General features: G+C 71.4%; 51 protein-coding genes (2 of these 51 cut by a window edge). 24 read left to right on the top strand and 27 right to left on the bottom strand.

Annotated elements, in window-relative coordinates:
• Window positions 1-153, top strand: partial view of an MFS transporter gene (locus U8525_RS13200; protein ID WP_374265390.1) — the end only. 1,110 nt of this gene lie to the left of the window's left edge; 153 of the gene's 1,263 nt are visible here — the last part of the coding sequence; its start codon lies off the left edge, out of view; its stop codon occupies window positions 151-153.
• A 4-nt stretch (window positions 154-157) separates the two neighbouring features.
• On the opposite strand, the gene U8525_RS13195 is transcribed toward U8525_RS13200, so the two are convergent.
• On the bottom strand, window positions 158-1,207 hold the full coding sequence (locus tag U8525_RS13195; RefSeq protein ID WP_374265388.1) for a PQQ-binding-like beta-propeller repeat protein: 1,050 nt from the start codon (window positions 1,205-1,207) through the stop codon (window positions 158-160).
• A gap of 101 nt (window positions 1,208-1,308) precedes the next feature.
• On the opposite strand from U8525_RS13195, the gene add reads away from it, so the two are divergent.
• On the top strand, window positions 1,309-2,472 hold the full coding sequence (gene add / locus U8525_RS13190) for an adenosine deaminase (protein WP_374265386.1): 1,164 nt from the start codon (window positions 1,309-1,311) through the stop codon (window positions 2,470-2,472).
• A gap of 11 nt (window positions 2,473-2,483) precedes the next feature.
• The gene (locus tag U8525_RS13185; RefSeq protein WP_374265384.1) at window positions 2,484-2,939 is read left to right on the top strand and encodes a hypothetical protein; all 456 of its coding nucleotides are present in this window, start codon (window positions 2,484-2,486) and stop codon (window positions 2,937-2,939) included.
• Between the two features lie 72 nt (window positions 2,940-3,011).
• Here U8525_RS13185 and glgC read toward each other — a convergent pair whose 3' ends face one another.
• On the bottom strand, window positions 3,012-4,241 hold the full coding sequence (gene glgC, locus U8525_RS13180) for a glucose-1-phosphate adenylyltransferase (RefSeq protein ID WP_374265382.1): 1,230 nt from the start codon (window positions 4,239-4,241) through the stop codon (window positions 3,012-3,014).
• Between the two features lie 207 nt (window positions 4,242-4,448).
• Between glgC and U8525_RS13175 the strand changes: the two genes are divergently transcribed.
• Entirely contained in the window at window positions 4,449-5,330 is an 882-nt protein-coding gene (locus U8525_RS13175; RefSeq protein WP_374265380.1) for a diguanylate cyclase, read from the top strand.
• A gap of 5 nt (window positions 5,331-5,335) precedes the next feature.
• Complete coding sequence (locus U8525_RS13170) at window positions 5,336-5,518, top strand: hypothetical protein (RefSeq protein WP_374265378.1); 183 nt, start codon at window positions 5,336-5,338, stop codon at window positions 5,516-5,518.
• 27 nt (window positions 5,519-5,545) lie between these two features.
• Here the strand turns inward: U8525_RS13170 and U8525_RS13165 are convergent, their stop codons facing one another.
• The 5 genes from U8525_RS13165 to U8525_RS13145 all read right to left on the bottom strand — a co-directional run bounded on the left by U8525_RS13165 (window position 5,546) and on the right by U8525_RS13145 (window position 14,398).
• Window positions 5,546-6,574 (bottom strand): NAD-dependent epimerase/dehydratase family protein, encoded by a 1,029-nt coding sequence (locus U8525_RS13165; RefSeq protein WP_374265376.1) that lies wholly within the window; start codon window positions 6,572-6,574, stop codon window positions 5,546-5,548.
• Window positions 6,571-10,980, bottom strand: coding sequence for an AMP-binding protein (locus tag U8525_RS13160; protein WP_374265374.1), 4,410 nt, complete (start codon window positions 10,978-10,980; stop codon window positions 6,571-6,573). Before U8525_RS13160 ends, U8525_RS13165 begins: the two co-directional genes overlap by 4 nt.
• A gap of 17 nt (window positions 10,981-10,997) precedes the next feature.
• Entirely contained in the window at window positions 10,998-12,608 is a 1,611-nt protein-coding gene (locus tag U8525_RS13155) for a lactate racemase domain-containing protein (RefSeq protein WP_374265372.1), read from the bottom strand.
• A gap of 28 nt (window positions 12,609-12,636) precedes the next feature.
• Complete coding sequence (locus U8525_RS13150) at window positions 12,637-13,302, bottom strand: HAD family hydrolase (protein WP_374265428.1); 666 nt, start codon at window positions 13,300-13,302, stop codon at window positions 12,637-12,639.
• Window positions 13,303-13,405: 103 nt separating this feature from the next.
• Window positions 13,406-14,398: an NAD-dependent epimerase/dehydratase family protein gene (locus U8525_RS13145; RefSeq protein ID WP_374265371.1), complete on the bottom strand. Its 993-nt coding sequence runs from the start codon at window positions 14,396-14,398 to the stop codon at window positions 13,406-13,408.
• Between the two features lie 380 nt (window positions 14,399-14,778).
• Between U8525_RS13145 and U8525_RS13140 the strand changes: the two genes are divergently transcribed.
• From U8525_RS13140 to hemH, 6 genes are all read left to right on the top strand, one after another.
• Window positions 14,779-15,108 (top strand): SWIB/MDM2 domain-containing protein, encoded by a 330-nt coding sequence (locus U8525_RS13140; protein ID WP_374265369.1) that lies wholly within the window; start codon window positions 14,779-14,781, stop codon window positions 15,106-15,108.
• Window positions 15,109-15,297: 189 nt separating this feature from the next.
• Window positions 15,298-18,405 (top strand): malto-oligosyltrehalose synthase, encoded by a 3,108-nt coding sequence (gene treY / locus U8525_RS13135; RefSeq protein ID WP_374265367.1) that lies wholly within the window; start codon window positions 15,298-15,300, stop codon window positions 18,403-18,405.
• Entirely contained in the window at window positions 18,402-20,546 is a 2,145-nt protein-coding gene (glgX, locus tag U8525_RS13130) for a glycogen debranching protein GlgX (RefSeq protein WP_374265365.1), read from the top strand. Before treY ends, glgX begins: the two co-directional genes overlap by 4 nt.
• A gap of 34 nt (window positions 20,547-20,580) precedes the next feature.
• Entirely contained in the window at window positions 20,581-21,573 is a 993-nt protein-coding gene (locus U8525_RS13125; RefSeq protein WP_374265363.1) for a TerC family protein, read from the top strand.
• Window positions 21,574-21,649: 76 nt separating this feature from the next.
• Window positions 21,650-22,033, top strand: coding sequence for a Co2+/Mg2+ efflux protein ApaG (gene apaG / locus U8525_RS13120; protein ID WP_374265361.1), 384 nt, complete (start codon window positions 21,650-21,652; stop codon window positions 22,031-22,033).
• A 19-nt stretch (window positions 22,034-22,052) separates the two neighbouring features.
• Window positions 22,053-23,117: a ferrochelatase gene (gene hemH, locus U8525_RS13115; protein ID WP_374265359.1), complete on the top strand. Its 1,065-nt coding sequence runs from the start codon at window positions 22,053-22,055 to the stop codon at window positions 23,115-23,117.
• Here the strand turns inward: hemH and U8525_RS13110 are convergent.
• Complete coding sequence (locus U8525_RS13110; protein ID WP_374265357.1) at window positions 23,095-24,156, bottom strand: hypothetical protein; 1,062 nt, start codon at window positions 24,154-24,156, stop codon at window positions 23,095-23,097. The genes hemH and U8525_RS13110 overlap by 23 nt on opposite strands.
• A 266-nt stretch (window positions 24,157-24,422) precedes the next feature.
• On the opposite strand from U8525_RS13110, the gene U8525_RS13105 reads away from it, so the two are divergent.
• Window positions 24,423-25,196 (top strand): hypothetical protein, encoded by a 774-nt coding sequence (locus tag U8525_RS13105; protein WP_374265355.1) that lies wholly within the window; start codon window positions 24,423-24,425, stop codon window positions 25,194-25,196.
• Between the two features lie 38 nt (window positions 25,197-25,234).
• On the opposite strand, the gene U8525_RS13100 is transcribed toward U8525_RS13105, so the two are convergent.
• A complete protein-coding gene (locus U8525_RS13100; RefSeq protein WP_374265353.1) occupies window positions 25,235-26,164 on the bottom strand; it encodes an L-threonylcarbamoyladenylate synthase in 930 nt (309 codons plus the stop codon).
• 68 nt (window positions 26,165-26,232) lie between these two features.
• On the opposite strand from U8525_RS13100, the gene U8525_RS13095 reads away from it, so the two are divergent.
• From U8525_RS13095 to U8525_RS13075, 5 genes are all read left to right on the top strand, one after another.
• Window positions 26,233-27,648 (top strand): TIGR01777 family oxidoreductase, encoded by a 1,416-nt coding sequence (locus tag U8525_RS13095; protein ID WP_374265351.1) that lies wholly within the window; start codon window positions 26,233-26,235, stop codon window positions 27,646-27,648.
• 107 nt (window positions 27,649-27,755) lie between these two features.
• Window positions 27,756-28,679: an ABC transporter ATP-binding protein gene (locus U8525_RS13090; RefSeq protein WP_374265349.1), complete on the top strand. Its 924-nt coding sequence runs from the start codon at window positions 27,756-27,758 to the stop codon at window positions 28,677-28,679.
• On the top strand, window positions 28,676-29,398 hold the full coding sequence (locus tag U8525_RS13085; RefSeq protein WP_374265345.1) for an ABC transporter permease: 723 nt from the start codon (window positions 28,676-28,678) through the stop codon (window positions 29,396-29,398). The genes U8525_RS13090 and U8525_RS13085 overlap by 4 nt, the downstream gene beginning before the upstream one ends.
• Window positions 29,395-31,266 carry a Gldg family protein gene (locus tag U8525_RS13080; protein WP_374265343.1) on the top strand — a complete coding sequence of 624 codons (1,872 nt, stop codon included), beginning with the start codon at window positions 29,395-29,397 and terminating at the stop codon, window positions 31,264-31,266. The genes U8525_RS13085 and U8525_RS13080 overlap by 4 nt, the downstream gene beginning before the upstream one ends.
• Window positions 31,263-32,483 (top strand): hypothetical protein, encoded by a 1,221-nt coding sequence (locus U8525_RS13075; protein WP_374265341.1) that lies wholly within the window; start codon window positions 31,263-31,265, stop codon window positions 32,481-32,483. The genes U8525_RS13080 and U8525_RS13075 overlap by 4 nt, the downstream gene beginning before the upstream one ends.
• 3 nt (window positions 32,484-32,486) lie before the next feature.
• Here U8525_RS13075 and U8525_RS13070 read toward each other — a convergent pair whose 3' ends face one another.
• Genes U8525_RS13070 through U8525_RS13055 form a run of 4 tightly spaced genes read right to left on the bottom strand, consistent with a single transcriptional unit; the run spans window position 32,487 to window position 36,039 of the window.
• Complete coding sequence (locus U8525_RS13070; protein WP_374265339.1) at window positions 32,487-33,248, bottom strand: GvpL/GvpF family gas vesicle protein; 762 nt, start codon at window positions 33,246-33,248, stop codon at window positions 32,487-32,489.
• A gap of 31 nt (window positions 33,249-33,279) precedes the next feature.
• Complete coding sequence (locus U8525_RS13065) at window positions 33,280-33,690, bottom strand: response regulator (protein ID WP_374265337.1); 411 nt, start codon at window positions 33,688-33,690, stop codon at window positions 33,280-33,282.
• A complete protein-coding gene (locus U8525_RS13060) occupies window positions 33,687-35,816 on the bottom strand; it encodes an ATP-binding protein (protein ID WP_374265335.1) in 2,130 nt (709 codons plus the stop codon). Before U8525_RS13060 ends, U8525_RS13065 begins: the two co-directional genes overlap by 4 nt.
• Window positions 35,817-35,820: 4 nt before the next feature.
• Window positions 35,821-36,039 carry a hypothetical protein gene (locus U8525_RS13055; RefSeq protein WP_374265333.1) on the bottom strand — a complete coding sequence of 73 codons (219 nt, stop codon included), beginning with the start codon at window positions 36,037-36,039 and terminating at the stop codon, window positions 35,821-35,823.
• 226 nt (window positions 36,040-36,265) lie between these two features.
• Between U8525_RS13055 and U8525_RS13050 the strand changes: the two genes are divergently transcribed.
• From U8525_RS13050 to U8525_RS13030, 5 genes are all read left to right on the top strand, one after another.
• Window positions 36,266-37,780, top strand: coding sequence for an FAD-dependent oxidoreductase (locus tag U8525_RS13050; RefSeq protein WP_374265331.1), 1,515 nt, complete (start codon window positions 36,266-36,268; stop codon window positions 37,778-37,780).
• Window positions 37,781-37,861: 81 nt separating this feature from the next.
• Window positions 37,862-38,350, top strand: coding sequence for a hemerythrin domain-containing protein (locus tag U8525_RS13045; RefSeq protein WP_374265329.1), 489 nt, complete (start codon window positions 37,862-37,864; stop codon window positions 38,348-38,350).
• A gap of 65 nt (window positions 38,351-38,415) precedes the next feature.
• Window positions 38,416-39,102, top strand: coding sequence for a DNA-3-methyladenine glycosylase (locus U8525_RS13040; protein ID WP_374265327.1), 687 nt, complete (start codon window positions 38,416-38,418; stop codon window positions 39,100-39,102).
• An 83-nt stretch (window positions 39,103-39,185) separates the two neighbouring features.
• Window positions 39,186-40,337, top strand: a complete 1,152-nt coding sequence (locus U8525_RS13035) for a zinc-dependent alcohol dehydrogenase (RefSeq protein ID WP_374265325.1) — start codon at window positions 39,186-39,188, stop codon at window positions 40,335-40,337.
• 30 nt (window positions 40,338-40,367) lie between these two features.
• Window positions 40,368-40,808: a hypothetical protein gene (locus tag U8525_RS13030; RefSeq protein WP_374265323.1), complete on the top strand. Its 441-nt coding sequence runs from the start codon at window positions 40,368-40,370 to the stop codon at window positions 40,806-40,808.
• A 3-nt stretch (window positions 40,809-40,811) separates the two neighbouring features.
• On the opposite strand, the gene U8525_RS13025 is transcribed toward U8525_RS13030, so the two are convergent.
• Together U8525_RS13025 and U8525_RS13020 are read right to left on the bottom strand one after the other, a co-directional pair.
• The gene (locus tag U8525_RS13025; protein ID WP_374265321.1) at window positions 40,812-41,171 is read right to left on the bottom strand and encodes a GFA family protein; all 360 of its coding nucleotides are present in this window, start codon (window positions 41,169-41,171) and stop codon (window positions 40,812-40,814) included.
• Window positions 41,172-41,441: 270 nt separating this feature from the next.
• Entirely contained in the window at window positions 41,442-42,698 is a 1,257-nt protein-coding gene (locus U8525_RS13020) for an MFS transporter (protein ID WP_374265426.1), read from the bottom strand.
• Window positions 42,699-42,782: 84 nt separating this feature from the next.
• Here U8525_RS13020 and U8525_RS13015 point away from each other — a divergent pair, with 84 nt between their 5' ends.
• On the top strand, window positions 42,783-43,475 hold the full coding sequence (locus U8525_RS13015) for an SIMPL domain-containing protein (RefSeq protein ID WP_374265319.1): 693 nt from the start codon (window positions 42,783-42,785) through the stop codon (window positions 43,473-43,475).
• A gap of 25 nt (window positions 43,476-43,500) precedes the next feature.
• Here the strand turns inward: U8525_RS13015 and U8525_RS13010 are convergent, their stop codons facing one another.
• From U8525_RS13010 to U8525_RS12995, 4 genes are all read right to left on the bottom strand, one after another.
• Window positions 43,501-44,727, bottom strand: coding sequence for a pyridoxal phosphate-dependent aminotransferase (locus U8525_RS13010; RefSeq protein WP_374265317.1), 1,227 nt, complete (start codon window positions 44,725-44,727; stop codon window positions 43,501-43,503).
• A gap of 80 nt (window positions 44,728-44,807) precedes the next feature.
• Window positions 44,808-45,290 (bottom strand): DNA starvation/stationary phase protection protein Dps, encoded by a 483-nt coding sequence (gene dps, locus U8525_RS13005; RefSeq protein ID WP_374265315.1) that lies wholly within the window; start codon window positions 45,288-45,290, stop codon window positions 44,808-44,810.
• A gap of 112 nt (window positions 45,291-45,402) precedes the next feature.
• Window positions 45,403-45,930, bottom strand: a complete 528-nt coding sequence (locus tag U8525_RS13000) for a carboxymuconolactone decarboxylase family protein (protein ID WP_374265313.1) — start codon at window positions 45,928-45,930, stop codon at window positions 45,403-45,405.
• 6 nt (window positions 45,931-45,936) lie between these two features.
• Window positions 45,937-46,491 carry a peroxiredoxin gene (locus tag U8525_RS12995; protein WP_374265311.1) on the bottom strand — a complete coding sequence of 185 codons (555 nt, stop codon included), beginning with the start codon at window positions 46,489-46,491 and terminating at the stop codon, window positions 45,937-45,939.
• Window positions 46,492-46,724: 233 nt separating this feature from the next.
• Here U8525_RS12995 and U8525_RS12990 point away from each other — a divergent pair, with 233 nt between their 5' ends.
• Complete coding sequence (locus U8525_RS12990; RefSeq protein WP_374265309.1) at window positions 46,725-48,320, top strand: sigma 54-interacting transcriptional regulator; 1,596 nt, start codon at window positions 46,725-46,727, stop codon at window positions 48,318-48,320.
• 36 nt (window positions 48,321-48,356) lie between these two features.
• On the opposite strand, the gene U8525_RS12985 is transcribed toward U8525_RS12990, so the two are convergent.
• The 8 genes from U8525_RS12985 to U8525_RS12950 form a co-directional block, all read right to left on the bottom strand.
• Complete coding sequence (locus U8525_RS12985) at window positions 48,357-48,947, bottom strand: hypothetical protein (RefSeq protein WP_374265307.1); 591 nt, start codon at window positions 48,945-48,947, stop codon at window positions 48,357-48,359.
• Between the two features lie 96 nt (window positions 48,948-49,043).
• Window positions 49,044-50,411: a hypothetical protein gene (locus U8525_RS12980; protein ID WP_374265306.1), complete on the bottom strand. Its 1,368-nt coding sequence runs from the start codon at window positions 50,409-50,411 to the stop codon at window positions 49,044-49,046.
• On the bottom strand, window positions 50,408-51,331 hold the full coding sequence (locus U8525_RS12975) for a biotin-dependent carboxyltransferase family protein (RefSeq protein WP_374265304.1): 924 nt from the start codon (window positions 51,329-51,331) through the stop codon (window positions 50,408-50,410). Before U8525_RS12975 ends, U8525_RS12980 begins: the two co-directional genes overlap by 4 nt.
• Window positions 51,328-52,617: a LamB/YcsF family protein gene (locus U8525_RS12970; RefSeq protein ID WP_374265302.1), complete on the bottom strand. Its 1,290-nt coding sequence runs from the start codon at window positions 52,615-52,617 to the stop codon at window positions 51,328-51,330. The genes U8525_RS12975 and U8525_RS12970 overlap by 4 nt, the downstream gene beginning before the upstream one ends.
• Before the next feature lie 26 nt (window positions 52,618-52,643).
• Window positions 52,644-53,336, bottom strand: a complete 693-nt coding sequence (locus tag U8525_RS12965; RefSeq protein ID WP_374265300.1) for a histidine phosphatase family protein — start codon at window positions 53,334-53,336, stop codon at window positions 52,644-52,646.
• Window positions 53,336-54,415: a phosphotransferase family protein gene (locus tag U8525_RS12960; protein ID WP_374265298.1), complete on the bottom strand. Its 1,080-nt coding sequence runs from the start codon at window positions 54,413-54,415 to the stop codon at window positions 53,336-53,338. The genes U8525_RS12965 and U8525_RS12960 overlap by 1 nt, the downstream gene beginning before the upstream one ends.
• 2 nt (window positions 54,416-54,417) lie before the next feature.
• Window positions 54,418-55,656 (bottom strand): acyl-CoA dehydrogenase family protein, encoded by a 1,239-nt coding sequence (locus U8525_RS12955; RefSeq protein WP_374265295.1) that lies wholly within the window; start codon window positions 55,654-55,656, stop codon window positions 54,418-54,420.
• 81 nt (window positions 55,657-55,737) lie between these two features.
• A protein-coding gene (locus tag U8525_RS12950; RefSeq protein WP_374265293.1) for a TetR/AcrR family transcriptional regulator crosses the window boundary here: on the bottom strand, window positions 55,738-56,053 show its final stretch. 404 nt of this gene lie beyond the right edge of the window; the window shows 316 of its 720 coding nt (coding positions 405-720); its start codon lies off the right edge, out of view; the stop codon is at window positions 55,738-55,740.

Genomic DNA, 56,053 nt, shown 5'->3' with positions numbered 1-56,053 from the left:
GTGGCGCACGCGGCGCTCGCCGTGGGCGCGGTGTGCTTCGTCCTCGCGCTCCTCTCGCTCGCGCGGCTGGCGGAGACCTTCCACCGCGACCTGGACTACCTGGAGGCCCCCGGCGCCGCGGACGCGGAGGCCCGCCCCCACTCCGGCGCCTGAGGCGTCAGGCGGGCGGCGGCACCCGCAGCCGCCACGCCAGCACGCGGCCGTCCAGCCCCAGCACGAACACCCGCGGACCGCGCACCACCGGCCGCGTGCGCAGCGGCGTGTCCGCCCGCACCGTGAACGCGGGCGTCCAGCCCGGCGCCTTGAGCGCCACCAGGCGCCCCTCGTGCCCGGCCGTGGGCACCAGCAGCAGGTCCTCCAGCCCCACCTGCACCCGGCCCACCAGCGCGGAGGGCAGCTCCACCCGAGCCAGCTCCCGTCCCTCCGCGGTGGACAGCCCCACCACCGACGATGGCCCCGCGCCCACCCACAGCGCGCCCAGCGCCCGCGCCGGCGGCCCCGTCACCCCGTCCGCGAAGCGCTGCTCCCAGCGCGTGCTCCCGTCCTTCAGGGACAGCGCCAGCACCCGGCCCGGCCGCGTGGCCGCGAAGACGGTGTCGCGCTCCGAGTCGAGCCCCACCACGTCCGTCACCGGCAGCGACCAGCGCGGCTCACCGCTCCGAGCGTCCAGCGCCCACAGCCCGGAGGCGAGCGGCACCACCAGCACGTCCCCCACCAGCACCGGCGCGGGCCGGAGCGAGGGGGCCACGGAGGACCGCGACCCCAGGGCCTCCGCCGGCGCGGACTCCGGGGCCTGCCTCGACCGCTTCCAGCGCGTCTGTCCGGAGTCCACCGCCACGGCCCGCACCGCCCCGTCGGGGGCCACCAGGAAGACCGTGCCTCCCGCGTCGTCCACCACCGGGGGCGTCAGCACGGGCGGCTCGCCGCCCAGGCGCCAGCGCTCCTTGCCGTCCTGGAGCGACAGGCTGGCCAGCTCCCCCACCACCGTGCCCACGATGACGCTGTCGCCGGCCACGGCGGGGGCCACCGCCACCTCTCGGCCCAGGCGGGTGGTCCACCGCGGCCGGCCCTCGCGGTCCAGGCGCACCACCGCGCCCGCCTCGTTGCCCAGCAGCACCCCGTCCGCCAGCGCCGTCAGCCCTGTTCGGGAGGAGGCATCACTGGAGTACTGGAAGGCCGCTTCCACCGGCGCCCGCTGACACGCCATGACGGCCAGCGTCAACGTCAGGCAGGTCACCAGGAGCAGGCGTGGACAGGCGCGGGACGGCATGGTTTGGGGGAGGATGACGCAACCGAGGAACTTCGACCATGCCCACGATTCGTGAAGACGAAACCCCCAACGCCACCGGCATCCCCTCATCCGCCCGGCGTACGGACATCACCCCGCCTCCCACGCTGGCGGTGACGGAGGAGCTGCTCCACGCGCTCCCCAAGACGGACCTGCACTGCCACCTGGACGGGTCCATGCGCCTGAAGACCATCCTGGAGCTGGCCGAGGAGCAGAAGATCAAGCTCATGGCCGACACCGAGGACGGGCTGGCCAGGGCCATCCACATGGGCCAGGTGTGCAAGAGCCTGGAGGAGTACCTCGTCGCGTTCGACGTGACGCTCTCCGTCCTCCAGACGGCGGAGTCCCTCTACCGCGCCGCCTATGAGCTGGCCGTGGACGCCGCCGCGGAGAACGTGCGCTGGCTGGAGGTGCGCTACTCGCCCGCGCTGCACCTGCAGAAGGGCCTGAAGATGACCACCGTCATCGACTCCGTGCTGGAGGGCCTGCGCGCCGCCAAGCGCGAGACGGGCATCAAGTGCGCCGTCATCGTCTGCGGCATCCGCCACATCAACCCGCAGACGTCCATGCGGCTGGCGGAGCTGTCCGTGGCGTACAAGAACCGCGGCGTCGTGGGCTTCGACCTGGCGGGCGCGGAGGCCAGCTTCCCGGCGAAGGACCACCTGGACGCCTTCCGCCTCATCCTCAAGAACAACGTCAACTGCACCGCCCACGCCGGCGAGGCCTTCGGCCCGGAGTCCATCTCCCAGGCCATCCACTCGCTGGGCGCGCACCGCATCGGCCACGGCACCCGGCTGCGCGAGGACGGGGACCTGCTCAACTACGTCAACGACCACCGCATCCCCATGGAGGTCTGCCCGTCCTCCAACGTCCAGACGGGCGCGGTGCCCTCGCTGGAGTCCCACCCGCTCAAGTTCTACTTCGACTACGGCCTGCGGGTGACCATCAACACCGACAACCGCCTCATCACCGACACCACCGTGACGAAGGAGCTGTGGCTGGCCCACCGCAACATGGGGCTGTCGCTGGAGGACCTCACCACCATCATCGTGTCCGGCTTCAAGAGCGCCTTCCTTCCCTTCCGGGAGAAGCAGGACATGCTGCGGCAGGTGAACCAGGAGATCGCCACCACGCTGGCCGCCTTCGAGAAGCGCCCCGTCGCGGCCATGCGCCAGCCCGCCTGACCCGAGAAGCCATGGACACGCCCCAGGACATCCCTCCCTCGTCGGACTTCAACCCCACGCGCGCCAAGGCGGCCCAGGACCTGGCCGTCCCGGCCATCCTGATGATGGTGATGGCGGGCCTCACGCTCCTGTACTCGCTGGTGAGCCTGGCGGCCCCCATCGATCCGGAGAAGTACACCCACGTCTACAGCGACCCGAGCCTCCCCCCGCAGTGGAGGGACGCGGTGATGTGGATGCTGTCCCCGGGTGGCCGCATCGTGTCCACCGTGCCCGGGCTGGTGATCAACGGGCTGGTGGCCTTCGGCGGGTGGAAGATGAAGAACCTGCAGAGCTACGGCCTGTCCATGACGGCCGCCATCCTCTGCTGCATCCCGTGCTGCGGCCCGTGCATGTGCCTGTCGCTCGTGCCGGGCATCTGGTCGGTCATCCTGCTCAACCGGCCGGACGTGAAGGCCGCGTTCCGCTGAGCGGTCAAGCGCGGAGCGGGCGCTCCGGACGTGCTCCGGGAGCGCCCGCCGCCTGGGGACCGCTGGCGGCCGTCAGGTGACCTTCATCCCCTTGGGGATGACGACGACGCCGCCGGACGTGACGTGGAAGCGGCGCCGGTCCTCCACCGGGTCGTAGCCGATGGTCATCCCGGGCGGAATCTCCACGTTCTTGTCGATGATGGCCCGCTTGATGCGGCACCGCCTGCCGATGGTGACGTTCTCGAAGAGGATGGAGTCCTCCACCTCCGAATAGGAGTTCACCCGCACCTTCGGCGACAGCACGGAGCGGTGCACGTGGCCGCCGGAGATGATGCAGCCCTCCGCCACCAGCGAGTCCGTGGCGGTGCCCACGCGCTTGTTCTCCCGGTCCGCGAAGACGAACTTCGCCGGCGGGTAGTTGTTGGGCTGCGTGTGGATGGGCCAGCGGTCGTTGTAGAGGTTGAACGTCGGGTCCACCTCCACCAGGTCCATGTTGGACTGGTAGTACACGTCGATGTTCCCCACGTCCCGCCAGTAGCCGCGCTCCTTCTCCTCCTGGCCGGCCACCGTGTTCTGCGCGAAGTCGTACACGTACACGGGCTCGTGCTTGTAGAGCTCGCTGATGATGGACTTGCCGAAGTCGTGCGCGCTCTTCTCGTCCGCCGCGTCGCGCACCACCTGCTTCACCAGCGTGTCCGTGGTGAAGAGGTAGTTGCCCATGGACGCCAGGCACATCTTCGGGTTGCCCGGCATGGGCGGCGGGTCCCTGGGCTTCTCCAGGAACTGGAGCATCCGCCCGTCCGGCCCCACGTCGATGATGCCGAACTCGCGCCCCTGCTCGATGGGCACCGGGATGGCGGCCACCGTGCACGCGGCCTTCTGCTGGATGTGGAAGTCCAGCATCTTGCGGACGTCCATCCGGTACACGTGGTCCGCGCCGAAGACGAAGATGTGGTCCGGCTCCTCGTCCGTGATGATGTTGAGGTTCTGGTAGATGGCGTCCGCGCTGCCCTTGTACCAGTCCACGCCGGTGCGCATCTGCGCCGGCACCGCCTCCACGTAGTGGCCCAGGAACGCCGTCATGCGCCACGCGCGCGACAGGTGGTTGTTGAGCGAGTCGCTCTTGTACTGGGTCAGCACCTTCATCCGGTACACGCCGGAGTTGGCGAAGTTCGACAGGACGAAGTCGATGATGCGGTAGCGCCCACCGAACGGAACCGCGGGCTTCGCGCGCTCTCGGGTCAGGGGCTCCAGGCGCGTGCCCGCGCCTCCCGCAAGAATCATGGCCAGCAGCTTTGACATAGGTACCGGCCACGTTAGCCCCCGGCCGCCGGGCCACAATGGCCGCGCCGCCCGTGCAAGCCTTTCCGTTGAGTGCCCAACCGGCGGAGGTGGGGGGGCGCGCGGTGACCTCCCGCTTTCGCCGCATGTAGGAGGAGGGGCGCAACCCCGTGCGTCCTCTTGGCTTGCGTGGCTTCCCCGGACCTTGCGTGCTAGCGTGGCCGGGCGATGTCTGGCGACCAAACGCGAGTCACCAAGATCTCCAGCCTCACCCCGGGTCCCGAGCGCGGCACCGAGTGCTGCCTCGTGCAGATCCACGGCCCTGAGCTGGGCAAGAAGTACGTGCTGGAGGAGACCGAGTTCACCATCGGTCGGGACCAGCACAACCACATCGTGGTGGACCTGGACAACGTGTCCCGCCGCCACGCGCGCATCTGGGGCCGGCAGGGAAAGATGTACGTGGAGGACCTCCAGTCCACCAACGGCACCTATCTGAACGACCGGGAGGTGCTCCAGGCGCAGCCGCTGCGCAGCGGGGACCTGGTGAAGGTGGGCGGCTCCATCTTCAAGTTCCTCGATGGCGACAACATCGAGACCCAGTACCACGAGACCATCTACACGCTGACCATCGCGGACGGCCTCACCGGCATCAACAACAAGCGCTACTTCCTGGAGTACCTGGAGCGGGAGATGGGCCGCTCGCACCGGTACCAGCGCACGCTGTCGTTGATGATGTTCGACATCGACCACTTCAAGCAGATCAACGACGTCCACGGCCACCTGGCCGGCGACTACGTGCTGCGCGAGATGGCCCAGTCCATCAAGCGGCTGGTGCGCCGCGAGCAGTGCTTCGCGCGCTACGGCGGCGAGGAGTTCGCCATCGTCATGCCGGAGGACGGGCCGGACAAGGCGCGCCTGTTCGCGGAGAAGATCCGCAAGCTGGTGGAGGACAAGCGCTTCGCCTTCGAGGACAAGGACATCCCCGTCACCATCTCCATCGGCGTGGCGGAGGTCGCCTCGGAGATGTCGGAGCCGTCCCAGTTCATCAAGGTGGCGGACGCGAACCTCTACAAGGCCAAGAAGACCGGCCGCAACCGCGTGGTGGGCTGAGCCCCATGGCGGCGGCGGACGAAAGCGGTGGCCCGTCCTTCCTGGCCCGGCTCGTGCTCGTCCTCCTGGGCCTGGCCTTCCTGGGCGCCGCCTGGGTGTGGCACCGCAAGGACCAGGACCCGAACGCCGCCCGGCTCGTGGAGCGCGTGAGCGGCGGCCGGGTGCGCGGCGGCGCGGCGAACCCGTAGGGCCCGCCGCGCCCCCGCCGCCAGACGTCAGGTGCCTTCGCGCGACTCGGCCAGCCGGCCGCGGGTGCCGGGCAGGCTGCCGGGCGGCATCTTCGAGTAGATGTACTGGACGGTGTCGAGCAGCGTCTCGTGCACGTCGCGCGCCTTGAAGCCCAGCTCGCGCTCGGCCTTGGCGGGCTCCAGGTAGAAGAAGTGCTCGCCGATCTCGACCTCCTGCGGGTCGAGCCTGGACGCGACGCCGCGCAGCTTCGCCACCTGCTCCAGCAGCTTGCCGCCCCAGATGTTCACCTCGCGCGGCAGCTTCATGCGCGGGGCGGGCACGCCGGTGAGGCGCTGGAGCCGGTCGAAGAAGTCCGACATGGCCATGTTCACGCCCATCAGGTGGCGGCCATACACCTCGCCCCGGGTGAGCGCCTGCGCGAAGGCCGTGGCCGCGTCGCGCGCGTCCACGAAGGAGATGCCGCCGCCGGGCATGGACGGAATCTCCCGGTTGAGGAACTTCACCACCGTCCAGGTGGAGGACAGGCGGTCATCCCCGGGCCCCATCAGCAGGCTGGGGTTGAGCACCACCAGCGGGATGGCGTGCTTGCGGCAGTACTCCAGCGCCAGCTTCTCCTCGTAGATTTTCGACAGGTAGTAGGGCCAGCGGGCCACGGTGGTGATGGGGTAGTCATCCTCCTCCGTGCCCACGCGGTCCTCCTTCGACACCGCGATGGTGCCGGAGGTGGAGCCCAGGATGACGCGCTTCACGCCCGCTTCGCGCACGTCGCGCAGGAACTCGCGCGTGCAGTCCACGTGCAGCTCGTACATCCGCCGCGCGTCCTTGTTCTGGAAGGAGACGAGCCCCGCCAGGTGGTAGACGGCGTCCACGCCCTCCAGCGCGCGGCGCACGGCGTCCCGGTCCTTGAGGTCGCCCTGGCGCACCTCCGTCTTCGCGAACGCGGGGCCTGAAGGCTTCGAGCGCGCGATGAGGCGCACCTCGTGGCCTTCAGCCACCAGCCTGGGCACCAGGTGCGTGCCCAGGAACCCCGTGCCTCCGGTGACGAGCAGCTTCACGCGTCCTTCCCTTCCGGCAGGGCCCGGGCGGGCGGGGTGAAGTCCCGGTCCGCGCCCACCTGCTCCAGGTCCAGCACCTTGCCCGCCCGCAGCGCGCGCACCGCCTCCTCCGCGATGTGCGTCACGTAGCGGTAGCCCTCCGAGCGCGCCATGCCCTGCGCCCGGGCCCTCAACGACGCGTGCTGCAGCGCCGGGCCCACGTGCACCTCCAGCTCCTTCGTCTTCGGGAACATGGAGCCCTTGGGCAGCGCCTCATACGCGCCGTGGATGTAGAGCGGCAGCACGTCCACCCCGTAGGTGAGCGACAGGTAGCCCAGCGTGGGCTTGAACTCCATCAGCTCGCCCGTCCGGGAGCGCGTGCCCTCCGGGAAGATGAGGACGTTGAAGCCCTGCCGGAGCGCCTCGCCCGCCACGCGCAGCGACTCGCGCAGGCTGCCCTGCCGGTCGATGGGGATGAGGTTGGTGAAGTTCTCGAACCACGCGCGCTTGAGCGGCGTGTCGAAGAAGTAGTCGCGCGCGGCCAGCGACACCATGCGCTCGCCCTGGTCGCCCAGCACCACGCGCACCAGGCCCGCGTCCAGGTGGCTGGCGTGGTTGGCGATGACGAGGAAGTTGCGGTTCTGCGGGATGAACGACCTGCCCGTCACCTTCACGTCGAAGACGCCGCCGTAGAGCACCTTCTGCCCGAAGGACATCAGCTGCCGGCCCAGCGCGGACACGGACTCCGGCACCGGAATCTCCGCCTCCTCCGCGCGCTCGACCTCCCGCTTGATGTCGCGCGCGCGCGTCTCCGCCGAGGGCCGGCGCCCGGAGGCCACCACCAGCTTGCGCAGGTCCTCCACCGTCTGCACCTGCGTCAGGTCCTCGATGGCGGGCAGCGGCACGCCCGCGCCCTCCAGCGCCACGGACATCTCCGTGAGCATCAGCGAGTCGAAGCCCAGGTCGCCCAACAGCTGCGCCTCCGGCCGCACGTCCGACACCGGGCGGTGGCACACCTCCGCGACGAGCGGGTAGAGCCAGTCCGCCACGCCGCCCGTGCTGGACGCCGCCTGCGCCTTCTCCTTCACGCGGCCCGCGGTGGCGGACACGCGGTCCAGCCGCTGGAGCTCCTCCACCACCCGCTTGCGCTTCACCTTGCGCGTGGAGGTGCGCGGCAGCTCGCCGTCCCAGAAGCGCAGCACCTTCACGCGCCGGTAGAAGGGCATGCCCGCGCTCACCTTGCGGAAGTGCTCCTCCAGCTCATGGCGCACCTCCTCGCGCGGGCGGTCCTTGAAGTCCGGCACGCACAGGCACGCCACCTTCTCGCCGCCGGCCTCGTCCGGCAGGCCGACGATGGACAGCTCCTTGATGTGCTCGTGCTCCTGGTACAGCTCCTCCAGCTCGTCCGGGTAGACGTTCTTGCCGTTGGCGTCGACGATGACGTCCTTGGCGCGGCCCATGAGGTACAGGCGGCCCTCGTCGTCCATGCGGCCCAGGTCGCCGGTGTGCAGCCAGCCGTCCTTCACCACGGCCTCGGTCGCCTCGCGGTCCCCGAAGTAGCCCGCCATCACGTTGGGGCCCTTGGCCAGCACCTCGCCGATGCCGTCGTTGTCCGGGTTGAGGATCCTGAACTCGATGCCCGGCAGCGCCTTGCCCACCGTGCCCTTCACGCGCTTGTTGGTGGCCTCGGACACCGCCAGCACCGGCGCGGCCTCCGTGAGGCCGTAGCCCTCGCGCATGGTGAAGCCCAGCTCGTGGAAGGCCTGGTGCACCTCCTCCGACAGCGCGGAGCCGCCCGACACCAGCACCTTCACCCGGCCGCCGAACTTGCGGTGCACCGGCCAGAACAGGAGCTTGCCCAGGTTGAGCGAGCTGCGGTTGCGCAGCTCCCCGTTGGCCGCCATCAGCGCCTTGAGCGCCTGCTCCACCACCGGCGGGCGCGCGGCCAGCTCCTGCGTGATCTTCCGGTGCAGCAGCTGCCAGAGCGCGGGCACGCCGATCATCGCCGTCACGCGGCCCGTCTCGAAGACGTCGCCCAGCCGGTCCGACGTGAGCTCGTCGATGTAGGTGATCTCCGCGCCGCGCATGAACGGCGTGAGGAAGCCGGCGGAGAACTCAAAGGTGTGGTGCAGGGGCAGCACGGACAGCACGCCGTCGCCCACGCCCACGTCGAACGCGCCCGCCAGCTTCGCCACCAGCGACGCGAAGTTGCGGTGGGTGAGCATCACGCCCTTGGGCGTGCCGGTGGTGCCGGAGGTGAAGATGACGCTCGCCACGTCGTCCGCGGCGGCGGACTTCCTCACCGGGCCAATGCGGTCCGGGTACGCCGGGTCGCCCGTCATGGCCTCCGCGAGGCTCGCCACGCCCACGCCCTCGCCCAGCGCGGTGAGGAGGCCGGGGAAGTCCTCCGCGGCCTGCTCGGACACGAGGCACTGCCGGGCCGCCGCGCGCTTCGCGATGTTGACCACCTCCGCTTCCGTGAGCGAGGGGTCCACCGGCACGGCGGTGGCGCCGGCGCGCAGGATGCCGAAGTAGCTGATGGCCCACTCCGGCCGGTTCTCCGACACCAGCAGGACGCGGTCGCCGCGCTTGATGCCCTGGGCCAGCAGGTAGCTGCCCACGCGGGCCGCGTAGCGGTGCACCTCGCCGAAGGTGAAGCGCTCCTCCTTCTCCCCCGCGGCCATGCGGAACGCCACCCGGTGGCGGTACGCGTGCACGGTGGCCTCGAACAGCTCCAGGAGGTCGCGGTGCGCGGGGATGGCGGTGCGCTTCTCGCGCTCCTCGTCCAGGCCGGGGAACACCCACTTCTCCAGGCCGGGCAGGTGCGTGCCCAGGAAGTACTCGCGCCAGTCGATGCGCTCCGGCGCCCAGCCGATCCTCGCGCGGTCCGCCGGCGCCATGCGCTCGTAGACGGAGCGCGTGTTGTCGCAGCGGAAGACGTAGCGGTTCTCCCAGAGGAAGGGGAGGAACAGGTCGATGAGGCCGGTGAGGCTGTCCGCCTGGGACTCCACCTCGTCCAGCGCGGCGCGGGCCTTGTCCACCATCGCCTGGACGCGCGGCGCGCCCCACGCGGGCCGCACCTCATCCAGCGTCTTCTTCAGCAGCTTCGCGCCCTTCGCCAGCATGGGCGCGCTGAGCAGCTGGAACTCCTGCTTGCTCACCGGCTGCGGCTCGATGCGCGAGCGCAGCGCGTTGACCAGCGAGTTGCCCGTCTCGCGGTTGCGGTAGAAGCGGCGGCGGTACAGGCCCACCAGCTCCACGGAGCGGCTGGCGAGGAACGGGTTCACGTCACCGGACGCCAGGTTGTAGACGCGGCGCTCCTCCACCTGCATCGCGTGCGCGGTGATGCCCAGCGTGGCGCCCGCCACCTGGTCCACCGGGATGATGTCCAGGATGGCGTGGTCCCCCGCGGGGATGCCGCGCTGGCCCTTGATGCCCGCGTACGCCAGCGGCGCGGACGTGGTGAAGCCCTCGTTCCAGCCGGGGAAGGGGAAGTGCGCCGCGCTCTCCACGATGGAGGGCCGCACGATGGAGTAGCGGAGCCCCGGCGTCCCGGCCAGCACCTGTTCACCCAGGTGCTTGGCGTACGTGTACGTGTTGGGCCAGCCCCAGTGCTGCGCGCGCTCCATGCCCGCGCGCACCAGCTCGCCGGACAGCCACAGCTTGCGCTCGCGGCCCACGGCCAGGCGCAGCGTCTTCTCGTCGGTGGCGTCGCGGCCCTCCTCCTCCAGCCGGTCCAGCGCCTTCTTCCGGAAGATGGAGGTGAGCGCCTTGTCATCCGCCTGCTCGCGCAGGCGGGCCACGATCTTCTCCGCGTCCTGGAGCTCCTGCTCCAGGCTGAAGTCGCGCCCGTCCATCTCCTCCTGCTTGGGGAAGTAGCCCAGCACCGGCTCGTCCTCGAAGACGAGCCCGCTGCGGTTGCCCACCACGAACGCGGTGGACATGTGGATGAGCGGCACGCTCCAGCGCAGCGCCAGCGCCACCGCGTTCTTCACGCCGTGGGTGTTGACGTTGAGGCCCACCTCCAGCGACGGGTTGAAGGAGACGAGGCCCGCGCAGTTGACGATGGCGTGCACCTGCCCGGTGAGCGCCTCCACCTGCGCCTCCTCCAGGCCCACCCAGGGGTCGGTGATGTCGCCGTCCAGGACGGTGCACTTCTTCTGGAGGTACTCCATGGCGCCGTCATCGCCCAGGCGGTCGCGCAGCGGCTGGAAGGGCTCGCTGGGCGCCACCTTGTCGAAGAAGCGGCGCTCCGCGGACGCGGCGCTGCCCTTGCGCACGACGACGTAGACCCGGTCCAGCACGTCGCCGTAGTGGGCCAGCAGCATCGACAGCGTCACCTTGCCCACGAAGCCGGTGGTGCCGACGAAGACGATGCGCTTGCCGGTGAAGACCTGGGTGACGTCCAGCGGGGGAAGCGTGGCCATGTCCGTGTGCGACCCTTTCACTTCACGTCCACCATCACCGTGGGCGCGATGCGCAGCAGGCTGATGGACGCCGAGCGCCCCATGAAGCCGCGCGCCTCTTCAATCGCCTCGGAGAGGGTGTCGGTGCGGTCCCAGCCGAGCAGGGCCGGGACGTGGTTGTTCTCCGCGCCCGCGACGATGACCTTGCCCACGTGCTGGCGACCGTTCTCGCCCCAGTACCACATGTAGAAGGGGTGCACGCCGTGGTAGGCGTTGCCCTTCCTGTACAGGTGCACGTAGCTGGGGTTCTCCGCGAACTCCTTCTCGTACTTGTGCTCCAGCCGCATGGAGTCCCGCGTCTCCGGCAGCAGCCGGTGGAAGAACTCGATGTAGCTGGGGTGCTGGACGGGGTCGAACTCGTCGTAGGCCGGGTGCAGGAGGATGAGCACGCCCCCCTTCTTCACCAGCGGCACGCCCCGGTTGAGGTTGTAGAAGTAGCCCAGCCCCATCACCTGCACGAGCAGCGGGTTGAGGATGGAGTTGACGCTGTAGGGGCTGACGAACGGGATGGGGAAGATGACGATGTCGCTCTGCCCCTCCACCGGCACCACGTACTGCTTCCAGCTCTGCTCCAGCGTCTTGGCGTGCGTGGGCTCCGTGGCCCCCGCGAACACGCCCGTCACGTCGTAGGGCGCGGGGATGGCGTTGAGGACCTTCCGCGCCGCCGCGCGGGGCAGCTTGGACAGCGTGTAGCGCAGGGCCTGGAACTTCAGCCGGTCCGCCTCCGTGTAGTCCTCCTCCTTCTTCGCGAGGAAGTCCGTGGGCGCGCCGAACATGCGGTTGTTCAGCGTGGTCTCGATGTGGAAGACCTTCAGCGTCTTGTCGATGACCGTCCCGATGCGCGAGTTCTTCGTGTAGAGCGCGCTCGCCTTCGGCTCCATGTAGCTGTCGGAGTCGCGGATGGTCTTCGGGTTGTGGTGGTGGCGCAGCGACGCGTAGTTCGTCACGCCCGTGCCCATGGACTTGTGCCCGCCGTTCATGGGCACGAAGTTCACGTTCACGTAGACGACGAGGTCGCTCTCCGCCACGCGGCGGTTCACCGCCACCACCTCATCGTGGCTGGTGCGCTCCAGCTCCGTGATGCCGTCCGGGTCCTCCGCGTCGTGGTTGTAGTAGCGGTCCGGGTAGTAGGCGTCGAAGATCTTCTGGCCCACCATGCGCTTCATCTCCCCCTCCGTCATCCGGCGGTGGAGCGCGTTGGCGATGACCAGGTGCACGTCGTCCACGCCCGAGTCCGCGCACAGCTCCAGCACCACCTCCAGGATGGACTGGCGCACGTCCGGGGTGACCATGGGCGGCAGGGGGACGCTGATGTCGTCGATGACGCAGGTCAGCCGCATGCCGGGCTTGAGCAGCGCGTGCAGAGGGTCCATGCCCTCCGGGTGGTTGATGGCCCAGCGGATGGCGGCCTTCACGTTGGGCACGCCCTCCAGCGGGGGGCGGGGGAAGATGACCCGGGTGCCCACGGGCAGGTCTTCCTGGAGGAAGCCCTCGCCGTAGAAGAGCGCCCGCGGAGGGCTGCCCTTCTCCGTGATGACCACCTGGCTTTCCTCGTCGTACAGCTTCTGGAGCGTCTTGAGCGGGCGCATGGATGAAGGGGGCGGCGAAAGGGTGGGGTTACTTCAGGTCCAGGATGGGCCAGTTGTACGCGCGCGCGAGCGAGCGCAGCCGCAGGTCCGGGTTCACCGCGGTGGGCCGTCCCACCACGGCGAGCATGGCGTAGTCGGAGGCGCTGTCCGAGTAGCCGTGGCACTGGTTGAGGGCCAGGTTCTCGCGCTCGCAGTAGGCGCGGATGGCGTTGGCCTTGTTGGCGCCTTCGATGATGGGCGGAATCACCTTGCCGGTGGCCTTGCCGCCCACGAACTGCATCTTGTTGGCGATGACGTCGTCGCAGCCCAGGTGCCGGGCCAGGGGGCGCATGGTGAAGTCCAGCGCCCCGGTGACGAGCACGATGCGGCAGCCGGCGCGGCGCGCCTCGTCGATGAGGTCCTGCGTCTGCTCGTACAGCGCGGGCTTGAGGACGTCCTCGAACATGTCCTCCGCGATGGTGACCAGCCGGTCCTCGCTGAGGCCCGCGTAGTAGCGGTAGAAGAACTCGTTGAAGGCCTTGCGGTTGACGGCATCCAGGATGCCGAACACCGGCAGCCCCAGGGCGGTCCCCAGGGTGCGGCCCGCGATCCCCCGGAGCGAGCCCCGGTTCGTCGCGTAATAGGCATAGACGTGGACGATGTTCGTCCGGACCAGCGTCCCGTCGACGTCGAAGAAGGCTGCTTTGGCGGGCACTTTGGGGGGCATGGGCGGTCGGGCTTCCTCCCATCCTGGGGGGGGTGCGGTCAACGACAGTGGAAGGGCCGGCCTGGGCCGCCGGCCCTTTGGGCGCATGGGGCTATAACCAGCCCTTCGCGCGATACCATTCACCGCTGCGCGTGATGGACTCCGCCAGCCCCCGGCGAGGTCGGAAGCCTAGCAGGCGCTCGGCCTTGGCCCCCGAGCACGTCCAGGCCGGGGCCAGCAGCTGCCGCGCCAGCTTCCGGTTCAGGGGGAGCTTCCGCCCGGTCACCCGCGTCACGCCGTCCGCCGCCGTGGCCAGGGCCGTCAGCACCGCCGGGGACAGCCGCCAGGTGCGCGTCTTGAACCCCAGCGCCTTCGCCCCCAGGTCCTCCATCTCCTCCAGGGTCAGCCGCTCCGGGCCCGCGCAGAAGAACGCCTCCCCCAGGGCCTCCGGCCGCTCCGCCAGGACCAGCAGGAGGTCCACCACGTCCTCCACGTCCACCAGCGACAGCGGCCGGGGCCCCCCGGTCAGCTCCAGCCGGATGCCCTGCTTTCCCAGCTTGAAGAAGGTCAGGTTTTCCCGGTCTCCGGGCCCCAGGATGCGCGGCGGGCGGATCACCGTCACGGGCAGCCGGTCCTGGAAGGAGAACGCGATGCGCTCCGCCTCCGCCTTGCTCTCGCCGTACCACTCATGGGGATGGAAGGCGTCCTCCTCCACGTGGGGCCGCTCCGGGGTGGAGGGGCCGTGGGAGGCCAGCGAGCCGCACATCACCAGCCGGGGGCGGGGCTGGGGCAGGGCGGCCATGGCCTCGCAGACGAGGCGGGTGCCGTGCGCGTTGACGCGCATGAACTCGTCGCGCAGCGCGGCGCGGCGGATGCCGGCCAGGTGGAAGACGACGTCCACGCCCTGCACCGCGCCGGCCAGCGAGGCGGGGTCCGTCACGTCGCCCACCACCCGCGTCCAGGGGTGGCCCTCCAGGGCCTTCTCCAGCTCGCGGGCGTCCGTGGTGGGGCGCAGCAGGCAGGAGACCCGGTCGCCGCGCGCGGCCAGCGCCCGCGCGAGCCAGGTCCCCAGGAAGCCTCCGGCGCCAGTGATGAGGGCATTCATGGGCGCTGTTTCATCCGAAAAGCCACATCCCGTCCACCGTCGAAATGGGCAGGGTCCGCCCCGAGGAGGCGCGCGCTCCGGACGCCGACTTTCCGCCTCCGGGCGCGTCGCGAGGCGCAATCCCCGAGGGAGAACGGCCTCCGGAGCCGGTTTTTGGGGCTCCAGACGCGTCGCGGCGGTTCCGCTCCCGAGGGAAGAATGCGCTGCGGGGCCGAGTTCTAGCCTCCGAAGCCATTGCTCCGAGGAGAGTCAGAGGGAAAAAGCGCGCGATGGACGCTGTTTTTCGCTCTAGGCCGTGCTACTACGCGCCATCGGCTCTAGCTTGAAGCTGCAAGCACGCCGTGCAACGTCCCCTTCGGAGGGGAGGAGACACAAGACGAATGGCCGCCAAGAAAGCCGCTGCGAAGAAGTCTGCCCCTGCTGCCGCGAAGAAGCCTGCCGCCAAGAAGGCCGCGGGCCGTAAGCCCAACGCCGCCTTCATGAAGGAGATGACGCCTTCCAGCGAGCTGGCGGCGATCGTCGGGTCCAAGGCGCTGCCCCGCACCGCGGTGGTCAGCAAGATCTGGGAGTACATCAAGAAGAACAACCTCCAGGACGCGAAGAACAAGCGCCAGATCAACGCCGACGACAAGCTGAAGCCCATCTTCGGCGGCAAGAAGAGCGTCACCATGTTCGAGATGACCAAGCTGGTGAACAACCACCTGAGCTGAAGGTGGCGCGGGCCCGTCGGGGGCCGTCGCTGGTTGCCCGGAGGACCCTGGGGGCTCGTCACGCATCGCGCGGGACGGGCCCTCCGCTTTTTCCCTCGGGGACAGGCCTCCCGCCGGAGCGTTGAAAAGGGGGCGAAGGCGCATCTCCCCGCTGGCGGACGCGCCGCGTCGCGCCTACCTCTGGGGGCCATGTTCCATGACAGCCTCGAGTCAGGAGAGCGCGCCGCGCGGCAGGCGGGCGCGGAGGGCACGCACACGACGGTGGAGGCGCAGGCGGCCGACCTCTTCGAGCAGGTCCAACGCGAGCTGCAATCGCGCCGCGTCACGCCGCTGTCCACCTACCGGATGCAGCTGCACCACGGCTTCACCTTCCAGCAGGCGAAGGCGGTGGTGCCGTACCTGGTCCGGCTGGGCGTGAGCGACTTCTACGCGTCCCCCTACCTCAAGGCCACGCCGGGCAGCACCCACGGCTATGACTGCGTGGACCACCAACGAATCAACCCGGAGGTGGGGACGCCAGAGGACCACGCGGCCTTCTGTGACGCCCTGCGCGAGCACGGGCTGGGGCAGGTGCTGGACGTGGTGCCCAACCACATGGGCATCGAGCGGGACAACCGGCTGTGGCTGGACGTGCTGGAGAACGGCCCGTCGTCCGTCTACGCGAAGTTCTTCGACGTGGACTGGCGGCCGGTGAAGGACGAGCTGGCGGACAAGGTGCTGCTGCCCATCCTGGGGGACCAGTACGGCATCGTGCTGGAGCGCGGCGAGCTGAAGCTGTCCTACGACGCCGGCGCCTTCCACGTGCACTACTACGACCACCGGCTGCCGGTGGCGCCGCGGCAGTACGCGAGCATCCTCCAGCACGGCCTGGAGCGGCTGGAGAAGCAGCTGGGGCCGGAGTCGCCGCACCTGGTGGAGCTGCTCTCCATCCTCACCGCGCTGGAGCACCTGCCGCCGCGCACGGAGGTGAACCCGGCGAAGGTGGTGGAGCGGCACCGCGAGAAGGAGGTCATCAAGCGGCGGCTGGCCGCGGTGGTGGCGGACTGCGCGGAGCTGGCGGCCTATGTGGAGGAGAACGTCCGGGTGTTCAACGGCACGCCCGGCAACGTGCGCTCCTTCGACCTGCTGGACGCGCTGCTGCAGGGGTGCAGCTACCGGCTGGCGCACTGGCGCGTGGCGGGCGAGGAGATCAACTACCGCCGCTTCTTCGACATCAACGGGCTGGCCGCCATCCGCGTGGAGGACCCGGACGTCTTCCAGGAGGCGCACCAGCTCATCTTCGAGTGGCTGCGCGAGGGGCGCGTCACGGGGCTGCGCATCGACCACCCGGACGGCCTCTTCGACCCCACCGCCTACTTCCTGGACCTCCAGGAGCGCTTCTTCGTGGAGCGCGCGCGGGCGCGCTTCCTGGCGGAGGCGGGGGGCGGGGACGAGGCGCGGTGGGCGGAGGTGGAGGCGCTGCTGCGCGCCAGGTGGCGGCGCGAGGTGATGGACACCCCGGACAGCCCGCTGCGCAAGGCGCTCTTCGTGGCGGTGGAGAAGATCCAAGGCGGCCGCGAGCGCATCCCGGACACCTGGGCGGTGCACGGCACCACGGGCTATCGCTTCGCCAACGCGGTGAGCGGCCTGTTCGTGCACCCGGCCGCGGAGGCGCACCTGACGGAGACGTACGAGCGCTTCGCGGGCGGCACGCAGGACTTCGCGGAGCTGGTGTACCAGAAGAAGCTGCTCATCATGCGCGTGAGCATGGCCAGCGAGATCAACGTGCTGGCGCACGAGCTCAACCGCATCTCCGAAATGAACCGCCGCACGCGCGACTTCACGCTCAACAGCCTGCGGCGCGCGCTGGTGGAGTTCATCGCGCTCTTCCCCGTCTACCGCACCTACGTGGACGGCTGGCGCGCGGAGCTGGACGTGCGCGACGTGCAGTACATCGAGTGGACCCTCCAGCGCGCCAAGGAGCGCAACACCACCACCAACGCCTCCATCTTCGACTTCCTGCGCGACATCCTCCTGCGCCGCTACCCGGAGCACGTGGGGGACGACGAGAAGGCGGTGATGCTGCGCTTCGCGATGAAGCTCCAGCAGGTGACGGGCCCGGTGATGGCCAAGGGCCTGGAGGACACCGTCTTCTACATCTACAACCGCCTGGTGAGCCTCAACGAGGTGGGCGGCGAGCCGGAGCACTTCGGCATGCGCGCCACCACCTTCCACCTGCGCAACCAGGAGCGCGCGGAGCGCTGGCCGGCGAGCATGCTCACCTCCAGCACCCACGACACCAAGCGCAGCGAGGACGTGCGCGCGCGCATCAACGTCCTCACGGAGCTGCCGGAGGCCTGGCGGGAGAAGGTGCGCGCCTGGGCGGACCTCACGCAGCCCTTCATCAGCCACCTGCCCACGGGCCCCGCGCCGTCGTCCAACGACGTCTACCTCTTCTTCCAGACGCTGGTGGGCGCGTGGCCCATGGGGGAGGCGGTGCCGGAGGGCGAGTGGAAGGCGTTCCACCGGCGCATGCGCGAGTACATGGGCAAGGCCATCAAGGAGGCCAAGGTCCGCACGTCGTGGACCAACCCGGACGGCACCTATGACGACGCGGTGGCGCGCTTCGTGGACGCGTGCTTCGACCCGGCGAGGGGCCAGGCCTTCCTGGACGACGTGAGGGCCTTCAAGCGCCGCATCGAGCGCGCGGGCCAGCACAACGCGCTGGGGCAGCTGCTGCTGAAGCTGGCCTCGCCCGGCGTGGCGGACACGTACCAGGGCTGCGAGCTGTGGGACCTGTCGCTGGTGGATCCGGACAACCGGCGGCCGGTGGACTACGCCCTGCGCGAGCGGCTGCTCACCGCTCTGGACGCCGCGGCGGCGAAGGACCGGCCGGCCCTGTGCGCGCGGCTGAACGAGGACTTCGACGACGGGCAGGTGAAGCTCTTCGTGCTGGCGGAGGCGCTGCGGCTGCGCCAGCGGCACGCGGACCTGTTCCGCGCGGGCGGCTACGAGGCGCTGGAGCTGTCCGGGCCGCGCTCGCCCTCGGCGGTCGGCTTCGCGCGCACGCTGGGTGACAGCGTGCTCATCGCCTGCGCGCCGCGTTACACCCTGGAGGCGCTGGAGTCCGGGGGGCTGGCGACGGCGTACGACGGCACGTTCCTGGACCTTCCGGCGGCATATGCGGGCATGATGTTCCGCAATGTCTTCACCGGGCGCTCCGTCCGTCCCCAGCAGGGGCCGGGAGGCGTGGGGCTGGCCCTGGGGCCGCTCCTCGCGGAGTTCCCGGTGGTGCTGCTGGAGAGGAGCGCTGGATGAGGAGGGCCGAGGTGCTTCCAGGGAGGCCGTTTCCCCTGGGCGCCACGTACGACGGGAGCGGCGTGAACTTCGCCGTGTTCAGCGAGCACGCGAAGAAGGTGGAGGTCTGTCTCTTCGACCCCGCCGCTCCCACGAAGGAGACGCGCCGCTTCCCGTTGCTGGAGACCACGAACCACGTCTGGCACGGCTACATGCCCGGCGTGCACGCCGGTTGCCTCTACGGCCTGCGGGTTCACGGGCCGTATGAACCGAAGAAGGGCCTGCGCTTCAACCCGCACAAGCTCCTGGTGGACCCCTACGCCAGGGCGCTGCACGGCCAGGTGGACCCCGAGGCCCCCATCCACGCCTACGTGCACGGGGGCAAGGACGAGGACCTCGTCATGGACACGCAGGACGACGCCTGGGGCGTGCCCAAGGCGGTCATCCTGGCGGACGGGTTCGACTGGGAGGGGGACCGGCGGCCGGAGGTGCCGTGGCACAAGACGGTCCTCTACGAGCTGCACGTGAAGGGCTTCACGAAGCTGAACCCGCGCGTGCCGGAGCACCTGCGCGGCACGTACGCGGGCCTGGCGCACCCGGCGACGATCGAGCACCTGAAGAAGGTGGGCGTGACGTCCGTGGAGCTGCTCCCCATCCACGCCTTCGTGGACGAGCCGTTCCTCACCCAGAAGGGGCTCTCCAACTACTGGGGCTACAACACGCTGGGCTTCTTCGCGCCGGACGCGCGCTACAGCGCGTCCGGCTCGCTGGGCGAGCAGGTGGCGGAGTTCAAGGGGATGGTGAAGCTGCTGCACCGCGCGGGCCTCGAGGTGATCCTCGACGTGGTCTACAACCACACCTGCGAGGGCAACCACCTGGGCCCCACGCTGTCCTTCAAGGGGCTGGACGCCGGCGCGTACTACCGGCTCAGCGAGAAGGACCCGCGCTACTTCATGGACTTCACCGGGTGCGGCAACTCGTGGAACGCCACGCACCCGTACGCGCTGAAGCTCATCGCGGACTCGCTGCGCTACTGGGTGGAGGTGATGCACGTCGACGGCTTCCGCTTCGACCTGGCGACGACGCTGGGGCGGGACCGGCACGGCTACGACACCCGCGCGGCCTTCTTCCAGATCATCCACCAGGACCCGGTGCTGAGCCGCGTGAAGCTCATCGCGGAGCCGTGGGACGTGGGGGACTACGGCTACCAGGTGGGCAACTTCCCGGTGCTGTGGAGCGAGTGGAACGGCAAGTACCGCGACACCATGCGCCGGTACTGGAAGGGCGACGACCGGCAGGCGGCGGAGATCGGCTACCGGCTCACCGGCAGCTCGGACCTGTTCTCGCTGTCCGGCCGCAAGCCCATGGCGAGCGTGAACTTCGTCACCGCGCACGACGGCTTCACGCTGCACGACCTGGTGACGTACGGCCAGAAGCACAACGAGGCGAACGGCGAGGACAACCGCGACGGCGCCAATGACAACCACGCCTGGAACTGCGGCGTGGAGGGGGAGACGAACGACCCCAAGGTGAACGCGCTGCGCGAGCAGCAGAAGCGCAACTTCCTGGCGTCCCTCTTCCTGTCGCAGGGCGTGCCCATGCTGGTGGCGGGCGACGAGATGGGCCGCACGCAGAAGGGCAACAACAACGCCTACTGCCAGGACAACGCGCTGTCGTGGGTGAACTGGGAGCTCAACGAGAAGCAGCGCCAGCTCCTGGACTTCACCGCCCGCATCGCGAAGCTGCGGCGCGAGCAGCCGGTGCTCTCCAAGCGCCGCTTCTTCCGCGGGGCCCACATCTGGGACAGCGAGCTGAAGGACCTGGCGTGGTTCCGGCCGGACGGCAAGGAGATGACGAAGGAGGACTGGGAGAAGCCCTACGCGCGCTCCCTGGCCTTCCTGCTGGGCGGGGACGCCATCGCCACGCCGGACGACGAGGGCCACCGCATCGTGGGGGACACGTTGCTGGTGCTGCTCAACGCGCACCATGAGCCCATCACCTTCCTGCTGCCCGCGCTGGAGTGGGGCGCGGACTGGGAGCTGGTGGTGGACACGGCGGCCACCGGGGAGTCCCTGCGCACGCACACCCCGGCGGGCGGCAAGGTGCAGGCGGCGGGCCGCTCCCTGGTCGTCCTCCGGCGCCCGGCGACGGAATGGGAGTAGCCGCCCGGGCCCATCCCGGGGTAGGGAGCGCCCGATGACTCATTCACTCTGGCCCTGGGTGGGCTTCAACGTCTTCGTCCTGGCGATGCTCGCCCTGGACCTGGGGCTGTTCCACCGGAAGGAGCACGCGGTGTCGCCGAAGGAGGCGACGCTGTGGACGCTGGTGTGGGTGAGCATCAGCCTCGCCTTCTGCGGGGGCGTGTGGCGCTACGGCGGTGAGGCGCCGGCGCTGGAGTGGCTGACGGCGTACGTCGTGGAGTACGCGCTGTCCGTCGACAACCTCTTCGTCTTCCTGATGGTGTTCGGCTACTTCCGGGTTCCGCCGCAGCACCAGCACCGGGTGCTCTTCTGGGGCATCCTGGGCGCGTTCGTGATGCGCGCGCTGCTCATCGTCGCGGGCACGGCGCTGGTGGCCCGCTTCGAGTGGCTCATCTTCCTGTTCGGCGCGTTCCTCGTCTACACGGCCTCCAAGATGCTGTGGGCCAAGGACGACGATGACGTGGACCCGGAGGCGGGCCTCATCGTGAAGCTGGCCCGGCGCCTCCTGCCGGTGTCGCGCCAGGGCGAGGGCAGCCGCTTCTTCCTCACCGAGGACGGCCGGCGCAAGGTGACGCCGCTGTTCATCGTGCTGCTGGTGGTGGAGGCCACGGACCTGCTCTTCGCCATGGACTCCATCCCGGCGGTGCTGGGCATCAGCAAGGACCCCTTCATCATCTACACGTCCAACGTGTGCGCCATCCTGGGGCTGCGCTCGCTCTTCTTCGTGGTCTCCAGCCTGATGGAGAAGTTCCACCTGCTGAAGGTCGCGCTGGGCGTCATCCTGGCCTTCGTGGGCGTGAAGATGCTCATCGAGCACTGGTTCAAGATCCCCATCGGCATCTCGCTGGCGGTGATTGGCGGGTGCCTGCTGGTGGCCATCCTGGCGTCGCTGGTGTTCCCCAAGCCCCCGGAGGCGGAAGGGGCCCCCCCGGTGGCGGAGGCGGACAAGGCCCCGGACGCGCCGGCCCGGGAGCAGGAGCGCGGCTGACGTCGGGCCCCAGGCCCTCCCCAGGGGGCCTGTGTTTCCCTTGCATCGGGCGGGAGTCGCTGCCAAGTCTCCGGCCATGTCCACCGCCACCACCGACGGCATCCGCGTCACCGTGGAGCCGACCTTCTGGCCGGAGCGCAGCACCCCCGAGTCCGGGCAGTTCGCCTTCATGTACAAGGTGGTGCTCCTCAACGAGGGCCCCCTGCCGGCGCAGCTGCGGTCGCGGCACTGGATCATCACCGACGCCCAGGGGAACGTGGACGAGGTGAAGGGCGAGGGCGTGGTCGGCCGTCAGCCGCACCTCAAGCCGGGCGAGCGGTTCGAGTACACGAGCTGGGCGATGCTGCGGACGCCCTTCGGCACGATGCGCGGCACCTACGAGATGGAGCGCCCGGACGGCACGCGCTTCGAGGCGCGCATCGCCGAGTTCGCGCTCACGCTGCCGCACGCGCTGCATTGAGGGCACGGGGACACCGCGCATGCCTGTGCCGACCACGAAGCGGGGGCTGTTGCTCATCAACCTGGGGACGCCGGACGCGCCCGAGTCCGGCCCCGTGCGCCGCTACCTGCGCGAGTTCCTCAGCGACCCGCGCGTCATCGACATCCACCCGGTGGCGCGCTGGTTCCTCCTGAACCTCTTCATCCTGCCCGTGCGTCCCGCGAAGAGCGCGGAGGCGTACCGCAAGGTGTGGATGAAGGAGGGCTCGCCGCTGCTCGTCCACGGCCGCGCGCTGGAGGCGAAGGTCGCGGAGCGGCTGAAGGAGGACTACGAGGTGGAGCTCGGCATGCGCTACGGCAACCCGTCGCTGCCGGACGCCATCGCGCGGCTGCGGGCGAAGGGCGTGTCGGAGCTCACGGTGCTGCCGCTGTATCCGCACGAGGCGACGTCCTCCTCCGCGTCGTCGCTGGCGCGCACCTATGAGGTGCTGTCGGAGGGCTGGGACGTCCCCAACGTGCGCGCGGTGCCGGCCTTCTGGGACGACGCGGGCTTCCTGGACGCGTTCGCGGCGGTGGCCCGGCCGGTGATTGACGACCTGCGCGCGGACCACGTGCTGTTCAGCTTCCACGGGCTGCCGGAGCGGCACATGCGCAAGAGCGACCCGACGGGGCAGCACTGCCTGTCGTTCGCGGGCTGCTGCGACGCCATCACGGACGCGAACCGGCACTGCTACCGCGCGCAGTGCTTCGCGACGGCGCGGCTGCTGGCGCAGCGGCTGGCGCTGCCGGAGGGCGGCTCCACGGTGTCCTTCCAGTCGCGGCTGGGGCGCACGCCGTGGGTGAAGCCCTACACGGACCTGGTGCTGCCGGAGCTGGCGGCGAAGGGCGTGAAGCGGCTGGCGGTGATGTGCCCGGCCTTCGTGGCGGACTGCCTGGAGACGCTGGAGGAGATTGGCCTCCGCGCGAAGGAGCAGTTCGTGGCGGCGGGCGGCGAGGCGCTGACGCTGGTGCCGTCCCTCAACGCCCACCCGGCGTGGGTGGACGCCGTGGTGGGGCTGGTGCGCGCCTCGGACGGCCCGTCGGTCAAGGCGCGGGGGTCGCGGTAGGCGCGGGCGCGGCGGGCGTCTCCTGGGCCTGGGGGGCGCTGACGGGCGTGAGGCGGGCCTGCCAGGTGCCCACGGGCAGGTTCACGGCGGGCCGCGCGGGGCCGTTGAGGGTGGTGGACAGGGTGCCCGACCAGGAGCGCCACTGGCCGGCGTTCACCAGGAACTCGCCCTTGCCGGTGACCTTCACGGTGGCGCCCAGCTCGGTGCCCGCAGGCTGGGGGGTGGACGGGGGCGGCGCGTCGGCCAGCGCGTCGGGGACCTCGGTGCCCTCGGTGCTCTCCTTGGGCAGATCCTTCAGGCTGGGGCGCGGGGGGCTGAGGGTGCCGGCGAACTGCTCCTGGAGGTCGTACTCGAGCGTGGCCACCTGCTCGCCGTTGTCGCCCGGGGTGACGGAGACGAGCTTCACGCGGTGGTGGCGCTCGCCGCCGGGGGCGCGGCGGAACAGGGTGCCCAGGGCGTCCGGCGTGGTGAGCTCGGCGCCCAGGGGCCACGTGTCGCCGGGGCGCACGGGGTCGCGCGGCAGCTCCAGCACGAGCGTGGCCAGGTTGCGCGCGGGGCCCTGGAGCCCGTCGATGATGAAGCCGCGGTCGCTGAAGGTGGCGTCCTCCGGCGCGCCGTGGTTGGGCGTCACGTGCAGCTGGCGCTCACCGGATTTGTCCAGCTGGAGCACGTAGGTGTACGCGGTGGGGACGGGGGCGTTGGCGGCGGCCGGGGCCTGCGGCTCGGCGGGGGCGGCCTTGGCGCCCTTCTTCTTGTCGGCCTTGGCGGCCTTCGCCGCAGGGGCGGCCTCGGGGCCGGCGGCGTTGCGGTCCAGCGCGAGGTCCAGGCGGAAGGAGACGGGGGTGCCCTCGGCGAGCTTCCAGCGCAGGACGACGGCGTCCTTGGGGATGGCGGGGGCGGCGGGAGCCGGAGCGGGCTCCTCGGGCGCGGCCTCGACGGCGCCCGGCGGGCGCGGGATGGGCTCCAGCTTGCCCGGCGGCTCCTGCTTGCAGGCGGTGAACGCGAGGGCGACGAGCAGACCGGACAGACTTCGCTTCACGGGGACACTCCTGGTGACCGTTGCGGGATAGCGGAGCGGACGGCGGTTGTAAAAGGGAGAACGGCTCATGACGCGGCCCGCCGGGGTTGGCGCCTTCTAGCAAGCCTGGGCGACCCGGGGCCCTTGCCGCAAGTCCCCCTCGGGCGTCCGGGTGTGGCTTCCTTCATGCGTTATGATTGAGTCTGCCCGAGAGGCCGCCCCGATGGGGGACACCCGTTCCATGGCGGGTGGGCGTCCGAGGGGCCGTTGTCGAGATTGGAGGTCCCATGAGACCGGGCGTGCTTGGTTGCATCGTGACGGCGTGTCTCATCGCTGGCTGCGTGACCACTCGCGAAGGGCTGATCGAGAAGAAGCGCCATGGGGCCATGCAGGACTGGAGGCGTCAGGGGCCTGACTATCGAAGCTCCGAGGGCTTCCAGGATGCCCGTTGGGGCATGAGCGTCGAAGAAGTCCGGGGGCTCTTTCCGGATGGAAAAATGCTCAATGAGAATGCGATGCGTTGGAAGTCCACCATCGCGGACCTTCCGGCGGTTGTGACGTTTGGCTTCCTGAAGGGCCGACTCGTCGCGGTCGACGTCTTCTTTCCGGAGGCCGGTAACGTTCGGAACTCACATCTGCTGATCCGGCGGTTGCTCAATCGGAAGTTCGGGACGCCGGTGCGCGATCGGGATACAGCCTATGAAGCCCAGTGGCGGGTTGGCAGCTATCGCTCTGCTGCGGATACCGTGTATGTGCTGGGGAAGCTTACGGAATCATTTACCGGCGTTCACCCGGATCAATATGCGCAGCAGCGCATCGATGTCCGGGCAGAAAACGATGAGGCGGAAGCCCGGCGAGAGGCGCGTGCTGCCGAGAAACGATTCTTGCTGCTGAGCCGGTGGGCGACGGTCGAAAGCGACGTCAAGCTCAGGAGCGTGAAAACGCCAGGCGTCGAGGCTGTGGTTGTCGAATATGAGAGTGCGAGGTATGCGCCGGAGCTCGCAGCGGCTCGGCAACGCGCAAGAGAGCTTGAGCTTCAGCGCATGACCCAGGAGCTTTGAGGGCTGTCGACCACGATCGATAGTGATGCGTGTCTCATTCAGCTGTCGCGGGGCGCCGCCGCGCGGGACAGCCGGTCTCGCACGGCGATGCCCAGGCCGCTCGCCGCGGGCAGGCAGGCCACGAGCACGTCGTGCCCCTGTTCGTCGGCTTCCCTCAGCCGTGCATAGAGGACACGCGCGGCCTGCGCGGGTTCTCCTGGCACGTCGAAGCGCTGCACCTCCGAGGGCAGTGACAGCGACGCGGGGCCCAGCACTCCCACGCGCAAACCCTGTGCACGCAGCGCTTCCACGCGCGCGAGCGCTTCGGTGGGCTCCGCGAGCACCACGCCGGCTCGCGGCGCGTAGTGCGACGCCAGCGACCCGGATACTCGCACCGTGGACGATGTGCGCACCGGCACCGCGCGCCCCAGCACCCGCTCGATGTCCTCCGTCGCCAGGCCCCCGGGCCTGAGTATCGCCGGCGCTCCGGATGACAGGTCCACGATGGTCGACTCCACGCCCACCGTGGACGGACCTCCGTCCAGCACCAGGTCCACGTCGTCGCCCAGGTCTCGCCGCACGTGCTCCGCCGTCGTCGGGCTCACCCGACCGAAGCGGTTGGCGCTCGGCGCGGCCACGCCTCCGCCCAGCCGCTCCAGCACCTCCATCGCGACGGAATGACCGGGCACCCGCAGCGCCACCGTGTCCTGGCCTCCCGTCACCGCGTCCGTGGCCTTCGACGTGCGCGGCAGCACCAGCGTCAGCGGCCCCGGCCAGAAGGCCTTCGCCAAGGCCAGGGCTTCGTCTGGCACCACGCGCGCCCACTCGGGCAGGTGCTCCGCGTCCGGGATGTGGACGATGAGCGGATGGGTCGCCGGCCGACCCTTGATGGCGAAGACGCGGCGCACGGCCAGCTCGTCCTCGGCGTTGGCCGCGAGGCCGTAGACCGTCTCTGTTGGCAGGGCGATGACGCCGCCGCGTCGCAGCAATTCGACTGCACGGTCGAGGAGGTCGGGAGTAAGCATGCTCGGGCCGCACTGTCTCCCCAGGAGAAACCATGGGCAAGTCGCACGTTTTCGAGGCGCGCAGCCAGATGCCAGTCCCCGCCGCCGACCTCTTCTCGTGGCACGCCCGCGAGGGCGCCTTCGAACGCCTGGCGCCCCCCTGGGAGACCGCGGAGGTCGTGGACCGCTCCGGTGACGGCATCCGCCCCGGCGCTCGCGTCACCGTCAAGCTCCACCTGGGCCCCCTCCCCCAGCGCATGGTCGCCGAGCACACCGCCTACGTGGAGGGCTCCTCCTTCCAGGACACCCAGCGCGAAGGCCCCTTCGCGAAGTGGATCCACGACCACCGCATGAACCCCGACGGCCCCGGGACCTCCATCCTGGAGGACTCCATCCAGTACGCGCTGCCCGTCGGGGCGCTCGGGGACACCTTCGGCGGTGGCTACGCCCGCCAGCGGCTGGAGCGCACGTTCGCGTACCGCCACGCGCTCACCCGCGCGGACCTGCGCCGCCATGCCGCCTTCGCCTCCCAGGGGCCGCTCACCGTGGCCATCGCTGGCGCGTCCGGCATGCTGGGCTCCTCGCTGTCCGCGTTCCTCACCACCGGCGGCCACCGCGTGAAGCGGCTGGTGCGTGGCCGCGCGAACCCGGCGCGCGGGGACATCGCCTGGGCCCCCGACCGGGGCACCCTCGACGCCGCCGGCCTGGAGGGCGTGGACGCCGTGGTGCACCTGTCCGGCTCCAACGTGGGCGAGGGCCGGTGGACCGACGCGCGCAAGGCGGAGATCCTCAAGAGCCGCACGGAGACCACCCGCCTGCTGTCGGAGACCCTGGCCCGCGCCACCCGCAAGCCGCGCGTGCTCATCTGCGCCTCCGCCGTCGGCTACTACGGCAACCGGGGCGAGGAGGCGCTCACCGAAGCCTCCTCCTGCGGCGACGGCTTCCTCGCGGACGTCACGCGCCAGTGGGAGGCCTCCACCGGGCCCGCCGAGGCCGCGGGCATCCGCGTGGTGCGCCTGCGCATCGGCGTGGTGCTGGACGCGCGGGGCGGGGCGCTCGCGAAGCTGGCGCTCGCGACCCAGGCGGGCGGCGGCGGCCCCGTGGCCTCCGGACGCCAGTGGATGAGCTGGGTGGCGCTGGAGGACGTGCTGGGCCTCATCCAGCTCGCCCTCTTCACCCCGTCCATCCAGGGGCCCGTCAACGCCGTGTCCCCGAACGCGGTGCGGCAGGGTGAGCTGGCGAAGGTGCTGGGCAAGGTGCTCCACCGCCCCGCGGTGTTCCCGCTGCCCGCCGCCGTGGTGAAGACCGTCTTCGGGCAGATGGGCGAGGAGACCCTCCTGTCGAGCGCCCACGCGCTGCCCACCGTGGCCCAGGCCCACGGCTTCCCCTTCCTCCTGCCCGACCTGGAGGGCGCGCTGCGCTTCACGCTGGGCCGCACCACCGACGGCGCGGAATACCGTCACGGGTGAGTCCGTTGGGGCGGCGCCTGTCGTCCCATGCGGCGCGCCCGGTGCTTGACACTCCTCGGGAGGGGCGACAGAAGTGCGCCGCTTCCCCCTCGCTTCGAGGAGTCTTGATGATCCAGGTCGAAGGGTTGACGAAGTTCTACGGCGAGCACGCGGCCATCCGGGACCTGGCCTTCACCATCGGCCAGGGCGAGGTCATCGGCTTCCTGGGCCTCAACGGCGCCGGCAAGTCGACGACGCTCAGGGTCCTCGGCTGCGTGCTGCTGCCCACCTCGGGGCGCGTCGTCATCGACGGGCACGACGTGGTGAGCCAGTCCCACGAGGTGCGTCAGCGCATCGGCTACCTGCCGGACGTGCCCCCCGTCTACGAGGAGATGACCGTGGGCGAGTACCTGGCCTACGTCGCCCGCCTGCGCGACGTGCCGGCGAAGGCCACCGCGTCCCACGTGGGCGAGGCCGAGGAGAAGACCGGCCTTCGCGACGTGCACGGCGACGTCATCGCCACGCTGAGCCACGGCTACCGCCAGCGCGTGGGGCTGGCGCAGGCGCTGGTGCACAAGCCCGCGCTGCTCATCCTCGACGAGCCGACCAGCGGCCTGGACCCGCTTCAAATCGTGGAGATGCGCGACGTCATCCGCGGCCTCAAGGGCGCGCACACGGTGCTCGTGTCCAGCCACATCCTCCCGGAGATCTCCCAGACGTGTGACCGGCTGCTCATCATCCACAAGGGCACGCTGCTGGCGCAGGGCAGCGAAGAGGAGCTGTCGCGAAGCCTGGGCGGCCCGTCCATCGTGCTGGAGGTGCGGGGCGACCGCGCGCGCGCCCTGGAGGCCTTGCAGGGCTTCGGCGCGGTGGAGGCGCGGGAAGGGGAGCGCGGCGTGCTGGCCCTGAAGGTCGCGGCGGCGCCGGACCTGCGGCCCCAGGTGGCTCGGGCGGTGGTGGGCGCGGGCCTGGAGCTGCTGCGGCTGGACGCGAACGAGGGACAGCTGGAGGCGCTGTTCCTGCGCCTGACGGGGCAGGAGGTGAAGGCGTGAAGGCGCTCCTGATTGCGCGCCGCGAGCTGGCCGGCTACCTGCGCACGCCCAGCGGCTACGTCATCCTGGCCATCATCCTCGCGGTCAACGGCCTGTTCTTCAACGCGTACGCCCTGGGCGGCGCGAGCAAGCGCTCCGCGGAGGTGCTGTCCGGCTTCTTCTACTACTCCAGCGGCTTCACCATCGTGGCCGCCATCCTCGTGTCCATGCGGCTGCTCGCGGAGGAGCGCCAGACGGGCACGCTGCCGCTCCTGTACGCGTCGCCGGTGCGGGACCGGGACATCGTGCTGGGCAAGTTCCTGGCGGGGCTCGCGTTCCTGGCGCTGTACCTGCTGCTCACGCTCTACATGCCGCTGCTGGTGCTGGTGAACGGCAAGGTGTCCTTCGGACACGTGGCGGCGGGCTACCTGGGGCTGCTGCTGCTGGGGAGCGCGTCGCTGGCGGTGGGGACGTTCGGGTCGTCGCTGGCGAAGAACCAGCTGCTCGCGGCCATCTTCTCCGCGGTGATGCTGGTGGCGCTCATCCTGTGCTGGCTGCTGGCGCGCATCACCGAGCAGCCGCTGTCGGACGTCTTCAGCGCGATGTCGCTGTGGAACCAGCACTTCCCCCCGTTCCAGACCGGGCTCATCCACGTGCGGGACGTCGTCTACTACCTGGGGGTCACCTACGTGGCGCTGTTCGCGGCCACGCGGGTGCTGGAAGCGCGGAGGTGGCGATGAGCACGCCGGCCTCTTTCGGAACGGGACTGGCCGCGACGGGGGCGTTCGTCGCGGGGCTCGTGGCGGTCTTCCTCGCGGAGCGGGTGCTGGGCGCGGGCTCCGGCCGCGTGGCGCTGGCGGCGCTGGGCACCGCGGTGGCGGTGGGCGCGACGGCGTGGCGCGCGGTGCGGGTGATCTCCGCGCCCTCGGAGCGGCGCGCGCTGGAGCGGTGGGTGCTCACGCTGTACGTCGTGGGGCTGGCCGCGCTGGTGCTCTACTTCGTGAAGGGGGACGTGGGGACGGCGCTCCTCGGGGAGCCGCTGGCGCGCTCGGCGCCCCGGCTGTCGGTGGTGCTGGCGGTGCTGTTCCCGGCGCTGCTGCTGTGCTCGCTCGTTCCGCTGGCGATGGTGGAGGCCGCGCTGGTGGCGATGGCGCGCGCGCCGGTGCCGGAGACGGGCCGCGTGCGCAGCGCGCTGTACTCCGGCCTGGGCGTGGCGTTCGTCGTCGTGTTCGCGTTCGCGGCGACGTACGTGGCCACGCAGGCGGACGCGACCTGGGACCTGTCGTACTTCCGGACCGCGAAGCCGGGCGATGCCACGCGCAAGCTGGTGCGCGGCCTCAACGAGCCCCTGCAAGTGACGCTCTTCTTCCCGCCCGCCAACGAGGTGGGGGAGGCGGCGCGGCAGTACTTCCGCGACCTGGAGCCGGAGAGCCCGCAGCTGGGCGTGGAGGCGCTGGACCAGGCCGTGGAGCCCGCGCGCGCCAGGGCCCTGGGCGTCAGCGGCAACGGCTCCGTGGTGCTGGCGCGGGGAGACCGCAAGGAGATCCTCACGCTGGGCCTGGAGCCGGAGCGGGCGCGGGGGCAGCTCCAGCGGCTGGACGCGGAGGTGCAGCGGCGGCTGCTGGCGGTGGCGAAGCCCCGTCGCGTCGTCTACCTCACGGGAGGCCACGGGGAGCGCGCGGACACGCGGCCCGTGCCGGGAGAGGCGGCCCGCCCGTCGGTGGCGCAGCTCAAGGAGCTGCTGCGCGCGCAGAACGTGGATGTGCGCACGCTCACGGCCGCCGAGGGGCTGGGGTCGGCGGTGCCCTCCGATGCGGCGATGGTGGCGGTGCTGGGGCCCACCCGGGAGCTGCTGCCGGAGGAGACCACCGCCCTGCGCGAGTACTGGGAGCGCGGTGGGCGGCTGTGGATCGCGCTGGAGCCGGAGGGCGCGGCGCTGGAGCCGCTGCTGCAACCCATGGGGCTCAAGTCGCTGCGCGTGCCGCTGGCGAACGACCGGGTGTTCTTCCGCACCACGCGTCAGCTGAGCGACCGGGGCAACCTGGGCACGGCGAGCTTCTCCTCGCACCCGTCGGTGACGTCGCTGTCCGCGCTGGGCTCCCAGGGCGCGGTGGCGTTCCCGGGCGCGACGGCGCTGGAGGTGGTGACGCCGCCGGTGCCCGGCGTGCTGCTGGACACGAGCGTGCGCGCGCACGCCGCGACGTTCGCGGACCGCAACGGCGACTTCGAGCCCGAGCCGGGCGAGGTCGTGAAGGCGTGGCCGCTGGTGGTGGCGGTGGAGCGGCCGGCGGGGGAGGGGAAGCCCGCGCCTCGCGCGGTGGTGATGGCGGACGCGGACGCGCTGGGCGACGGCATCCTGGGCAACCTGGGCAACGCGTACCTCGCGGTGGACACGCTGCGCTGGCTCTCCGGCGAGGAGGCGCTCTCCGGCGTGACGTCCAGTGAGGAGGACGTGCCGTTGCAGCACACGCGCTCGCAGGACGTCGCGTGGTTCTACGCGACGGTCTTCGGGGTGCCGGTGGCGGTGCTGGCGGTGGGCTTCTTCGTGACGCGGCGGCGCGGACGGCGCGCGCCTCGGGGTGCCGCGGCGGCGGGAGGTGCGCGATGAAGGCGCGTGATGTGGCGGTGCAGGGGGTGCTGGCGGGCGTGGCCCTGGTGGCCGCGTTCTTCGTGTGGCAGCGCGAGCCCTCGCGCGCGCCGGGTGAGGTGACGGTGGAGGACGCGCCGGCGAGCGCGCTCGACCGCATCCGGTACGACGAGGAGTCGCGCTTCGTGGAGCTGGTCCGCGACCCCCAGGACCGCGACACCATCTGGGTCCGCCTGGGCAGCAAGCCCGCGAAGCCGCCCCCCGAGGCCGCGATGGATGCGGGTGTCCTGGCCCGTGCCTCCGGTGACGCGGGCAGCGCCGCGCCCGACGCGGGAGCGCTGGCCCCTGCGACGAACGCCGGTGCACTCGCCCATGCGGGCATCGACGCGGGGCGTTCCGCGCGGGATGCGGAGGCGTTGGCCCGCGCGGCGCCCGACGCGGGCCCGCATCCGGCGGTCAGCGACGGAGGCGCGCTCGCCAGTGCTCCCACGGACGCGGGGACACCCGAGAGTCCTGCCCCCGTGCCTCCGCCCCGGGAGCTGCGCGGCAACGACGCGGCGCTCAAGCTGTTCTCCCGCTTCGCTCCGCTGCGCGCGCAGCGGGACCTGGGCGTCCTGGACCCGCAGAAGCTGGACGAGGTCGGCCTCGCGAAGACGGAGCGCGGCCTGACGCTCACGCTCGACGGGACGCCCCGGACGTTCCGCCTCGCCACCCCCGTGTCGGGCTGGGGCGCCCCCTACCTCCAGCGCACGTCCGACGGGCACGTCTTCCTCCTCGGGCCCGGGCTGCTGCCGGACCTGGAGGCCGCGGCCAGCCGGCTCGTGGACCGCCGGCTGCACGCCTTCGACGTGGACGGCTTCGACCGCGTCGTCATCTCCACGGGCACCCACTCCCGCGCCTTCATCGCCAACGGCCAGCCCCCGGGCGCCGTGCGGCTCTCGCCCGTGGACGCCCCCGGCACCCCGGACGAGTTCGCCCGCAACTGGCACGACCGCCTGTGGCGCCTCACCCCCGTGGAGCTGCTCGGCCGCGGAGAGGCCCCTCCGGGCCCGGCCCCCACGCCCGCCTTCCGCGTGGAGTACCAGCGCGGCGGCAAGGCCGTGGGCGAGCTCTCCATGGCGAAGACGCCGGACAGCTCGTGGTACGCGCGCACGGAGCTCGCCCCGGGCTGGGTCCGCATGGGCGGCGGCCTGGAGCTCCTGGCCGAGGACGCCGCGAAGCTCACCACGCCGCGCTGATGCTCACGGCGCGGCGGCGTCCGCCCGCTCCACGTCCAGCCGCACGTCCACGAAGCTGTAGGCCGGCCACGGCCCCGTGAAGCGGAACGTGTACGCGTCCAGCCGCGCCACCAGCGAGTGCAGCCGCGCCTCGAACGCGGCCACCCGCGTGCGGTCCACCAGGAAGGCCGCGTTGAGCAGCATCCGCTCCCCCAGCGGCGGCGTCTCGTGCACGGCCTCCGCCAGGGTCCGCAGGCCGGCCTTCAGCCCGTCCAGGTCCTTCCGGGTGCGGTCGCGCAGCGCCGCCTCCAGCCGCGCCTCGTGGTCCTCCTCGAGCTCGGAGGGGCCGCGCGCCAGCTCCGGGTTCGCCTCCCGCAGGCTGTGCATCAGCGCGTCGCCGTGGCAGTACACCTTCAGCCCCAGCTCCACGCGGCCCTCCAACTCGGACAGCGCCCGGCTCAACGGCACGCGCGCCACGTGCAAGAGCTCCCGCACGCGCTCCTCCGAGGGCAGCACCGTCCCGAAGGCCACCGGCACCAGCGTGTGCTCGCGCACCACGGCCTCCGCCACGCGCTGGTGCATCAGCAGGTGCGCCCGCGTGGGCACCACCCTCGGGCCCGCCACGTCCGACACCAGCGCCGCGAGGCAGCCCTCGCGCACCGTGCGCACCGGGGCCTCACCCAGCCCCGCGACGTCCGGCTCCCACCGCGTGTCTTCTCGCACGATGCCGTAGAGGTAGTGCGCCCGCCCCTCTCGCGAGGACTCCGCCTGGGTCTTCGCCGTCATGACGTGCCCACCTCCTTGCAGTGACGCCGCTTCAGCGCGGGGACGCCGCCTCGCGCCGGGCGATCATCTTCTTCACCTGCTCCACCAACGCGTCCGGCAGGCACGGCTTGGTGACATACGCGTCACACCCGGCCTCGTTCGCGTCCTCCGAGTGGCCCTTCAGGGCATGCCCCGTGAGCGCCACCACCGGGATGCCCTGGGTGCGCGCGTCGCTCTTCAGCCGGCGCGTCGCCTCCCAGCCGTCCATCACCGGCAGGGACAGGTCCATCAGGATGACGTCCGGCACCAGCTCGAACGCCTTGTCCAACGCCTCCTGGCCGTTCTTCGCCTCCGCCACCCGGAAGCCGGAGAACTCCAGGTACTCCGCGTACATCTCCCGGGCATCCTGGTAGTCGTCCACCACCAGTACGAGCGGCTTGGGTTTTTCCGGGGTGTTCGTCATGTCCGTCTCGCACGTCTTGGAAAGTGCAGGGTGAAGGTCGAACCCTGGCCCGGGGCGCTCTGGAGGGAGACGCGTCCCCCGATCATCTCGGCCAGGCGGCGGCAGATGGACAGGCCCAGGCCCGTGCCCCCATAGGCCCGCGTGGGTGAGCTGTCCACCTGCTGGAAGTCCTCGAAGATCTTCTCCTGGTTCGACACGTCGATTCCGATGCCTGTGTCCTTCACCGAGATGGCCACGGTGCCGGTGGCGTTCTGATACTCCGCCAGCACCTGCACGCCGCCCTCGTGCGTGAACTTCAGCGCGTTGGACAACAGGTTGAGGACGATCTGCTTCACCTTCTGTCGGTCGCTCCACACCCCTGGCAGCCCTTCATCCAGGCGCGTCTCCACCGCCAGCTTGCTGCGCGCGATGATGGGGTCCATCTCCGCCATCACCTCCTGCAAGAGCTCCGGGATGCCGAAGTCCGACAGGTGCAGCGGCATCCGCCCCGCCTCGATGCGGGTGATGTCCAATATCTCGTTGATGACCTCCAGCAGGTGCCGCCCGTTGGAGTCGATGCGCGTGAGGTTCCGGCGCTGCGGCGGCGTCATCTCCCCGGACACGCCCTGCAGGAGCATGTTCGTGTAGCCGAGGATGGCGTTGAGCGGCGTGCGGAACTCGTGCGACATGTTGGCCAGGAACTGCGACTTGGCCGCGCTCGCCTGCTCCAACTGGATGGCCTGCCGGCGCAGCTTCTCGTTCTGCTCCGCCAGCTCCGCGGTGGCGGCCTGCACGCGCGCCTCCAGCTCGCTGGAGACCTCCTTCACGCGCTCCAGCAGCCGCGCCCGCTCCAGCACCTCCGTGCGGTCGTGGAAGACGGTGACGATGCCCGTCAGCTCGCCCCCGTCGCCCAGCACCTTGTTGGCCATGGCCTCCATGGGCACGGGCGCGCCGGTGGCCGGGTCGTCCAGCGTCAGCTGGCTCTTCCAGCGCGACACGCCCGCGTTCACCGGCCCCAGCAGGTTCGCCAGGAAGGACGCGAAGAGGGCGTCGTTGGCGCGCACCCGGCGCAGCACGGCCTCGCCCGCGGGGCCCTCGCTCGCCGAGCCCTCTTCGTGCGGCCACGCGAAGAGGCGCTCGGCCGGGTCGTTCATCATCACCATGCCGCCCGTCGGGTCGGTCAGGATGATGGGGTCCGCCACCGAGTCCAGCACCCGGTCCAGGCGGTGGCGCTCGCTGCGGGCCTCGCGCTCCGTGGCGCGCAGCCGCCGGTAGCTCTCCCCCAGCGCCTGCGTGGCGCGGCCCAGGTCCGTCAGGTTGCGCAGCACGCTCACCACCACGGACGGCCCGTCCGGCGCCAGCACCGGCGTGGAGACCAGCTCGAAGATCAGGTCCATGCCCTCCAGCGGATCCACCAGCGGCACCTCGCGCCGGTGCACCGTCGTGCCGCCCTGCGCGAGCGTCTCCCGGAACACGCGCTGGTTGAGCTGCACCGCCCGCGTGCGGCCGGGGCTCGAGTCCGGGTCCGCCACCAGCAGCGCCTCCGCGCGGGCGTTGGCGAAGAGCAGCGTGCCCCCCGTGTCCGTGAGCAGCACCGGGTCCGACACCGCGTTGATGACCCGGCGAAGCAGCCGGTCCGGCTCCGGGCGGCGCGGCGCGCGCGCGTCCGGGGCCAGCTGCCGGGCGAGGAGCGGCCCCGCGCACGACGCCACCCACGCCACGTCCTCCGGCACGGCCGGGCCGGGCAGCCCCACCACCAGCAGCGCGGCGGCGGGCGCTCCGGCGCGGCCCAGGGGCACGGCCAGGAACCCGCCCGGCATCCCCGCGCCCTCCACCGCGTCCGCCGGCAGCCACCGGGCCCCGGGCCGGCCGCGGAGGGCGGCGAGCGGAGCGCCGTGCGCATCCCACGCCCGGGCCAGCGCGGCCTGCTGCGCGCCCGTCAGCCCTTCGCTGGCCAGGCACGCGGACGCCCCCGCGCCCTCCAGGGGCCCGACGCAGGCGGCCGGCGCGCCATGCCTGCGCGTGAGCCACTCCACGACCGCTCGTGCGCTGGCGACGGCGGACTCGCAGGCGAGCAGGTGCTCGGCGAGCACGAGGCGCGCCCCGGGATCGACTTCGGCGGGGGGCAGCGGGGCTGGGGACGCCACGACCTTACGCTCCGGGTAAAGGGGGACGCGGGGAACGACCGCGCTCCCGCGAGTCTGCGGTGCGGACCTCCGAAAATGCCACCACGATGCGTGTCTCCCCGGCGCGGGACGCGGCGCGCCCCAGGGCCTCCAGGGCCGGCGTGTCGAAGCGCAGCCCCCTGTCCAGCAGGCGGTCCAGCACGTCCACCAGGCTGGCCCCACCTGTCACGCGTTCCACGGGCATTCGACGCATGCTCCTTGGGTCCGCCCGGCGCGGACCCTCAGGTCCAGGGGCTGTTCTAACGCGAGGGCGCCCGTGCACCCCAGCCTCGTCCGCGCCCGGCTCCTGACTGACCAACACCCGGAGCGAGGCTCTGTTGGGTCGCGTACACCCCATGCTGGGCAGCCGGCCGGGCGGGGCTCGGCAGGCGTGGCTTATGCCCTGGGGAGCGGATTCCTAGCCTTCCTCCATGAACGACGAGCGCCAGCACAAATCCCTCTGGACGGTGACGACGCTTCCTCGCGACTTCCCCTCCCTGTCGGGCCACCTGGACGTGGATGTGGCCATCATCGGCGGGGGCCTCACGGGCCTGACGACCGCCTGGCTGCTGAAGCGCGCTGGCAAGAAGGTGGCGGTGCTGGAGATGCACCGCATCCTCTCCGGCCAGACGGGGCAGACGACCGCGCACCTCACGGAGCTGCTGGACACGCCGTACACCACGCTCGCGAGGGACTTTGGCGAGAAGGGCGCGCATCTGGCCGCGTCCTCCAGCCGGGCCGCCATCGAGCAGATCGCCTCCCTGGTGGAGACGCTCGGCATCGACTGCGGGTTCACCCGGGCGCCGGCCTTCCGCTACGCGGAGAACGAGCGCGAGCTGCGGGAGCTGTTGCACGAAGTCGCCGCGGCGAAGCAGGCGGGGCTCCTGGCCACCTTCACGAAGGAGGTGCCGCTGCCCTTCCCGGTGCGGGGCGCGCTGCGCGTGGAGGATCAGGCCCTGTTCCACCCGCGCGAGTACCTGCTCGGGCTCGCGGACCGCATCCCCGGCGACGGCTGCCACCTCTTCGAGAACACCAAGGTCGTGGACCTCCACGACGGCGCGCCCTGCCGCGTCGTCACGGAGCGGGGCACGGTGACGGCCCAGGCCGTGGTGGAGGCCACCACCACGCCGCTCAACCGCGTGGCCATGCACACCAAGCTCTACCCGTACCGCTCCTATGCGGTGGCGGCCCCGCTGAGCGGCCCGCTGGAGCCGGGCCAGTACTTCGACAGCCGCGACCCGTATCACTACATCCGCACGCAGCAGGTGGACAGCGCGCCCTACGTCATCGTGGGCGGCGAGGACCACAAGGTCGGCGCCGAGGAGGACACCGCCGCGCGCTTCGCCGCCCTGGAGGCGTACACGCGCGACCGCTTCCCCGTGAGGCGCATCACCCACCGCTGGTCCGGCCAGGTCATCGAGCCCGCGGACGGCCTGCCCTATATCGGCCGGAACGTGGGCAGCCGCCACGTGTACGTGGCCACCGGCTTCTCCGGCACGGGCATGACGTTCGGCACGCTCGCGGGCATGCTCCTGACGGACCTCATCCTGGGCAACGAGAACCCCTACGCCGCGCTGTACGACGCGGGCCGCGTGAAGCCCCGGGCCGGCGCCAGGGACTTCATCCAGGAGAACGCGGAGGTGGCCTTCCGCTTCGTCGCGGACCGGCTGGCGAAGCCGGACGGGCGCCACCTGGCGGACGTCGCGCCGGGCGAGGCGAAGATCCTGGAGGTGGACGGCCGCAAGGTGGCCGTGTACCGCGAGGAGGACGGCACGCCCCACGCGGTGTCCCCGGTGTGCACGCACCTGGGCTGCCACGTGCACTGGAACACCGCGGAGCGCACCTGGGACTGCCCGTGCCATGGCGGCCGCTTCAGCCCCACCGGCCGCGTGCTCAACGGCCCCGCGGTGAAGGACCTGCCGTCCGTGAAGCTGCCGGCGAAGTGAGCAGCGCAGGCGGGTGGGCTTCCCTTCGGACGGCCCCACCCCCATCTCTCAGCTCATCCCATCCATTCACGGGGGTTCCGGATGAACGCGTTGGAGCTGATCAAGCAGCAGCACGAAGAGGTGTCCAGGCTCTTCAAGAAGTACGAGAAGCTGGCGGACCACGCGGACGCCCAGCGCCAGGAGCTGTTCGAGCAGATCGCCGACCGGCTGGGCGCGCACGCGAAGATCGAGGAGCTGTACTTCTACCCGGCGCTCAAGCAGGAGGACACGGAGGACGACCTGCGCGAGGCCGTGGAGGAGCACCTCGTCGTCAAGCGCCTCATCGCGGACCTGCTGGACATGGAGCCCTCCGACGAGGAGTTCGACGCGAAGATGAAGGTCCTCCAGGAGCAGGTGGAGCACCACGTGGAGGAAGAGGAGCAGGACCTCTTCAAGGCGGCGCGCAAGCGCCTCTCCCGGGACCAGCTGGACGACCTGGGCATCCAGCTGGAGGAGGAATACGACGCGCTGATGGAGGGCGAGCCCCGCAACGACGTGCCCGAGGAGACGGACCACGCCGCGCCCATCTAGCGCGCCCCACCCGCGAGGCGACGCGGGGCTTCCCGCGCGGGGTGGGGCCGGGCAGCATGCGGCCCATGCCGCGCGCTCCTGTCTCCACCCCCGTGTCGCTGCCGGATGCCTTCACCCCCGCCGCGCGCCGCGCCCTCGTGCGCGCGGACCCCACGCTGGGCACGCTCTTCAAGGCGGTGGGCCCGTTCCGCTTCACGCGGACCCCGCTGCACAGCCCCTTCGAGGCGCTGGCGCACTCCATCGTCTACCAGCAGCTCCACGGCCGCGCGGCGGCCACCATCTTCGGCCGCGTCTGCGAGCGGGTGGGGAAGGGCCGGGGCTTCACGCCCCAGAAGCTGCTCGCGCTCCCGGACGCCACGCTGCGCGAGGCCGGGCTGTCCGCGAACAAGCTGCTGGCCATCCAGGACCTGGCGCGCAAGACGGTGGACGGCACGGTGCCGCCCCTCACGCGCGTGCGCCGCATGTCCGACGCGGACCTCATCGAGCACCTCACGCAGGTGCGCGGCATCGGCCAGTGGACCGTGGAGATGCTGCTCATCTTCCGCCTGGGCCGGCCGGACGTGCTCCCCGTGGACGACTACGGCGTGCGCAAGGGCTTCATGGTCCTCCATGGCCTGAAGGAGCAGCCCAGGCCCAAGGCGCTCCTGGCGTACGGCGAGCGCTGGCGCCCGTTCCGCAGCGTGGTGAGCTGGTACCTGTGGCGGGCGGCGGAGGCGCCCGTGGGCACCTTCGCACCGCCGGAGGCCGGCTAGCCGAGCGAGGGCTGGGAGCGCACCGTCCCTTGTCTTACCGCGCGGGCGTCCTCACCCGTAAGGGAACGGAGGACTCACCCCGCATGCGCGCACTCACATACCAGGGCCCCTATCGCGTCCAGGTGGAGCAGAAGCCCGACCCCCGCATCGAGCACCCCCAGGACGTGGTCCTCAAGGTGACCCGCGCCGCCATCTGCGGCTCGGACCTGCACCTGCTGCACGGCCTGGTGCCGGACACGCGCGTGGGCTGCACCTTCGGCCACGAGTTCACCGGCGTGGTGGAGGAGGTGGGCAAGGAGGTGTCGCAGCTGAAGAAGGGCGACCGCGTGGTGGTGCCCTTCAACATCTCCTGCGGCACCTGCTTCTACTGCCAGCGCGGGCTCACCGGGAACTGCGAGAACAGCAACCCCGGCAGCGACGTGGCCTCCGGCGTCTACGGCTACTCCCACACCACGGGCGGCTTCGACGGCGGTCAGGCCGAGTACGTGCGCGTGCCCTTCGCGGACGTGGGGCCCATGAAGATTCCGGACGCCATGGACGACGAGTCCGTCCTCTTCCTCTCCGACATCCTGCCCACCGGCTACCAGGCCGCGGAGATGGGCGAGATCAAGGGCGGCGAGACGGTCGTGGTGTTCGGCGCGGGCCCGGTGGGCCTCTTCGCGATGAAGTCCGCGTGGCTGATGGGCGCCGGCCGCGTGGTGGCGGTGGACCATGTGCCGTACCGCCTGGAGTTCGCGCGGAGGTTCGCCCAGGTGGAGACGGTGAACTTCAAGGAGGTGGACGACATCGTCCTGCGCCTGAAGGAGCTCTTCGAGGGCCGCGGCCCGGACGTCTGCATCGACGCGGTGGGCATGGAGGCCGAGGGCTCGCGCGCGCACCGCGTGCTGGGCCTGGGGCTGAAGCTGGAGGCGGGCGCGCCCACCGTCATCGAGTGGTGCATCAACTCCGTGCGCAAGGGCGGCAACGTCTCCATCATCGGCGTGTACGGGCCGCCGTGGAACTTCGTGCCCATTGGCACCGCGATGAACAAGGGCCTGACGCTGCGCATGAACCAGGCGAACACGCGCCGGTACATGCCGCACCTCCTGGAGCACATCCAGAAGGGCCGCATCGACGCGAAGGGCATCATCACCCACCGCTTCCCGCTGGAGCAGGCGCCGGACGCCTACCACCTGTTCGCGCAGAAGCGCGACGGGTGCGTGAAGTGCGTCCTCATGCCGCACGGCCACGCGTGAACGAACTCCCGCCCTGACAGGAGGCACACCATGCCCCAGAAGACGACGCACAAGCCCCGCCGCGCGAAGAGCGGCCCCGCGAAGGCGCGGGTGAAGGCCCCCCCGACCCTGGCCGTGGACCAGGACCCCGCCAACCGCCCGGGCGTCCCCATGGAGACGGCGCCCAGGCCGCTGGCGGGCGCGCGCGTGCCCATCGCGCCGCAGCACGCGGAGGTGCCGGTGTTCAAGCACGCCGGCCGCAAGCAGATGCCGCCGGTGTTCGGCACCGCCCAGCCCCCGAAGGGGCTGAGCGGCCTCTTGCGCAAGGCGGCCTACGCGAAGCCGGACCACAAGCCCGGCCACTGGATGATGCTGCTCCTGGCGGACCGGGTGGACGTCTGGGAGCACCGGCTGCGGAGGTCCCTTCCGTGGGCCGCTCCTTCCGCGGCGGTCCTCGCCGCCGGCCTGATGTGGCGGGCCCGCCGGGCGTGAGCCTCAGGCGTCCCGGCCGTTGTAGGGGAAGGGCTTGAGCGTGGACAGGTCCACGCCGTCCACGCAGCGCAGGTTGACGGCGAACATCGCCTTGCCGTCCGGGCCCTTGCCCATGGCGTAGGACTCCACGCCGCAGGTGGGGCAGTGCAGGTGGTTGATGACCTTCTTGTTGAACTGGTAGGTCTTCACCACGTCCGCGCCGGAGAGGGACTTGAACTGCTCCGGCGGGACGAACGTGAGCACCGCGCCGAGCTTGTGGCAGATGGAACAGTTGCAGCTGACCACCTGCGCCAGGTCCGTGGTCGCCTCGTAGCGAACCTGTCCACAGTGGCAGCCGCCCGTATACGTCTTCATCTCCGCCATGGTGTCTCCTCCGGTGCTGCGTGAAGCCCCGGGCGGCAAAGCGCGCGCTTTCCGACCGCCCGGGGCGTGTGCTGCGCATCAATGAACGGAGGCGGCGGGGACCGCAAGCGCGCAGGCGGCCCCCCGGCGCGCTTGCGGCGGTGCGTCACGTCCGTCCGCGGACGCCGTCACGGAGCGCATCCGCACGACGCGGCGGTCCGTGCTCACCGCCGCGATGGCGAAGCCCTGCGTGTCGCGCGCCGCGGCCGCGGCGGCTCCAGCCCGTGGCGCTCACCGGCACGCCGCGGGCCGCGGTGCCGTGGGGGCGGGCGCGTGGCGGCGCAGGGGCGCGAGCAGCGCGAGGAACGCGGCGGACAGCGCGACGCCCAGGAGGAAGAGGTTCGCGTAGCCCAGGTCGCCGTACCTCGGATCCGCGAGCAGGCCCGCCAGCGGCCCCGCCGGGGCCTTGCCCGCGACCTCCACGCTGGCCAGCAGCGTGTAGTGCGTGGCGCCAATCCTCCGGTCCGTGCGCGACATCATGAACGCGAACATCACCGTGGTGAGCGCGCCGCCGAAGAACTCCTCGGTGAGCGTGACGCCCAGCACGCCCGCGTCGCTGATGCCCGCCCGCGCGAGCAGCCACCGCCCCGCGAGCGGCAGCAGGCGCAGCGTGCCGGTGAGCGCCACGGCCCGGAGCAGCGGCAGGCGCGCGGCGAGGAGCCCTCCGCACGTGGAGCCCAGCAGCGACGCGGCGGTGCCCCACGTGCCCACCCACAGGCCGATCTGGCCGGCGGTATAGCCCGCGTCCACGAGGAAGGGCTTGTAGAGGACGTCGGACATCGTCTCGCCCAGCTTGTACGTGCCGATGAAGAGCAGCAGCCACCCGGTGCCCGGCACGGTGAGCGCGGCCTTGAGGCGGGCCCCGAGGGCGGGCCAGTCCAGCCGCGGCGCCTCCCGCCCTTCGGCCTCGCGCGGGGACGGCTCGCGCACGAAGAGGACGACGGTGAAGACGGCCAGGCACAGCACCGCCATGGCGAGGAACAGCCCGGACCAGCCGATGCGCGCGCTGGCCCACACCAGCAGCCCGCCGCCGGTGAGCATGCCCAGCTTGTAGCCCACCACCTGCGCGGTGTTGCCCAGGCCCAGCTCCTCCGGCCGCAGGAGGTCCACCGCGAAGCCGTCCACCGCGATGTCCTGCGTCGCGGCGAAGAGGTTCATCACGAAGATGAGGCCCAGCAAGAGCGGCAGCGAGCCCCGCCCCGCCGCGAGGGCCGCCAGCGCGCACGCGAGCGCCAGGCCCGCCTGCATGGGGAGGATCCACGAGCGCCTGCGCCCCACGCGCGCGGAGCCGTAGCGGTCCACCAGCGGGGCCCACAGGGCCTTGAGCAGCCACGGCAGGGACAGCGCGCCCGCGAACCCCAGCGCGGCCAGCGACACGCCGCGCGAGCGCAGGTAGACGGGCAGCGCCGTCACCTGGAAGCCGAAGGGCAGCCCCTGCACGAAGTACAGCGCGCACAGCAGCCACAGCCGGGACGGGATGCGTCGCATGGTCGTGGGCGCGAGCATAGGCACGCCCTCCGGCGTCCGTCGTGGGCCTATACTCGCCGTGCCAGTCACCACCCCGGGAGACGCATGTCGGAGCGAGCCGCAGCCGAGTCGGGAGTCATCGTCGTGGAGCTGTTCGCCGAGCACGAGCTGGAGGCGGACCACGTGGACGCGGTGGTGGACGTGAAGGCGTCCGCGTTCTTCACCGGCAGCGCGGCCTTCGCCAACGCGAAGGAGGTGGCCGCGCTGGTGCGCTCCATGGCGGACCTGGGCGTGCCGGCCACGGCCTTCACCCTCCAGTCGGTGCAGGCGGAGACCACGGAGGGGCTGCTCACGCGCTCCTCGTCCGCCCTCTACACGGTGCGCATCCGCCTGGTGGACATGGGGCGGGTGGGGGACGTGCTCGCCGCGCTGTCCGGCCTGAAGCAGGCGACGCTGCGCGAGCTGAGGTGGGGCTACACCCACGAGCCGGAGGCCCGGCAGGACTGGCTGGAGGGGCTGGCCCGCGAGTCGGTGAAGAAGGCGCGCCGCGTGGCGGCCGGGCTGGGCGTGACGCTGACCGGGCTGCACCGCTTCACCGAGCGCATCTGGGAGTCGCGGGCCTTCGGCGCGAGGGCCGGGGGCTACGGCGGCGGGGACGAGGACGCGATGCCCATGGCCCCGTCGGGCAGCTACAGCGTGAAGCGGACGGCGGCGCTGGGCTTCCCCGTGTCCCACCGCAAGAAGGTGCACGTGATGGCCACCGCGGAGTTCCAGTCGCGCCCGGCCCCCGAGCCCTGAGGCGCCCGGGGCCGGGCCGCCGGCCTCACGGCGTGTGCCGGAGGATGAGCGCCTCCAGCCGGTGGAGCGCCTTGTCCAGCGTCTCCCACGACGGGCCGAAGGACAGGCGCACGTAGCTGCGGAAGCGCGAGGCCCGCGCGCGGCGCTTGCCGGGGTTCACGTCGAAGAACTCGCCGGGCACGGTGATGATCTGGTGCTCCAGCGCGGCGCGGAAGAAGGCCATGCCGTCGTTGAGGGGCGCGGGCAGCCCGGACAGGTTGCCCCAGACGTAGAACGTCCCGTCCGGCGCCCGGTCCGTGCGGATGCCCAGCCGCTCCAGCCGCGAGTGGAACCGGTCCCGCTTCTCCCGGAACGCGTGGTGGATGGCGCGCGTCTCCGCCACCACCGTGTCCTCCTGGAGCAGCGGGATCGCCGCGCGCTGGAGGGGCCGGCTGCCGCCGCCGTCCAGGAAGCTGCCCGCGCTGGAGACCGTGTCGATGACCTGCCTGGGCCCCACCGTCCACGTCATGCGCCAGCCCGGGTAGCGCCAGTTCTTGGTGAGCCCGTCGAAGAGCACCACCGGGTCGCGGTTCACGTCCTCCACGTACCGGGCGGCGCTCTCCACCGGCAGCACGCCCGGCCGGCCCGTCCAGACGTAGTGCGAATAGAACTCGTCGATGAGCAGCGAGCACTCCAGCTCGCGCGCCACGCCCACCCACCGCGCCAGCTCGTCCCCCTGCACCAGCTTGCCGGTGGGGTTGCACGGGTTGGAGAAGAGCAGCGCGGACAGCCCGCGGCCCTGGATCTCCCGGCGCAGGTCGTCGTGCGTGAAGGCGTAGCCGCGCTCGCCCTCCAGCAGGATGGGGATGGCGGTGAACGCCTTGAAGACGTCCAGCAGCTCCTCGTACGCGGTGTAGTCCGGCAGGAAGTGGCCCAGGTTCACCTGGCCCAGGCTCGCCGCGGCGCGGGTGAGGGCCGCGCGGCCGCCGCCGGACAGGCAGACGTTCTCCGCGCCGTACTGGCTGGGCAGCCCCTTGCGGTAGAGCCGGTTGTAGAGCCCCGCGATGGCCTCCCGCACCTCCCAGAGGCCCGCGACGGGCGCGTACTCCTGGTCCGCCATGTCCACCGTCACCGAGCCCACGCGCGGCGGGGCGCCGGGCAGCTCGCCCGTCTCCGGCTGACCCTGGCCCAGGTTGCACCAGTCCGGGTCGCCGGGGCGGTAGCCGCGGCGCGAGGCCTCGGCGGTGACGAAGATGACGCCCGTGCGGGGCACGGTGCGAAACGCATGCAGGGGGACGCTGTCGCTCACACCGCGCAAGCTAGCGCGCCCCCTGCTTCGGTGCAGCCCCCGCCTCAGCCTTCGAGGGAGGCGCGCAGGAACCAGGCGTGCTTCTCGAACTCGGTGATGATGCCGGTGAAGAGGTCCACCGTGTCCGTGTCCTTGAGGCCCTCCACCGCCGCGCGGCTCTCCCGCAGGCCGTTGAGGTACACCTCGATGCGCTCGGCCAGCAGCTTCACGTGCTCCAGGTCGCGCGAGGTCTCCTGCGGGTAGTCCGGCAGGTGGCTGTGCTTGCCCACGTGGCGGCTGGTGCCATACGCGCGCCCGCCCAGCGTCACCGCGCGCTCCGCGATGGAGTCGTTGTGGTTGGCCAGGCTCACCGCGAAGGTCTCGAACAGCGGGTGCAGCGCGGCGAACTGCGGGCCCTTGATGTTCCAGTGGGCGACCTTGATCTGCGAGTGCAGGTCCAACCCATCCGCGAGCCGCTCGTTGAGGGTGGCGGCGATGGCGGTGCGGGCCTGCTCGGAGAGGGGACTCGGGCTCTTGTAGAGGGCCATGACGGACACGTTCCTTTCGGGTGAGGGGTGGGACGTCGAGGGAAAAGACAGCGCCCCCCGGTGTCTTCCACCGGAGGGCGCCGCTCACAGCAGGGAGATAACGACGAGGGGACTAGGACTCCAGTCCAACCGCCGCCGCGTGGATGACGCTCGCGATGCGGACCGCATCGTTCACGTGGTCCTCGCTCAGGCCGCCCTCCAGCACGACCTTCTCATGCGACTGGATGCACATCTCGCAGCCGTTGATGGCGCTGACCGCGAGGCAGACCAGCTCGAAGTCCACCTTGTTGGTCAGCACCTGCGCCAGCCGGTTCATCCGCAGCCCGGCCCGCTTGGTCGCGTAGGACTCCTTCCCGACCATGTGACGGAAGCGGTAGAAGACGTTGTTCATCGCCATCAGCGAGGCCGCCGCACGCGCGTCCTCGATGACCGGCCCGGCCTTGTCACCCAGTGCCTGCTTCGCCTCGTTGAGCATGGCCTCCTTCAGCCGCTCGTTCCGGGCGGCGAAGGCGCACGCGACGGCCACACCCCAGGTCTGCTCGGGGGTGAGGTTCGTGCTCTCCAGGACCGAGGAGAGGTTGAGGCGGGTGTCCTTGTGGGCGTCCGCGAGCTCGCTGCGGACGACTTCGAGCGAAGCCATGCGCGCTTACCCCGCCTTCTGCATCTTCTGGGTGAGCGTCTCCTCACCCTTCTGCCAGTTGCAGGGGCACAGCTCGTCCGTCTGGAACGCGTCCAGCGTGCGCACCAGCTCCTTGACGTTGCGGCCCACGGACAGGTCGTTCACGGACACGTGGCGGATGATGCCCTCCGGGTCCACGATGAACGTGGCGCGCAGGGCCACGCCCTCCTCCTTGTGCAGGATGCCCAGCGCGGAGGTCAGCTCGCGCTTGATGTCCGCCAGCATGGGGAAGGGCAGGTTCTTCAGGTCCGGGTGGTGCGTGCGCCACGCGTGGTGCACGAACTCGCTGTCGGTGGACAGCCCCAGCACCTGCGCGTTGCGGTCGCTGAAGTCCTTGTTCAGCTTGCCGAACTCCGCGATCTCGGTCGGGCAGATGAAGGTGAAGTCCTTCGGCCACGCGAAGAGGACCGTCCACTTGCCCTTCTGGTCCGCGTTGCTGATGTCCTTGAACTCCTTGCCCTTCTCCAGGCTCACGACGGCCTTCAGGTTGAACTGAGGAAGCTTGTCGCCAACGGTCAGCATGGGATTCGACTCCTTGGGGATGGGGGGCGGGCCACCGTGGTCCACCCCAGAGGTTGTGAGTTGCTACGGGATAAAGCAGCCATCGTGCCAGTGCTTCAGCTGCTGTGATTCCAGGAGGTTACGGCTCCTCCTGAGGTTCGCACCGGCGGGACGGTGACGCCGGGTGGGTGCATAACGAAATCCCGGTGCCTTTCGCCACTGCAATTTCGGTGGGCCGCTATTATCGGTAACACATGCCGGATGAACTGATGGGGCGCCACCCGGAAGTGACGCAGGATGCTCGGGAGCTGGTCGAGCTGGCAACCACGGAAGAGGGGGTGGGAGAGCTGCTCCGTCGGGGACTGGACTGGGTGTCGCGCGTGGTCCCCTTCGACCTGGCCACGCTGTTCCTCCTGAAGGAGGGGCGGCTGGAGGCGGTGGCGGCGCGCGGACCGCTCGCCAACCAGGCGGTGCGCAAGCACTCGCTGCGGCTGTCGGACTTCCCGTCGCTGAAGCAGGCGCTGGAGACGCGGCGCGCGCGGGCCTTCACGGAGGAGGACCACTCGCACGGGGATGGAGATCCGTTCGACGGGGTGCTGGACCTCCCTGCGGGGCACGCGTGCATGGTGGTGCCGCTGTGCGCGGGGGCGCGCTGCTACGGCGTGCTGACCCTGGACCGCGCGCAGTGTGAGACGTACGCCCAGCCGGTGGTGGACCTGGTGGAGGTGTACGGGCAGATGCTGGCGACGGCGCTCCAGGGCGCGGAGCAGCGCGCGGTGATGGAGCGGCTGCACCGCCAGGACCACGAGCACGCGAAGCTGCTGGAGTCGCAGCTGGGCGGGGACTCGGAGGGCATCCTGGAGACGTCCCTGAGCCCGGTGATGCGGGACCTGGCCCGCCGCGCGCGGCAGGTGGCGGAGACGGACACGCCCGTCCTGATCACGGGCGAGACGGGCACGGGCAAGGAGCGGCTGGCGCGGGCCATCCACCGCTGGAGCGCGCGGGCGGATCAGCCCTTCGTGTCGCTCAACTGCGCGGCGATCCCCGCGGGCCTCCTGGAGAGCGAGCTGTTCGGCCACGTGAAGGGGGCCTTCACCGGCGCGAACCGCGACCGCGCGGGCCGCTTCCAGATGGCGCACGGGGGCACGCTGCTCCTGGATGAGATTGGCGAGCTGCCGGTGGAGCTGCAGGCGAAGCTGCTCCGCGCGCTCCAGGAGAAGGCCTTCGAGCCGGTGGGCAGCGACAAGACGGTGCGGGCGGACGTGCGCATCCTCGCGGCGACGCACGTGGACCTGCACCAGGCCATCGCGCAGAAGCGCTTCCGCGAGGACCTCTTCTACCGGCTGAGCGTCTTCCCCCTGCGGCTGCCGCCCCTGCGCGAGCGGCGCGAGGACCTGCCGCAGCTCACCGTGTTCCTCCTGGAGGAGCAGGCGAAGCGCACGGGCCGGCGGGGCATGCGGGTGTCGGCGTCCGGGCTGGCGCGGCTGGCGGCGTACGACTGGCCGGGCAACCTGCGCGAGCTGGCGAACGCGCTGGAGCGCGCCACCATCCTCACGCGCGGCCAGGAGCTGACGGCGCAGTCCTTCGACCTGCCGGGGGGGCACGCGCTGGCCGTGTCCGCGACGGTGGAGGAGCCCCCGGAGCCGATGAAGGCCGGGGTGAAGGTGCCCACGCTGGCGGCGGTGCAGCGCGAGCACATCCTGCGGGTGCTCACGCTCACCCGGGGCCGCGTCTACGGCGAGGGCGGCGCGGCGGCGCTGCTGGGGCTCAAGCCGTCCACGCTCCAGAGCCGGATGAAGAAGCTGGGCATCGCGCGGCTGGAGGGCTTCACGGCCGCCGGGGACGCGTGACGGGCGCGCGGGCGTGTCCCCCGCGCGCCTCCGGCCTCAGTGCCAGCCCTTGTCCTCGCGGGCCTCGCGGCGGTCCTCGCGCATCTCCTGGCGGTTCTGCGCGGTCTCCGCGCGGGCGAGCTGCACCAGGTCGGCGATGAGCATGCGCTTGCGCGTGATGCTCCCGCTGTCCAGCCGGCCATAGAGGCCGTTGAGCTCCTGGGCGATGGAGCGCGTCTGCTGGAGCGCGCGGGACTCCTGGCGGACGTCGCGCACGTCGTCGCGGTGGTCCTTGCGGTCGTCGGAGCGGTAGCCGTCGTGGCGCACCTCGCGGGCGCTGGAGCGGGCCTCCTGCTTGTCCTGGGCCAGCTCGCGGTGCGACTCGTTCAGCTCGGCGTTCACGTAGCCGCGCAGCTCCTGCTCCACCTGGAGGATGTCGCGGCGCGCGCCGCGGCCGCGGGCAGAGTCATACCGGGCGAGCAGCGACTCCACCTGGCGCAGGTCCTGATGGTCGTCCCGGCTCTCTCGCGCGTCCTGCCGCAGCTCCTGGCGGTCATGGACCTGCTCCGCGTGGTTGCCGCGGGGACCGCCAGCGTGAGCCAGGGCCGGGAGGGACAGCGCCATCGTTGCCAGCAGCCACTTCGACATGGGGGGCTCCTTCAAGTGCGTCGGATGCCTGGAGAGACGCAGCTTGTCGCCGCGCATTCACGGCGACGGACCTCCCCCAAGGGGTGGGAGCGGGGCCTACGACACCGCGGGCGCGGCCGGGCGCGGCGTGGAGGGCGCCACGGGGTAGTGCGCCTCCTTGCCGAAGGGCTGGTCGAAGAGGTGCGGATCCGACTGGCGCGAGCGGAAGAGGTCCACGATGTAGTTCATCCGCTGGTCCAGCCTGCTCCAGTCCTTCGCGGCGGTGCCGGTGAGGCTGTCGGGCGTCTTGTCCAGGCGGGCCAGCAGCTCCTTCAGCTTCGGGTCCTCGATGGTGCGCAGGTGCGGCGGGAAGAGCGTGGACTCCATGCCGGCGGGGGGCGGCAGGTCGTTGCCCAGCTTCAGCGCGCCGCCGGGCACCGCGAGCTTCATCATGTGCTCGGTGGCGATGCCCCGGAACACGCCGGCCAGCTTGTCCACCAGCGGGTTGACGACGAGGTCCACCGCGCCCGACTTGATGGCCGCCCTGGCGGCGAGGTTGGCGGGGAAGGGCAGGGCGCTGGCGCCCGCCTCGATGCTCTTCTTGAGGATGTTGGCGAAGACCTCCTTCACCGGGGCGTTGAGGGCCTTCTCCACGAAGCCCTGCAGCTGCGTCTGCTCGTGCAGGCCCACGGTGTCGTTGGCCCGGAGCATCAGCTCGGCCTTCGCGTTCGGGTCCTTCTCGAACATGGCCTGCGCGTAGGTGCCGAAGGCCTCCTTGAGCAGCGGCTTGTCCGCCGGGAAGCCGTCCAGGTACTTCTGGAGCTTGGCGGGGTCCAGCTGGGTGTCGCCCTGGAAGGTCTCCACGAAGCGGGCGAACTCGTGGCCCACCTCGCGGAAGACGAACTGGTTGCCGTCGCCAATGGCCTTGCTGACGTCGTTGAGCGCGTCCGCGCCGGCCTTGGCGATGTCGCCGGTGGGCATGGCGGGCAGGCCCAGCTTGCGCAGCAGGTCGTCCACCTTGGACATGGCCTCGCCCATGACGCCGCCGCCCTTGAGGACGTCCACGAAGGCCTTGGGCATGTCCTCCTGGCGGATGCTCACGCCGGCCTGCTTCGAGGCCCAGGTGGCGAAGGTGGACCAGTTGGCGTTCTCCTTGCCCAGGAGCGTGCCCATGGCGTCGGACAGGTCGTGGTAGCCCTGGGTGATGGCCAGGTTGCGCGCCACGGGGTCCTGCATCGCGGCGATGTTCGCCACGTCCGCGGCGGTGGGGTAGCTGCCCGGCGTGGGGCGCGGGCCGCCCTGCTGGGGGGCCGCGGCGGGGGTGGACAGGGCCACCGGGGCCTTGCCGGCCTTGGGCGACTCGAAGAGGGAGGCTCCCTGGCCGGCGCCGGGCTTCACCTCGTTGCGGGGGCGCGGCGGGAGGGCTGGCTCCTGCGGGCGGGGCGTCAGAGGGGTGGGGCGCGGGCCGATCTTCGGAGGAGTCATGCCCCCAGTATCGGCCGGGCCGGGGCCGAAGTTGCCCCGTCCGACCTGGCGGGGTGGGTCTTCCAGGCGTCTCGGGCCACTTCGAGGGTGACGGCCTGGAGGCGCACCGGGGCGCCTGGGCGGCGAGCCCCCAGGCGGCCCCAGTCCGCGCGGATGACGGCGGCGATGAGCGGGTAGCCCCCGGTGGTGGGGTGGTCCGGTCCCAGCACGATGGGCGTCCCGGAGAGGGTGACCTGGATGGCGCCGCGCACCATGGGCCGCGACGTGCCGGTGCCCTCGTCGCCGTGGGGCACGCGAGGCCCGTCCAGCCGCTGGCCCACGCGGTCGCTGGAGGGCGACACGGTGAAGGTGCTCCCCAGGAGGAGCGCCACGGCCGCGTCGTCGAAGCGGGGCGCGTCCGGGCCCAGGAGCACCCGCAGCGGGGCCTGGGGGTCCAGGGCTTCCGCGAGCCGCGCCTGGTCGGCTTCGGGAGAGGCGCCGCCCGGCGTGGCGGGGCCCAGCGGGAGCAGGTCGCCGGCGCGCAGGGGCCGGCCCTCCCAGCCGCCCAGGCGGGCCACGCCCAGCGTGCCGTGGCCTCCCAGGACCTCGGGGACCGCGAGCGCGCCGTCCACGGCCACATAGCGCACGGCGTACCGGGTGGGCGCGGGCACGGTGAGCGTGGCCCCGTCCGTAAGGAGGGTGGGGGCCGCGCCATCCACGGACACGCGCGCGTCGCGGCCCCGGGCGCGCAGCCCCAGCCGGCCGAAGGCCTCCAGTCCCGCGGCGCCGGGCGCGTTGCCCACCGCGCGGTTCGCCGCGATGAGCAGCTCCGGCGCCCACGCGCCGCCGGGCGGCACGCCGTGGTGCATGACCCCGGCCCGTCCGCCGTCCTGCACCGTCGCGGGCGCGCCCAGGCCGGTGAGCTCGAGCCAGGCCGTCATGGCCGCACCTGCTCGAAGCGCACGCGGTCGCCCAGCTGGAGCGCCGCGCCGCGCGTGGGGTCGAACGCGGTGAAGTCCAGCGCGGTGCCCACGAGGTTCCAGCCTCCCGGCGACGCGAACGGATATACGCCCGTGCGCTCCCCGGCGATGCCCACCGCGAGCGCCGGCACCCGCGGGCGCGGCACCGGCAGCCGCGGACACGCGATGCTCGGCTCCACGTCCCCCAGGTACGCGAAGCCCGGCAGGAAGCCCACGCAGCGGACCGTGTACTCGCGCGCCGCGTGGCGCCGCACCACCTCCTCCACCGACAGGCCCGCGCGCTCGGCCACCTTCGGGAGGTCCTCGCCGTCGTAGCGCACGCGGATGCGGAGGAGCGGATGCTCCACCCTGGCGACGGGCGCGACGCGCAGCCGCGTCAGCGCGAGCGCGGGGAGCTCGGGCGGGGCCGCCGGGTCGAAGTACACGCACGCGTGGGCTTCGGTGATGACCGCGTCCCGCACGCCCGGCAGCGCGCGCAGGGCCTCGCGCGCCAGGCTCCGGTCTACCGCCTCCGGCAGCACCAGCCGCAGCGCGCTGTCCCCCAGTGGCTCCGGAGGCTGCTCCAGCGCGTCCAGCATCGCGCGCACCTCGCGGGCCAGGGACACCGCGCCGGGCGTGTCGCCGTGCACGCACAGCGTGTCCACGGCGCCGCCCGTGGCCAGCCGCAGGGTGTTCTCCCGCGCCTGCCCCACGTCCGTCAGCACCGCGCCGGGCTGACCGCGTGGGATCAGCGCCCCGTCCGGCAGCGTGCCCCGGTCCGCGAAGCCCTCGCGCGCATACCCGAGCCCCGCCGCCCGCGCCGCGTCCCGCAGCGCGCCAGCACCCGGCCCCACGACCGTGACGTCCGGGCCCAGCGCCGCCACCACGCCGTCCACCACCGCGCGCGCCAGCCGGGGGGACTGGTTGGCCGCGTGGTAGAGCGCCCCATGCGGCTTCGCGTGCCGCACCGGCACCCCGCGCTCGCGGGCCAACGCGGCCAGCTGTCCGCACTGCTCCGCCACCTGCGCGCGCAGCACCGCCGGCGCCACCTCCAGCGCCTCGCGCCCGAAGCCCTCGCGGTCCGCGTACGACGGGTGCGCGCCCGCGAGCGTGCCGTGGCGCTCGCACAGCGCCAGCGCCCGCCGCATGGACGCCGCGTCCCCCGCGTGGCCTCCGCAGGCGATGTTCGCCAGGTGCGCGAGCGCGTAGAGCTGTTCGTCCTCCCCGGGCAGCTCCCCCAGGTCGATGTTGAGCAGGCACCGCGTCATGGGCCCACGCTACGCGAGCCCCCACCTCAGCGGTAGGTGATGAGCGCGCGGTGTTCGCCCTCGAAGTGCCCGTGCTCGTTGAGCGTGGACAGGTATCGGCCCCGCTCGCTGTAGATGACCTTGGTGATTCCACAGTTCGCCAGCGTCCAGTTCGTCCGGAACGCGTGCGCGTCCGGGATGCCCAGCAGGTCCTGGCTGATGGCCGTGATGGGCCCCCCGGAGGTGAACACCAGCGCCGTCCGCGAGGGCCCCAGCGAGGCCACGAGCGCCGACAGCGCCTCCAGGCAGCGCGCCTTGAACGCGCTCCACGGCTCCCGGTACTCGCTGTCGTGCCCGCCCGCGACCCAGCGCCCCACGGCCTGGGTGAACAGGCCCTGATAGGCGCGGCGGGGGTCCGGCGTCGCGGCCAGCTCCTCGCGCAGCACGGCGAAGTCCGCGTAGCGCGGCGTGTGCCGGTGCACGACCTCCTCGTGGTCGAACTCGTTGAACCCAGGCGTCCGCACGGGCTCCACCTGGAGGCCCAGCGCCTGGAGGCACGCGTCCGCCGTCTCGCGGTGGCGCAGCATCGTGCCCGTCACCACGGCGTCCACCTTCGGCAGCCGCGCGCGCAGCGCTTCACCCAGGACGCGCGCCTGCTGCACGCCCACGTCCGACAGCTTGTCGTAGTCCTTCGCGCCGAAGGACGCCTGGCCGTGGCGGATGAAGTAGAGCGCGCCCATCAGCCCCCCGCCTTCTTGATGAGCTGCCGGCAGCGGTAGGCCAGGTAGTTGACGATGAGCCAGTAGTTCTTGAACGCCGGGTTGCGCGTCTGCTTGTGGTGGTAGCGGTAGTAGATCTGCTGCGCGATGACCGCGAGCCGGAACACGCCGTAGACCTCGTAGAAGGTCCAGCTGGCGGGCCTCAGGCCGGTGCGCTCCAGGTAGTACGCCACCACCTCCTCGCGCGTGAGCATGCCGGGCAGGTCCGTGGGCTGCCTGCGCGTCATGCGCAGGAAGGCGTCGTCATCCGCCTGGACCCAGTAGGCCAGCGTGTTGCCCAGGTCCATCAGCGGGTCGCCCAGCGTGGCCATCTCCCAGTCGAGCACGCCGATGACCTGCGTGGGGTCCTCCGGCTTGAGCACCACGTTGTCGAAGCGCCAGTCGTTGTGGATGACGCACGTCTTGATGTCCGGCGGGACGTGCGCGGCCAGCCACTCGCGCGTGTGCGTCATCCGGGGCACGTTCCAGGTGAGCGCCTTCTCGTAGCGGTCGGACCAGCCGGAGATCTGCCGCTGCGGATAGCCCGGCCCCTTGCCCAGCGACTGGAGCCCCACCGCCTGCGGGTCCACGCCGTGCAGCGCGATGAGCTGATCCACCACGTTGAGGCACAGCTGGCGCGTGCGGGCCTTGTCCAGGTCCAGCCCCCTGGGCAGGTGCTTGCGCGGGATGAGGCCGGGGATGCGCTCCATCACGTAGAACTCCGTGCCCAGCACGGCCGGGTCCTGGCACAGCCCCACCATGGTGGGCACCACCGGGTACACGGGCTTGAGCGCCTGCTGCACCGTGTACTCGCGCGACATGTCGTGCGCGGACTTCGCCTTGGTGCCCGCGGGCGGCCTGCGCAGGATGAGGTCGCGGTTGGCGTACTTGAGCCGGTAGGTCCAGTTGGAGGCGCCGCCCGTGTACTGCGTCACCTCCGGCGTGCCCTGGAGCGAGGGCACCTGGGCCTTCAGCCACGCGTCCACCGCGGGCACGTCCAGCGCCTCGCCGGAGCGCACGGCCTTGCCCTCGTCCAGGGGGATGGAGACCGGAGCCATCATGTTCAACCTCCCTTGCTGAAGCCGCGCTTCGCGAGCTCGATGCGGGTGATGACGCCCTTGTGCACTTCATCCGGGCCGTCCGCGATGCGCAGGCTGCGCGCCTGGGCGAAGAAGCCCGCGAGCGGCGTGTCGCGCGACACGCCCGCGCCGCCGTGCACCTGGATGGCGTCGTCCACCACCCGCTGGAGCACGTTGGGCGCCACGACCTTGATGGCAGAGATCTCCGTCATCGCGCCCATGGCGCCCACCTCGTCCAGCTTCCACGCCGCGTACAGCGTGAGCAGGCGGGCCTGGTCGATGGCGATCCGCGCCTCCGCCACGCGCTCGCGGTTGCCGCCCAGGTTGATGAGCGGCTTGCCGAACGCGGTGCGCCCCATGCCCCGGTCGATCATCAGCTCCAGCGCCCGCTCCGCCGCGCCGATGCAGCGCATGCAGTGGTGGATGCGGCCCGGGCCCAGGCGGCCCTGCGCGATCTCGAAGCCCATGCCCGGCCCGGAGATGATCGCGGACGCTGGCAGCCGCACGTCGTGGAAGTGCACCTCGCCGTGGCCGTGCGGGGCGTCGTGGTCGCCGTACACGGGCAGCATGCGGATGAGCTCGACGCCCGGCGCGTCCAGCGGCACCAGGACCATGGAGTGCTGGTGGTGGCGGTCCGCGCCCGTCCGCGACGTGCGGCCCATGAAGATGGCCACCTTCGCGTTGGGGTGGCCCAGGCCGCTGGACCACCACTTCCTGCCGTTGAGCACCACGTGGTCGCCGTCCAGCTCGGCGGTGGCCTGCATGTTGGTGGCGTCCGACGACGCGGCGTCCGGCTCCGTCATGCAGAACACCGAGCGGATGTCGCCCGCGAGCAGCGGCTTCAGCCACTGCTCCTGCTGCTCCAAAGCGCCATAGCGCCAGAGCACCTCCATGTTGCCGGTGTCCGGGGCGCTGCAGTTGAAGACCTCCGGCGCCATGAAGCTGCGGCCCATGGCCTCCGCGAGCGGCGCGTACTCCAGCGTGCTCAGCCCCGCGCCCAGCTTCGCGTCCGGGAGGAAGAGGTTCCACAGGCCCTGCGCCTTCGCGCGGGCCTTCAGCTCCCCCATCACGGGCGGCACCTTCCACTGGCGCCAGTCGCCGCCGGCCTCCATGGCGTGCAGGGCCTGGAGGTACTCGCCCTCCACCGGCTCGATATGGTCGGACATGAAGCGCTTCACGCGCTCCAGGTACTCGGTCGTCCTCGCGGAGGGCTGGAAGTCCATGCGGGCATCCTGCGCCCCGCCGGGTTGGTGAAGCCACTGAATGTTGAGCGTGTGTTGGAAGGCTGGCGCCACCCCGGGCGCTCAGCGGCGGCGCGGGGCGGACGCCTTGCGCGCGCGCGGCGGGCGCGTGCCCCGCCGGCCCTGGGCCCTCGGCTTGCGCGAGGGGGCGCGCGGCGGGGCGGGCTGCTCGATGCTGGCGAGGATGATCCGCCGCAGGAGCGCGTACACGGGCAGCGGGTCGAAGCCCTTGTCCAACTGGTGGTGCAGCGCGAGCCCGTCCACGCACGCCTTGATGATGACCGCGTAGTGCAGGTCCTCGGTGGAGGGGGCCGTGTCGTGGCCGGTGCGCACGTGGGCCACGGTGCGGGCGATCTCCGCGTCGCCCTGGCCCAGGAGC

Origin of the sequence: Corallococcus sp. RDP092CA (genome assembly GCF_041903675.1) — a bacterium.
In the GTDB taxonomy this organism is placed as follows: Bacteria; Myxococcota; Myxococcia; order Myxococcales; family Myxococcaceae; genus Corallococcus.
This window is presented reverse-complemented; position numbering and strand designations above follow the sequence as displayed.

Bases quoted from the DNA above. Each gene is read 5' to 3' on its own strand.
- U8525_RS13015 (WP_374265319.1), top strand. From the start codon at position 42,783: ATGTCGGAGCGAGCCGCAGCCGAGTCGGGAGTCATCGTCGTGGAGCTG.
- treY (WP_374265367.1), top strand. From the start codon at position 15,298: ATGTTCCATGACAGCCTCGAGTCAGGAGAGCGCGCCGCGCGGCAGGCG.
- U8525_RS12990 (WP_374265309.1), top strand. From the start codon at position 46,725: ATGCCGGATGAACTGATGGGGCGCCACCCGGAAGTGACGCAGGATGCT.
- apaG (WP_374265361.1), top strand. From the start codon at position 21,650: ATGTCCACCGCCACCACCGACGGCATCCGCGTCACCGTGGAGCCGACC.
- U8525_RS13155 (WP_374265372.1), bottom strand. From the start codon at position 12,608: ATGCGCCCGCTCAAGACGCTCCAGAAGCTGTACGACGAGGAAAGCCAG.
- U8525_RS13140 (WP_374265369.1), top strand. From the start codon at position 14,779: ATGGCCGCCAAGAAAGCCGCTGCGAAGAAGTCTGCCCCTGCTGCCGCG.
- U8525_RS12955 (WP_374265295.1), bottom strand. From the start codon at position 55,656: ATGGACTTCCAGCCCTCCGCGAGGACGACCGAGTACCTGGAGCGCGTG.
- U8525_RS13050 (WP_374265331.1), top strand. From the start codon at position 36,266: ATGAACGACGAGCGCCAGCACAAATCCCTCTGGACGGTGACGACGCTT.
- U8525_RS13170 (WP_374265378.1), top strand. From the start codon at position 5,336: ATGGCGGCGGCGGACGAAAGCGGTGGCCCGTCCTTCCTGGCCCGGCTC.
- U8525_RS12980 (WP_374265306.1), bottom strand. From the start codon at position 50,411: ATGACTCCTCCGAAGATCGGCCCGCGCCCCACCCCTCTGACGCCCCGC.
- dps (WP_374265315.1), bottom strand. From the start codon at position 45,290: ATGGCCCTCTACAAGAGCCCGAGTCCCCTCTCCGAGCAGGCCCGCACC.
- U8525_RS13030 (WP_374265323.1), top strand. From the start codon at position 40,368: ATGCCCCAGAAGACGACGCACAAGCCCCGCCGCGCGAAGAGCGGCCCC.
- U8525_RS12975 (WP_374265304.1), bottom strand. From the start codon at position 51,331: ATGACGGCCTGGCTCGAGCTCACCGGCCTGGGCGCGCCCGCGACGGTG.
- U8525_RS13090 (WP_374265349.1), top strand. From the start codon at position 27,756: ATGATCCAGGTCGAAGGGTTGACGAAGTTCTACGGCGAGCACGCGGCC.
- U8525_RS13160 (WP_374265374.1), bottom strand. From the start codon at position 10,980: ATGGCCACGCTTCCCCCGCTGGACGTCACCCAGGTCTTCACCGGCAAG.
- U8525_RS13065 (WP_374265337.1), bottom strand. From the start codon at position 33,690: ATGACGAACACCCCGGAAAAACCCAAGCCGCTCGTACTGGTGGTGGAC.
- U8525_RS13020 (WP_374265426.1), bottom strand. From the start codon at position 42,698: ATGCGACGCATCCCGTCCCGGCTGTGGCTGCTGTGCGCGCTGTACTTC.
- U8525_RS12985 (WP_374265307.1), bottom strand. From the start codon at position 48,947: ATGTCGAAGTGGCTGCTGGCAACGATGGCGCTGTCCCTCCCGGCCCTG.
- U8525_RS13175 (WP_374265380.1), top strand. From the start codon at position 4,449: ATGTCTGGCGACCAAACGCGAGTCACCAAGATCTCCAGCCTCACCCCG.
- hemH (WP_374265359.1), top strand. From the start codon at position 22,053: ATGCCTGTGCCGACCACGAAGCGGGGGCTGTTGCTCATCAACCTGGGG.
- U8525_RS13040 (WP_374265327.1), top strand. From the start codon at position 38,416: ATGCCGCGCGCTCCTGTCTCCACCCCCGTGTCGCTGCCGGATGCCTTC.
- glgC (WP_374265382.1), bottom strand. From the start codon at position 4,241: ATGTCAAAGCTGCTGGCCATGATTCTTGCGGGAGGCGCGGGCACGCGC.
- U8525_RS13000 (WP_374265313.1), bottom strand. From the start codon at position 45,930: ATGGCTTCGCTCGAAGTCGTCCGCAGCGAGCTCGCGGACGCCCACAAG.
- U8525_RS13145 (WP_374265371.1), bottom strand. From the start codon at position 14,398: ATGAATGCCCTCATCACTGGCGCCGGAGGCTTCCTGGGGACCTGGCTC.
- U8525_RS13185 (WP_374265384.1), top strand. From the start codon at position 2,484: ATGGACACGCCCCAGGACATCCCTCCCTCGTCGGACTTCAACCCCACG.
- U8525_RS13195 (WP_374265388.1), bottom strand. From the start codon at position 1,207: ATGGCGTGTCAGCGGGCGCCGGTGGAAGCGGCCTTCCAGTACTCCAGT.
- U8525_RS13035 (WP_374265325.1), top strand. From the start codon at position 39,186: ATGCGCGCACTCACATACCAGGGCCCCTATCGCGTCCAGGTGGAGCAG.
- U8525_RS13105 (WP_374265355.1), top strand. From the start codon at position 24,423: ATGAGACCGGGCGTGCTTGGTTGCATCGTGACGGCGTGTCTCATCGCT.
- U8525_RS12965 (WP_374265300.1), bottom strand. From the start codon at position 53,336: ATGGGCGCGCTCTACTTCATCCGCCACGGCCAGGCGTCCTTCGGCGCG.
- add (WP_374265386.1), top strand. From the start codon at position 1,309: ATGCCCACGATTCGTGAAGACGAAACCCCCAACGCCACCGGCATCCCC.
- U8525_RS13125 (WP_374265363.1), top strand. From the start codon at position 20,581: ATGACTCATTCACTCTGGCCCTGGGTGGGCTTCAACGTCTTCGTCCTG.
- U8525_RS13055 (WP_374265333.1), bottom strand. From the start codon at position 36,039: ATGCCCGTGGAACGCGTGACAGGTGGGGCCAGCCTGGTGGACGTGCTG.
- U8525_RS12995 (WP_374265311.1), bottom strand. From the start codon at position 46,491: ATGCTGACCGTTGGCGACAAGCTTCCTCAGTTCAACCTGAAGGCCGTC.
- U8525_RS12960 (WP_374265298.1), bottom strand. From the start codon at position 54,415: ATGATGGCTCCGGTCTCCATCCCCCTGGACGAGGGCAAGGCCGTGCGC.
- U8525_RS13025 (WP_374265321.1), bottom strand. From the start codon at position 41,171: ATGGCGGAGATGAAGACGTATACGGGCGGCTGCCACTGTGGACAGGTT.
- U8525_RS13095 (WP_374265351.1), top strand. From the start codon at position 26,233: ATGGGCAAGTCGCACGTTTTCGAGGCGCGCAGCCAGATGCCAGTCCCC.
- glgX (WP_374265365.1), top strand. From the start codon at position 18,402: ATGAGGAGGGCCGAGGTGCTTCCAGGGAGGCCGTTTCCCCTGGGCGCC.
- U8525_RS12970 (WP_374265302.1), bottom strand. From the start codon at position 52,617: ATGACGCGGTGCCTGCTCAACATCGACCTGGGGGAGCTGCCCGGGGAG.
- U8525_RS13070 (WP_374265339.1), bottom strand. From the start codon at position 33,248: ATGACGGCGAAGACCCAGGCGGAGTCCTCGCGAGAGGGGCGGGCGCAC.
- U8525_RS13080 (WP_374265343.1), top strand. From the start codon at position 29,395: ATGAGCACGCCGGCCTCTTTCGGAACGGGACTGGCCGCGACGGGGGCG.
- U8525_RS13045 (WP_374265329.1), top strand. From the start codon at position 37,862: ATGAACGCGTTGGAGCTGATCAAGCAGCAGCACGAAGAGGTGTCCAGG.
- U8525_RS13075 (WP_374265341.1), top strand. From the start codon at position 31,263: ATGAAGGCGCGTGATGTGGCGGTGCAGGGGGTGCTGGCGGGCGTGGCC.